The organism is Streptomyces sp. NPDC056580 (genome assembly GCF_042793175.1).
Taxonomy (GTDB): domain Bacteria; phylum Actinomycetota; class Actinomycetes; order Streptomycetales; family Streptomycetaceae; genus Streptomyces.
This window is the reverse complement of the sequence record NZ_JBHTVE010000013.1, coordinates 172,261-228,003: the sequence shown is the minus strand read 5'-3', so window position 1 is coordinate 228,003 and position 55,743 is coordinate 172,261. Positions and strand designations below refer to the sequence as shown.

The 55,743-nt window shown below is 72.9% G+C and carries 52 protein-coding genes and 1 riboswitch (2 of these 53 cut by a window edge); of the genes, 14 read left to right on the top strand and 38 right to left on the bottom strand.

The features are described 5' to 3' along the window. From ACFQ9Z_RS28285 to ACFQ9Z_RS28270, 4 genes are all read left to right on the top strand, one after another. Window positions 1–477 carry the 3' portion of a YitT family protein gene (locus ACFQ9Z_RS28285; protein WP_383024674.1) on the top strand. It extends 177 nt beyond the left edge of the window, so only the last 477 of its 654 coding nucleotides appear in the window; its start codon lies beyond the left edge, outside the window; the stop codon is at window positions 475–477. After that, window positions 474–1,250, top strand: coding sequence for a glycerophosphodiester phosphodiesterase (locus ACFQ9Z_RS28280; RefSeq protein ID WP_143638034.1), 777 nt, complete (start codon window positions 474–476; stop codon window positions 1,248–1,250). Before ACFQ9Z_RS28285 ends, ACFQ9Z_RS28280 begins: the two co-directional genes overlap by 4 nt. A 57-nt stretch (window positions 1,251–1,307) precedes the next feature. Beyond that, window positions 1,308–2,654, top strand: a complete 1,347-nt coding sequence (locus ACFQ9Z_RS28275; RefSeq protein ID WP_383024670.1) for an MFS transporter — start codon at window positions 1,308–1,310, stop codon at window positions 2,652–2,654. 255 nt (window positions 2,655–2,909) lie between these two features. After that, entirely contained in the window at window positions 2,910–3,284 is a 375-nt protein-coding gene (locus ACFQ9Z_RS28270; RefSeq protein ID WP_003977404.1) for an RNA polymerase-binding protein RbpA, read from the top strand. Between the two features lie 90 nt (window positions 3,285–3,374). On the opposite strand, the gene fxsA is transcribed toward ACFQ9Z_RS28270, so the two are convergent. The 4 genes from fxsA to ACFQ9Z_RS28250 all read right to left on the bottom strand — a co-directional run bounded on the left by fxsA (window position 3,375) and on the right by ACFQ9Z_RS28250 (window position 7,433). Next, complete coding sequence (fxsA, locus tag ACFQ9Z_RS28265; protein ID WP_383024667.1) at window positions 3,375–3,926, bottom strand: FxsA family membrane protein; 552 nt, start codon at window positions 3,924–3,926, stop codon at window positions 3,375–3,377. A gap of 55 nt (window positions 3,927–3,981) precedes the next feature. Beyond that, complete coding sequence (locus ACFQ9Z_RS28260) at window positions 3,982–4,800, bottom strand: polyprenol monophosphomannose synthase (RefSeq protein WP_383024664.1); 819 nt, start codon at window positions 4,798–4,800, stop codon at window positions 3,982–3,984. A gap of 535 nt (window positions 4,801–5,335) precedes the next feature. Then, window positions 5,336–6,940 carry an amidohydrolase gene (locus tag ACFQ9Z_RS28255; RefSeq protein WP_383024660.1) on the bottom strand — a complete coding sequence of 535 codons (1,605 nt, stop codon included), beginning with the start codon at window positions 6,938–6,940 and terminating at the stop codon, window positions 5,336–5,338. Between the two features lie 52 nt (window positions 6,941–6,992). Next, entirely contained in the window at window positions 6,993–7,433 is a 441-nt protein-coding gene (locus tag ACFQ9Z_RS28250; protein WP_383024810.1) for an Lrp/AsnC family transcriptional regulator, read from the bottom strand. Window positions 7,434–7,722: 289 nt separating this feature from the next. On the opposite strand from ACFQ9Z_RS28250, the gene ACFQ9Z_RS28245 reads away from it, so the two are divergent. Then, on the top strand, window positions 7,723–8,160 hold the full coding sequence (locus ACFQ9Z_RS28245; RefSeq protein ID WP_383024657.1) for a hypothetical protein: 438 nt from the start codon (window positions 7,723–7,725) through the stop codon (window positions 8,158–8,160). A gap of 206 nt (window positions 8,161–8,366) precedes the next feature. After that, complete coding sequence (locus ACFQ9Z_RS28240; RefSeq protein ID WP_383024654.1) at window positions 8,367–8,609, top strand: hypothetical protein; 243 nt, start codon at window positions 8,367–8,369, stop codon at window positions 8,607–8,609. On the opposite strand, the gene ACFQ9Z_RS28235 is transcribed toward ACFQ9Z_RS28240, so the two are convergent. Further along, window positions 8,572–9,744 (bottom strand): acyl-CoA dehydrogenase, encoded by a 1,173-nt coding sequence (locus tag ACFQ9Z_RS28235; RefSeq protein ID WP_383024651.1) that lies wholly within the window; start codon window positions 9,742–9,744, stop codon window positions 8,572–8,574. The two genes, ACFQ9Z_RS28240 and ACFQ9Z_RS28235, sit on opposite strands and share 38 nt — an antisense overlap. A gap of 336 nt (window positions 9,745–10,080) precedes the next feature. On the opposite strand from ACFQ9Z_RS28235, the gene ACFQ9Z_RS28230 reads away from it, so the two are divergent. Then, window positions 10,081–11,319: a glycoside hydrolase family 18 protein gene (locus tag ACFQ9Z_RS28230; RefSeq protein WP_383024648.1), complete on the top strand. Its 1,239-nt coding sequence runs from the start codon at window positions 10,081–10,083 to the stop codon at window positions 11,317–11,319. Between the two features lie 75 nt (window positions 11,320–11,394). On the opposite strand, the gene ACFQ9Z_RS28225 is transcribed toward ACFQ9Z_RS28230, so the two are convergent. From ACFQ9Z_RS28225 to ACFQ9Z_RS28205, 5 genes are all read right to left on the bottom strand, one after another. Beyond that, window positions 11,395–12,057 (bottom strand): TetR/AcrR family transcriptional regulator, encoded by a 663-nt coding sequence (locus tag ACFQ9Z_RS28225; RefSeq protein ID WP_383024645.1) that lies wholly within the window; start codon window positions 12,055–12,057, stop codon window positions 11,395–11,397. An 80-nt stretch (window positions 12,058–12,137) separates the two neighbouring features. Beyond that, on the bottom strand, window positions 12,138–12,377 hold the full coding sequence (locus ACFQ9Z_RS28220; RefSeq protein WP_383024641.1) for an SCO1431 family membrane protein: 240 nt from the start codon (window positions 12,375–12,377) through the stop codon (window positions 12,138–12,140). Window positions 12,378–12,387: 10 nt separating this feature from the next. Continuing rightward, complete coding sequence (locus tag ACFQ9Z_RS28215) at window positions 12,388–13,755, bottom strand: peptidase C39 family protein (protein ID WP_383024637.1); 1,368 nt, start codon at window positions 13,753–13,755, stop codon at window positions 12,388–12,390. A gap of 248 nt (window positions 13,756–14,003) precedes the next feature. Beyond that, entirely contained in the window at window positions 14,004–15,545 is a 1,542-nt protein-coding gene (locus ACFQ9Z_RS28210) for an amino acid permease (protein WP_383024634.1), read from the bottom strand. Window positions 15,546–15,587: 42 nt separating this feature from the next. Further along, on the bottom strand, window positions 15,588–16,544 hold the full coding sequence (locus tag ACFQ9Z_RS28205) for a hypothetical protein (protein WP_383024631.1): 957 nt from the start codon (window positions 16,542–16,544) through the stop codon (window positions 15,588–15,590). A gap of 211 nt (window positions 16,545–16,755) precedes the next feature. Here ACFQ9Z_RS28205 and ACFQ9Z_RS28200 point away from each other — a divergent pair, with 211 nt between their 5' ends. Then, entirely contained in the window at window positions 16,756–17,439 is a 684-nt protein-coding gene (locus tag ACFQ9Z_RS28200) for a uridine kinase (protein WP_383024626.1), read from the top strand. A gap of 432 nt (window positions 17,440–17,871) precedes the next feature. Further along, entirely contained in the window at window positions 17,872–19,734 is a 1,863-nt protein-coding gene (locus ACFQ9Z_RS28195; protein WP_383024621.1) for an AAA family ATPase, read from the top strand. 205 nt (window positions 19,735–19,939) lie between these two features. Here the strand turns inward: ACFQ9Z_RS28195 and ACFQ9Z_RS28190 are convergent, their stop codons facing one another. The 10 genes from ACFQ9Z_RS28190 to ACFQ9Z_RS28145 form a co-directional block, all read right to left on the bottom strand. Next, window positions 19,940–21,025 (bottom strand): hemolysin family protein, encoded by a 1,086-nt coding sequence (locus tag ACFQ9Z_RS28190; protein ID WP_383024616.1) that lies wholly within the window; start codon window positions 21,023–21,025, stop codon window positions 19,940–19,942. After that, window positions 21,022–22,356, bottom strand: coding sequence for a hemolysin family protein (locus ACFQ9Z_RS28185; protein WP_383024613.1), 1,335 nt, complete (start codon window positions 22,354–22,356; stop codon window positions 21,022–21,024). The genes ACFQ9Z_RS28190 and ACFQ9Z_RS28185 overlap by 4 nt, the downstream gene beginning before the upstream one ends. A gap of 206 nt (window positions 22,357–22,562) precedes the next feature. Then, a complete protein-coding gene (locus ACFQ9Z_RS28180; protein WP_383024610.1) occupies window positions 22,563–23,015 on the bottom strand; it encodes a PH domain-containing protein in 453 nt (150 codons plus the stop codon). A 15-nt stretch (window positions 23,016–23,030) separates the two neighbouring features. Further along, window positions 23,031–23,879: an ATP phosphoribosyltransferase gene (gene hisG, locus ACFQ9Z_RS28175; RefSeq protein WP_020938796.1), complete on the bottom strand. Its 849-nt coding sequence runs from the start codon at window positions 23,877–23,879 to the stop codon at window positions 23,031–23,033. A 52-nt stretch (window positions 23,880–23,931) separates the two neighbouring features. Further along, entirely contained in the window at window positions 23,932–24,204 is a 273-nt protein-coding gene (locus tag ACFQ9Z_RS28170) for a phosphoribosyl-ATP diphosphatase (protein ID WP_019983911.1), read from the bottom strand. Between the two features lie 34 nt (window positions 24,205–24,238). After that, on the bottom strand, window positions 24,239–24,724 hold the full coding sequence (gene ribH, locus ACFQ9Z_RS28165) for a 6,7-dimethyl-8-ribityllumazine synthase (RefSeq protein ID WP_383024599.1): 486 nt from the start codon (window positions 24,722–24,724) through the stop codon (window positions 24,239–24,241). A gap of 22 nt (window positions 24,725–24,746) precedes the next feature. After that, window positions 24,747–26,060 (bottom strand): bifunctional 3,4-dihydroxy-2-butanone-4-phosphate synthase/GTP cyclohydrolase II, encoded by a 1,314-nt coding sequence (locus ACFQ9Z_RS28160; RefSeq protein ID WP_383024592.1) that lies wholly within the window; start codon window positions 26,058–26,060, stop codon window positions 24,747–24,749. Further along, window positions 26,057–26,698 carry a nicotinamide riboside transporter PnuC gene (locus tag ACFQ9Z_RS28155; RefSeq protein WP_383024589.1) on the bottom strand — a complete coding sequence of 214 codons (642 nt, stop codon included), beginning with the start codon at window positions 26,696–26,698 and terminating at the stop codon, window positions 26,057–26,059. The genes ACFQ9Z_RS28160 and ACFQ9Z_RS28155 overlap by 4 nt, the downstream gene beginning before the upstream one ends. Then, complete coding sequence (locus ACFQ9Z_RS28150; RefSeq protein WP_383024582.1) at window positions 26,695–27,300, bottom strand: riboflavin synthase; 606 nt, start codon at window positions 27,298–27,300, stop codon at window positions 26,695–26,697. The genes ACFQ9Z_RS28155 and ACFQ9Z_RS28150 overlap by 4 nt, the downstream gene beginning before the upstream one ends. A gap of 156 nt (window positions 27,301–27,456) precedes the next feature. Next, window positions 27,457–27,587, bottom strand: a riboswitch (FMN riboswitch). Window positions 27,588–27,987: 400 nt separating this feature from the next. Continuing rightward, complete coding sequence (locus ACFQ9Z_RS28145) at window positions 27,988–29,235, bottom strand: ROK family transcriptional regulator (RefSeq protein ID WP_383024579.1); 1,248 nt, start codon at window positions 29,233–29,235, stop codon at window positions 27,988–27,990. A 120-nt stretch (window positions 29,236–29,355) separates the two neighbouring features. On the opposite strand from ACFQ9Z_RS28145, the gene ACFQ9Z_RS28140 reads away from it, so the two are divergent. Then, complete coding sequence (locus ACFQ9Z_RS28140) at window positions 29,356–30,570, top strand: MFS transporter (protein WP_383024576.1); 1,215 nt, start codon at window positions 29,356–29,358, stop codon at window positions 30,568–30,570. Here ACFQ9Z_RS28140 and ACFQ9Z_RS28135 read toward each other — a convergent pair. Continuing rightward, complete coding sequence (locus tag ACFQ9Z_RS28135) at window positions 30,530–30,988, bottom strand: acyl-CoA thioesterase (RefSeq protein WP_383024573.1); 459 nt, start codon at window positions 30,986–30,988, stop codon at window positions 30,530–30,532. The genes ACFQ9Z_RS28140 and ACFQ9Z_RS28135 overlap by 41 nt on opposite strands. A 193-nt stretch (window positions 30,989–31,181) precedes the next feature. Between ACFQ9Z_RS28135 and ACFQ9Z_RS28130 the strand changes: the two genes are divergently transcribed. The 3 genes from ACFQ9Z_RS28130 (at window position 31,182) to ACFQ9Z_RS28120 (ending at window position 34,407) form a co-directional block, all read left to right on the top strand. Further along, on the top strand, window positions 31,182–32,573 hold the full coding sequence (locus tag ACFQ9Z_RS28130) for a uracil-xanthine permease family protein (RefSeq protein ID WP_383024569.1): 1,392 nt from the start codon (window positions 31,182–31,184) through the stop codon (window positions 32,571–32,573). Window positions 32,574–32,693: 120 nt separating this feature from the next. Further along, window positions 32,694–33,380, top strand: a complete 687-nt coding sequence (locus ACFQ9Z_RS28125; protein ID WP_383024566.1) for a DUF5995 family protein — start codon at window positions 32,694–32,696, stop codon at window positions 33,378–33,380. A 97-nt stretch (window positions 33,381–33,477) separates the two neighbouring features. Beyond that, window positions 33,478–34,407 carry an LLM class F420-dependent oxidoreductase gene (locus tag ACFQ9Z_RS28120; RefSeq protein ID WP_383024561.1) on the top strand — a complete coding sequence of 310 codons (930 nt, stop codon included), beginning with the start codon at window positions 33,478–33,480 and terminating at the stop codon, window positions 34,405–34,407. A gap of 78 nt (window positions 34,408–34,485) precedes the next feature. On the opposite strand, the gene ACFQ9Z_RS28115 is transcribed toward ACFQ9Z_RS28120, so the two are convergent. The 9 genes from ACFQ9Z_RS28115 to fmt all read right to left on the bottom strand — a co-directional run bounded on the left by ACFQ9Z_RS28115 (window position 34,486) and on the right by fmt (window position 46,346). Further along, window positions 34,486–36,183 carry a flavin monoamine oxidase family protein gene (locus ACFQ9Z_RS28115; RefSeq protein ID WP_383024556.1) on the bottom strand — a complete coding sequence of 566 codons (1,698 nt, stop codon included), beginning with the start codon at window positions 36,181–36,183 and terminating at the stop codon, window positions 34,486–34,488. 50 nt (window positions 36,184–36,233) lie between these two features. After that, window positions 36,234–37,022, bottom strand: coding sequence for a carbon-nitrogen hydrolase family protein (locus tag ACFQ9Z_RS28110; protein WP_383024554.1), 789 nt, complete (start codon window positions 37,020–37,022; stop codon window positions 36,234–36,236). Window positions 37,023–37,563: 541 nt separating this feature from the next. Beyond that, a complete protein-coding gene (locus ACFQ9Z_RS28105) occupies window positions 37,564–38,016 on the bottom strand; it encodes an Lrp/AsnC family transcriptional regulator (RefSeq protein WP_143638102.1) in 453 nt (150 codons plus the stop codon). A 27-nt stretch (window positions 38,017–38,043) separates the two neighbouring features. Then, complete coding sequence (locus tag ACFQ9Z_RS28100) at window positions 38,044–39,531, bottom strand: amino acid permease (RefSeq protein WP_383024547.1); 1,488 nt, start codon at window positions 39,529–39,531, stop codon at window positions 38,044–38,046. A gap of 431 nt (window positions 39,532–39,962) precedes the next feature. After that, the gene (locus ACFQ9Z_RS28095) at window positions 39,963–41,405 is read right to left on the bottom strand and encodes a GuaB1 family IMP dehydrogenase-related protein (protein ID WP_383024543.1); all 1,443 of its coding nucleotides are present in this window, start codon (window positions 41,403–41,405) and stop codon (window positions 39,963–39,965) included. 565 nt (window positions 41,406–41,970) lie between these two features. After that, window positions 41,971–43,014 (bottom strand): sugar-binding transcriptional regulator, encoded by a 1,044-nt coding sequence (locus ACFQ9Z_RS28090; RefSeq protein WP_383024540.1) that lies wholly within the window; start codon window positions 43,012–43,014, stop codon window positions 41,971–41,973. Between the two features lie 90 nt (window positions 43,015–43,104). Further along, entirely contained in the window at window positions 43,105–43,791 is a 687-nt protein-coding gene (rpe, locus tag ACFQ9Z_RS28085) for a ribulose-phosphate 3-epimerase (protein WP_143638114.1), read from the bottom strand. A gap of 123 nt (window positions 43,792–43,914) precedes the next feature. Next, window positions 43,915–45,333, bottom strand: a complete 1,419-nt coding sequence (locus tag ACFQ9Z_RS28080) for an RsmB/NOP family class I SAM-dependent RNA methyltransferase (RefSeq protein WP_383024535.1) — start codon at window positions 45,331–45,333, stop codon at window positions 43,915–43,917. 80 nt (window positions 45,334–45,413) lie between these two features. Next, on the bottom strand, window positions 45,414–46,346 hold the full coding sequence (gene fmt / locus ACFQ9Z_RS28075; RefSeq protein ID WP_383024530.1) for a methionyl-tRNA formyltransferase: 933 nt from the start codon (window positions 46,344–46,346) through the stop codon (window positions 45,414–45,416). A 268-nt stretch (window positions 46,347–46,614) separates the two neighbouring features. Between fmt and ACFQ9Z_RS28070 the strand changes: the two genes are divergently transcribed. Beyond that, window positions 46,615–47,157 carry a hypothetical protein gene (locus tag ACFQ9Z_RS28070; RefSeq protein WP_383024527.1) on the top strand — a complete coding sequence of 181 codons (543 nt, stop codon included), beginning with the start codon at window positions 46,615–46,617 and terminating at the stop codon, window positions 47,155–47,157. Window positions 47,158–47,277: 120 nt separating this feature from the next. Here ACFQ9Z_RS28070 and ACFQ9Z_RS28065 read toward each other — a convergent pair whose 3' ends face one another. From ACFQ9Z_RS28065 to ACFQ9Z_RS28030, 8 genes are all read right to left on the bottom strand, one after another. Beyond that, window positions 47,278–49,425, bottom strand: coding sequence for a primosomal protein N' (locus ACFQ9Z_RS28065; protein ID WP_383024523.1), 2,148 nt, complete (start codon window positions 49,423–49,425; stop codon window positions 47,278–47,280). A gap of 160 nt (window positions 49,426–49,585) precedes the next feature. Beyond that, window positions 49,586–50,794 (bottom strand): methionine adenosyltransferase, encoded by a 1,209-nt coding sequence (metK, locus tag ACFQ9Z_RS28060; RefSeq protein ID WP_383024519.1) that lies wholly within the window; start codon window positions 50,792–50,794, stop codon window positions 49,586–49,588. A 295-nt stretch (window positions 50,795–51,089) separates the two neighbouring features. Then, a complete protein-coding gene (gene coaBC, locus ACFQ9Z_RS28055) occupies window positions 51,090–52,292 on the bottom strand; it encodes a bifunctional phosphopantothenoylcysteine decarboxylase/phosphopantothenate--cysteine ligase CoaBC (protein WP_383024806.1) in 1,203 nt (400 codons plus the stop codon). A 114-nt stretch (window positions 52,293–52,406) separates the two neighbouring features. After that, window positions 52,407–52,679, bottom strand: coding sequence for a DNA-directed RNA polymerase subunit omega (gene rpoZ, locus ACFQ9Z_RS28050; RefSeq protein WP_005319902.1), 273 nt, complete (start codon window positions 52,677–52,679; stop codon window positions 52,407–52,409). Window positions 52,680–52,754: 75 nt separating this feature from the next. Then, the gene (gene gmk, locus ACFQ9Z_RS28045) at window positions 52,755–53,348 is read right to left on the bottom strand and encodes a guanylate kinase (RefSeq protein ID WP_383024516.1); all 594 of its coding nucleotides are present in this window, start codon (window positions 53,346–53,348) and stop codon (window positions 52,755–52,757) included. Between the two features lie 61 nt (window positions 53,349–53,409). Further along, window positions 53,410–53,733, bottom strand: coding sequence for an integration host factor (locus ACFQ9Z_RS28040; protein ID WP_003977346.1), 324 nt, complete (start codon window positions 53,731–53,733; stop codon window positions 53,410–53,412). Window positions 53,734–54,033: 300 nt separating this feature from the next. Then, window positions 54,034–54,879, bottom strand: coding sequence for an orotidine-5'-phosphate decarboxylase (pyrF, locus tag ACFQ9Z_RS28035; RefSeq protein ID WP_383024510.1), 846 nt, complete (start codon window positions 54,877–54,879; stop codon window positions 54,034–54,036). Beyond that, on the bottom strand, window positions 54,876–55,743 hold the 3' portion of the coding sequence (locus ACFQ9Z_RS28030; RefSeq protein ID WP_383024507.1) for a quinone-dependent dihydroorotate dehydrogenase. It continues 239 nt past the right edge of the window; only the last 868 of its 1,107 coding nucleotides appear in the window; the start codon falls outside the window, past its right edge — the gene reads right to left on this strand; the stop codon is at window positions 54,876–54,878. The genes pyrF and ACFQ9Z_RS28030 overlap by 4 nt, the downstream gene beginning before the upstream one ends.

Below are 55,743 nucleotides of genomic sequence, written 5' to 3'. Positions count from 1 at the left end.
GTGGGGGCGGTGGTGCTGCTGCTGTGGATCCCGCTGCGCCAGCGCCCCGGACTGGGCACGGTCTCCAACGTCTTCGTGGTCGGTCTGGCCATGGACGGCACCCTCGCCCTCCTGCCGGACGTGCGCGCTCTCGCGGTGCGCGTCCCGCTGCTGGTTGCGGGCATCGTGCTGAACGGCGCCGCGACCGGCCTGTACATCGCGGCGAGCTTCGGCCCGGGCCCGCGCGACGGGCTGATGACGGGCCTGCACCGGCGCACCGGGCGCTCGATCCGGCTGATGCGGACGGTGGTCGAGGTCACCGTCGTGGTCACCGGTTTCGCCCTGGGCGGCACGATAGGCGTCGGCACCGTGCTCTACGCGGTGTCCATCGGCCCGCTGGCGCAGCTGTTCCTGAAGATGTTCGACGCGCGCCCGGCACCGGGCGGCAGCACCGTCGTTGCCGCGGGGCCACCGGATGGGGCGATACTGCGTCCGTGACCCTCACGAGACCGCCCCTGCGCCACCCGTACCTGGACCATCCGGGCCCGATCGCCTTCGCCCACCGGGGCGGTGCGGCCGACGGGCTGGAGAACACGGTGGCCCAGTTCCGGCGCGCCGTCGAGCTGGGCTACCGGTACATCGAGACCGATGTGCACGCGACGGCGGACGGCAGGCTGGCCGCCTTCCACGACGCGACGCTGGACCGGGTCACCGACGGGGCGGGCCGCATCGCCGACCTGCCCTGGCAGGAGGTGCGCCGCGCGCGCGTGGCGGGGCGGGAGCCGGTGCCGCTGTTCGAGGAGCTGCTGGAGGCCTTCCCCGGGGTTCGCTGGAACGTGGACGTCAAGGCGGAACCGGCGCTGCGGCCCCTGCTGGAGCTGATCGAGCGGACGGACGCCTGGGACCGGGTGTGCGTGGGCTCGTTCTCCGAGGCGCGGGTGCTGCGGGCGCAGCGGCTGGCCGGGCCGCGCCTGGCCACCTCGTTCGGCACGCGCGGTGTGCTCAGCCTGCGGCTGCGCTCCTGGGGGCTGCCGGCCGCGGTGCGCCGGTCGGCGGTGGCCGCCCAGGTGCCGGAGGCCCAGTCGGGCGTCCCGGTGGTGGACCACCGTTTCGTGCGCGCGGCCCACGCGCGCGGGCTGCAGGTGCACGTGTGGACGGTCAACGAACCGGAGCGGATGCACCGGCTGCTGGACCTCGGGGTCGATGGCATCATGACCGATCACATCGACACGTTGCGCAAGGTCATGGAGGACCGGGGCGTCTGGGTCTGACCGGGCGGCCGCGTCCGGGCCCGCGCACGGCACTGCGGCGGGGAAGCGAGGGCACGGGTGGGCACCGACACCGTGCGGGCGGGGACGGACGACGACGCCGCGGGCCGGCGGCGCGAGCAGCGCGGCTGGTACTTCTACGACTGGGCGTGCTCGGTCTACTCGACCAGCGTCCTGACCGTGTTCCTCGGCCCGTACCTGACGTCGGTCGCCAGGAACGCGGCCGACGCCGGCGGCTATGTGCACCCGCTGGGCGTCCCGGTCCGGGCGGGCTCCTTCTTCGCCTACTCCGTGTCCCTCTCGGTGATCCTCGCCGTCGTGGTGATGCCCCTGGCGGGGAGCGCCGCGGATCGCACGGGCCGCAAGAAGCCGCTGCTCGGGGCGGCCGCCTACACCGGGGCCGCCGCCACGGCCGGCATGTTCTTCCTGGACGGCGACCGCTACCTGCTCGGCGGCGCGCTCCTGGTCGTGGCCAACGCGGCGCAGTCGGTTGCGATGATGCTCTACAACTCGTACCTGCCGCAGATCGCGCCGCCCGGGGAACGCGACGCGGTCTCCTCGCGCGGCTGGGCCTTCGGCTACGCGGCGGGGTCGCTGGTGCTGGTCGCCAACCTGGTGCTGTACTCGGCGCACGCCTCCTTCGGGCTGACGGAGACCGCCGCCGTCCGCGTCTGCCTGGCCTCGGCCGGACTGTGGTGGGGCGCCTTCACCCTCGTGCCGCTGCGGCGGCTGCGCGACCGGCGCACGCGTGTGGGGGGCGCCGCGGTCCCCGGGGTGCGGCAGCTCGCCGCGACGCTCAGGGACATGCGCCGCCATCCGCTGACCCTGGCCTTCCTGCTGGCGTACCTCGTCTACAACGACGGCATCCAGACGGTGATCTCCCAGGCCTCGGTCTACGGCTCCGAGGAGCTAGGGCTCGGGCAGTCCACGCTGATCACGGCGGTGCTGCTGGTGCAGGTGCTGGCCGTGGCGGGGGCGCTCGCGATGGGGCGGCTGGCGCGGCGGCACGGGGCCAAGCGGACCGTCCTCGGGTCGCTCGTGGCCTGGACGGTCACCCTGGGGGCCGGCTACTTCCTGCCCGCCGGGGCCCCGGTGTGGTTCTTCGTGCTGGCAGCCGGTATCGGGCTGGTGCTCGGCGGCAGCCAGGCGCTGTCCCGGTCGCTCTTCTCCCACCTGGTGCCGGCCGGGAAGGAGGCCGAGTACTTCGCCGCGTACGAGATGAGCGACCGCGGGATGAGCTGGCTCGGCCCACTGCTGTTCGGGGTGACCTACCAGGTCACCGGGAGCTACCGCTCGGCGATCATCTCCCTGGTGGCCTTCTTCGTCGTCGGCTTCGTGCTGCTCGCCCGGGTGCCGGTGCGGCATGCGATCGAGGATGCGGGCAACCCGGTTCCGGACACGATTTAGCACTGGACACGAAAGGGCGGTAGTGTACGCGTTTGGCCTGCCAGGCGTACCGTTACTGCGCGTCAAAGATGCCGAAGCGCTGGGTGACATCTGCTAGCAGATGTGACAAACCGGGCACCTGTGGGTAGAACAAGGGGCGGCTACGACGGCGACGCATGACCCGGAACGGGAATCTTTACCGCCGACCGGACGTTGACCGGATGACGACGACAGCGACACCTGTCCTGTGGGCGACAAGCCCGGGAGGCACGATTCATGAGTGAGCGAGCTCTTCGCGGTACGCGCCTCGTAGTGACCAGCTACGAGACGGACCGCGGTATCGACCTGGCTCCGCGCCAGGCCGTGGAGTACGCATGCGAGAAGGGGCACCGGTTCGAGATGCCCTTCTCGGTCGAGGCGGAGATCCCGCCGGAGTGGGAGTGCAAGGTCTGCGGGGCCCAGGCACTCCTGGTGGACGGCGACGGCCCTGAAGAGAAGAAGGCCAAGCCCGCGCGTACCCATTGGGACATGCTGATGGAGCGGCGCACCCGTGAGGAACTCGAAGAGGTCCTCGAGGAGCGTCTGGCGGTTCTGCGCTCGGGGGCGATGAACATCGCGGTTCACCCCAGGGACAGCCGCAAGAGCGCGTAGCGCGAGACATACGAACAACCGCGGGCGCCGTACGTGATCACGTACGGCGCCCGCGGTTTCGTGCTGTCCGGGGGTGTCGCGGGGGCCGGTTCAGCGGGCCAGCGGAGGGCGCTGCTCACTGACTCCGGCGGTGTCCTCCCTGATGACCTCGCCCTGCACCACCTTGCCGTCGGGGCGGTGCATGCGGGCCTGCTGGAAGGCGTCGCCCAGGCTGCCCGGGACGGTGCGGCGGAGCCTGCGGTCCAGGGTGCGCCCGGTCCGGCGGCTCACCGCCCTCTGGACCGGCGGGAGCAGCAGGAGCAGTCCGGCCGCGTCGGAGACCAGGCCCGGGATCATCAGCAGCAGCCCGCCGAGCATCAGCAGCCCGTTGCCGCCGCCGCGGGCCGGCGAACCGCCCCGCTGCAGTGCCTCGTTGAGGTTCTGGAAGGCGCGGCGCCCGGCCCGCTTGATGATCACCGAGCCGGCGACGACGCCCGCGGCCAGGAGCAGGAACACGGTGGGTCCGCCCGCCGCGCCCGCCACCTGGGTCAGCAGCCAGATCTCCAGCACCAGCCACGCCGCGAGTCCCAGCGGCAGGTACCTGCGCAGCCGGGATCGGCGGGGCCGGGCGGTGGTCGGAGAGGTGGGTGCGCCAGTCGTCATGCTCCCAGTGTGCCTGGGCGCGGCTCAGCGCGGGATAAGCGGGGCGGCGGGACGGTCAGCCGGCGCCGTGCCTCCGGGTCCGGTCCTGCCCGGCCTTGCCGGTGACCTTGCCGACCCGGTCCCCGACGCCCCAGGCGGTGACCCGCCACAGTGCCTCGACCAGGATGTCGCGGCTCATCTTGGAGTCGCCGAGTTCGCGCTCCACGAAGGTGATGGGCACCTCCACCACGTGGTAGCCGGCCTTCACCGCGCGCCGGGCCAGGTCGACCTGGAAGCAGTAGCCCTGCGAGGCGACGTCGTCCAGGCCCAGGCCCTGGAGGGTCTCGCTGCGGAAGGCGCGGTAGCCGCCGGTGATGTCCCGCAGCGGCAGGTCGAGGGCGAGGCGGGAGTAGAGGCTGCCGCCGCGGGAGATGAACTCGCGGGACTTGGGCCAGTTGACCACCCGGCCGCCCGGCACCCAGCGCGACCCGAGGACCAGGTCGGCGCCCTTGAGCGCGGTGAGCAGCCGGGGCAGCTCCTCGGGCTGGTGGGAGCCGTCGGCGTCCATCTCGACCAGCACGCCGTAGCCGTGTTCCATGCCCCAGCGGAAGCCCGCCAGGTAGGCGGCGCCCAGGCCTTCCTTGCCCTTGCGGTGCAGCACCTGGACGTGGTCGTCCCCGGCGGCCAGCTCGTCGGCCAGTTTGCCCGTGCCGTCCGGGCTGTTGTCGTCCGCCACCAGTACGTGCGCCTCGGGGACGGCCTTGCGTACCCGGCCGACGATGGACTTGATGTTCTCCGCCTCGTTGTAGGTCGGGATGATCACCAAGGCCGTGCCGAGCGGACCGAACTGCCTCCCCTGGGCCTTGGCCGCGAGGGTCCCGTCGCCGTCGTTCACTGCTGCCCCTTCATGTCGTACGCAGGCGTCCACCATAGTGGCCGCGGCCTGCTATGACGCGACGGCACGGTCCAACGGTGGTGTTGTTTCCTCAAGCGTGGGGTAAGAATGTGCTTTTCGGTATCCGCGTTCCACTGCGGATGGGGGCCCGGCGCCCTTCGGGCCGACCTGGGACCCGCTGGCTGCGGGTCGACCGAAAGCCGTTGTCTACTGAGCGTCCGGGCCCCACCCGGGTCACACCTTGCCGACCGGCCGGAGCGTTCCCCCGTCGGCGCGGGCGCTGAGCCTGGCTGCCAGTGACGGTGCCCCGGTGCGGCACACCGTCCCTGACCCAGCGGCGCTGCGACGAGTGCGCGAACACTCCACGGTCGGACGTCCGGTGGTGGACTCCGCCGAACCTACCGGCCCCCGGCCGCCGACTGTCAACAGCCGTCTGATCTGCACGGACGCACTTCACGCCGGGACGGGCCCGGAGGACGCGCAGGTAGGGCGAGGCTGTGGCGCCGGTCCAGTGCCGCCGCGCCGCCCCGGGAGATCACTCGCCCGGCCGTACGAACACCGTCCGTCCGCCGACCACGGTGCGCAGACAGCGGGGCAGCTCGCCGCCGGGGCTCAGATCGGGCAGGCCAGGGGTGCCGGAGCGCGGGTCGGTGGACCAGCGGGCCACCCGGTCGTCGGGGGCCTGCACGACCAGCTCACCGGTGCGCCAGACGGCGTAGTCGGCGGGTGCGCCGGGCACCAGGACGCCGGCGTCGTCGCGGCCGATGGCGCGCCAGCCGCCGCGGGTGTGGGCGGTGAACGCGGCGCGGACGGAGACCCGGTGCCCGGGAGTGCGGTGGAAGGCGGCGGCGCGGACCGTGCCCCAGGGGTCGAGCGGGGTGACCGGGCTGTCGGAGCCGAATGCCAGCGGCACCCCGGCCCGCAGCAGGGCCGCGAACGGGTTGAGGGTGCGGGCCCGCTCGGTGCCGAGGCGCCGGGCGTACATGCCGTCCTCGCCGCCCCACAGCGCGTCGAAGGCGGGCTGGACGGAGGCGATCAGGCCCAGCTCGGCGAAGGCGGCCACGGCCTCGGGGGTGAGCATCTCGGCGTGCTCGACGCGGTGCCGGGACGCTCGGACCCGGGCGAGGCCGGTCTTCTCGGCGGCCGCGCGCACGCCGTCGACGACCGCGGTCACCGCCGCGTCGCCGATGGCGTGGAACCCCGCCTGGAGCCCTGCCTCGGTGCAGGCGACGACATGGGCGGCGACGGCGTCGGCGTCCAGGTAGGCGGTGCCGGTGTGCCCGGCGTCGGCGTACGGCTGGTGCAGACACGCGGTGTGCGAACCGAGGGCGCCGTCCACGAAGAGGTCGCCGGCGGCGCCGAGCGCGCCCAGCTCGCGGGCCTTGCTGACGTTCTGCTCGGCCCAGTAGCCGATCACGCGCGGCCCGGGCGCCTCGGCCGCGAGCCGCAGCAGGGCGGTGAAGTCGTCCTCGGAGGAGATCTGCGGGCCGCCGCACTCGTGCACCGAGCCGATGCCGAGGGAGGCGGCGTGGGCGAGGGCGGTGCGCTGTGCCTCGGCGCGCTGGGCCGGGGTGACGGCGGCCAGGGCGGCTTCGCGCACGGCGTGGTGGGCGCCGGCGGTGAGCGGCGCGTCCTCGCGGGTGACGTCACCGGGCACCAGGTCGAGCAGGGCCGTGGTGACGACCGCCGAGTGCACGTCGATGCGGGAGAGGTACAGCGGGCGGCCGCCGGTGGCGGCGTCCAGCTCCGCGCGCGTCGGCGGCCGGCCGCCGGGCCAGCGGGCGGCGTCCCAGCCGTGCCCCAGCAGCACCCGGTCCGCGGGCCGGGCGGCGGCGAAGTCGCGGACCAGGGCGAGGGCCGCCTCCAGGGAGGGGGCCCCGGACAGGTCGAGGCCGGTCAGGGCGAGGCCGGTGGCGGTGGTGTGCACATGGGCGTCGGTGAAGGCCGGGGTGACCAGGGCGCCGTCGAGGTCGACCACCTCGTCCACGCCGTCGGCGAAGGCGTCGGCGGCGCCCTCGGAGCCGACCCAGGCGACCTGGCCGCGCTCCACCACCATGGCGGTGGCGAACGGGTCGGCGGGGCTGTGGACCTCTCCGCGGCGCAGGAGGACGGTCTTGGGGTCGGCGGACTGCTCACTCATGTCCCACAGTCTCTCGCGCGCGTGGGGCGCGCGGGGCACCGGGGCGGGGTGTTCAGATCCTCGGCGGACGCGCCTCGTACGGGGTGGAGAGCACGACGGTGGTGCGCGTGGAGACCCCGGCCAGGCCGCGCAGCCGGGCGAGCAGCTCCTCCAGTTCGTGCGGGGTGGCCACACGCACCTTGAGGATGTAGTTCTCGTCGCCGGCGACGCTGTGGCAGGCCTCGATCTCGGGGACGCCGGCGAGGCGCTCCGCGATGTCGTCGGGGGCGCTGGGGTCGAACGGTTTGACCGAGATGAACGCGGTCATCGGCAGCCCGACGGCCTCCGGGTCGACGACCGCGGCGTAGCCGCGGATGACGCCACGCTGTTCGAGCCGGCGCACGCGCTGGTGCACGGCCGACGTGGACAGGCCCGTGGCCTTGCCCAGGTCTGTGTAGCTCATCCGCCCGTCCTTGACGAGCAGCTGCACGATCTGACGGTCCAGCTCCTCCATGGCGCCAAAACCTACAGTGCGCGTGATCTCCTCGGATACCCGGGCAACGCTGGTCATGCCCGGTTCGTGCGGTGCGGGGCGGCCGCGGCCTGGCCACCGGGCGCAGGATGGGCGGACCGCGGGGTACAAAAGCACCGCACCGGACACGGACCCGCGACATGTGACGAAGACCACAGCCAAGCCGCGCCCTCCCTGATTTTCCCGTGATTACCCCCGGGACGCGGAGGGAAGTGCTTGCTGTGGTCGAGGCCGCAGTGCCTTCACGGCCCAGCCTTAGGGGGAGAATCCCATGCAGAGTGTCAAGCGCCCTGGTCGATCCGCGTCCAAGCGGCAGCAGCCGGCCGTCGAGCCCGAGCCGGAGGGCGTCGAACCCGACGCCTACCAGGCCGACGAACTCGACGCCTACGACACCTTCGAGATGTACCGGGTGCTCTGCCCGGACTGCGCGCAGCCCATCGCGCTGCTGGCGGACGAGGAGTTCCTGCCGGAGCACGCGCTGTGCGCCTCGCCGTGGAACCCGTTCGGCCTCACCGTCTGCGCGGGCACGGGCCGCGCCGCGGCCGAGGCCCGTCCCGCGGACGAGTCCTTCGCCCCGCAGGAGCAGGACACCGCCCTGCTGCTGACGCTCCCCCAGGGTCTGAACTGGCGGACGCAGCCCTTCTCGCACGTGGGCGGCCCGGGCTCGCGCCCGATGCGGGTGCAGGCGATGGGCCGCCAGGCGGCCTGAGCCACCCCGCCCCGCAGGGTCACACTCGTCCGATCCGGCACCACGGCCGCGTGAGCCGCCGTGGTGCGGGACCGCCGTGCCCGCACGCGGTCCGCACGGGAACACCGCTCGCCGGTGGCGGCGGCACGCGGGAGCGGACGCCGGTGAACTGAAGCGCGATTCCGCCGGGCGGTGACCCGCCCGGTCCGCACCGCGTTCATCCGGGCATGACCGCCTTGCACACGGCCACCGGGCGTCAGCGCCGCGTCTTCGTGCCCCGTCCCGCGGAGCCGGCCGCGCCGCCCGCTCCGCAGGACCCGCCCATCTACCGCGACCTCATGCGGACCTGGGCCGACCGGGGCCGCACCCTGCCGGGCCGCCACGACCCGGAGTGGGTCAGGCTGGCGGCCCCGGCGGTCCTCAGCGGGGAGTTCAGCGCCCCTCCGGTCCTGCCACGTGACGGGCGATGACCATCCGCTGGATCTGGTTGGTGCCCTCGACGATCTGCAGGACCTTGGCCTCGCGCATGTAGCGCTCGGCCGGGAAGTCGGCGGTGTAGCCGTAGCCGCCGAGTATCTGCACGGCGTCCGTGGTGACCTTCATCGCCGTGTCGGTGCAGTGCAGCTTGGCCATGGCGGCCTGCTTGGCGAACGGCCTGCCCGCGTCCCGCAGCCTGGCGGCGGCGAGGTAGAGCGCCCGGCCCGCCTCGATCTGCGTCGCCATGTCGGCGATCATGAAGCGCAGCCCCTGGAAGTCGCCGACCGGACGCCCGAACTGCCGGCGCTGGGTGGCGTAGGCGACCGCTTCGTCCAATGCCGCCTGGGCCAGGCCGATGGCGCAGGCCGCGATGCCGAGCCGGCCCGAGTCGAGGGCGGACAGGGCGATGGCGAAGCCCTGCCCCTCCTCGCCGATGCGCCGGCTGTCGGGCACGCGCACGCCGTCGAGGTGGACCTGGGCCGTCGGGCTGCCCTTCATGCCCATCTTCCGCTCGGGCGCCGCACCGCTCAGCCCCTCGGCGTCGCCGGGCACCAGGAAGGCGGTTATGCCGCGCGGGCCGTCCTCGCCGGTACGGGCCATGACCGTGTAGAAGTCGGCGATGCCGCCGTGCGTGATCCAGGCCTTGGTGCCGGTGATCACCCAGTCGTCGCCCTCGCGCACCGCCTTGGTACGCAGGGAGGCCGCGTCGGAGCCGGAGGACGGCTCGGAGAGGCAGTAGGCGCCGAGGAGGCCGCCGCCGAGCATGGCGGGCAGGTGCTCGACCTGCTGCTGCTTGGTGCCGTAGGCGGCGAGCCCGTAGGAGGCGAGCGTGTGCACGCTGACTCCCAGGCCGACGGTCAGGCGGGCCGCGGCCAGTTCCTCCAGGACCTGGAGGTAGACCTCGTAGGGCTGGTCGCCGCCGCCGTACTCGGCGTCGTACGGCAGGCCCAGCAGGCCCGTCTGCGAGAGCAGGGTGAAGACCTCGCGCGGGAAGCGTCCGGCGTCCTCCTCCTCGGCCGCCCTGGGCGCGATCTCGCGCTGCGCCATCTCGCGGACGAGCGCGAGCAGATCCCTCGCCTCTTCCGTCGGCAGTTGACGCTCCACCGGCTGCGGGTCGCGGTCGGACATGGCGTCGGTCTCCTCCCTGTTCGGGCACACGGGGCGGATGTGCGCCTTGGGTGGGGCGGCTCCGCCTGATCGTTCCGGTTCCGGCCGAGGCGCCCGCTCCCGGGTTGCGGAAGATGCTGACCAGCGGCTGTGTGCCGTGAGTATGCCCGATCGGCGACCTCCCGTCACCAGTTAACGACCGCTTACTCCAGGATTCCAGCCGAAGCGTTATCGACCTTCGGAATTGGTCCGCACCATTGACCTATTGGTCTAGTCCTCCTACTGTGCATGACCAACGCTTTACCGCGTTCATGCCAATCGGCGCGCGTTCCCCTCTCCCCCACGAGGAGCCACCCGATGCACACTCCCCACCGCCCTCGCACCCGGTTCCGGGCGCTGGTCGCCGTCGCGTGTTCGGCCGTCCTCGGCGCCGGGCTGCTGGCCGGCGCCGGTACCGCCACGGCCGCCGTCCCGGCCGCCCCGCACCTCAAGGCCGGTTCCAAGGTCGTTGGCTACTTCACCGAATGGGGCACCTACGACCGCAAGTACTACGTCAAGAACATCGAGACCTCGGGCTCGGCGGCCAAGCTGACCCACATCAACTACGCCTTCGGCAACGTCACCGGCGGCAAGTGCGCCATGGGCGACTCCTACGCCGCGACCGACCGCGCCTACACCGCCGCCGAGTCCGTCGACGGCGTGGCCGACACCTGGGACCAGCCGCTGCGCGGCAACTTCAACCAGTTGCTGAAGCTGAAGAAGAAGCACCCCGGCCTCAAGGTGCTGTGGTCGTTCGGCGGCTGGACCTGGTCCGGCGGCTTCGGCGAGGCGGCGAAGAACCCGGCCGCCTTCGCCCAGTCCTGCTACGACCTGGTGAAGAACCCCAAGTGGGCGGGTGTCTTCGACGGCATCGACATCGACTGGGAGTACCCGAACGCCTGCGGCAACACCTGCGACACCAGCGGCCGGGAGGCCTTCAGGAACGTCATGGCCGCCCTGCGGTCGAAGTTCGGCACCGGCAGCCTGGTCACCGCGGCGATCACCGCTGACGCCACCAGCGGCGGCAAGATCGACGCGGCGAACTACGCGGGCGCGGCGCAGTACGTCGACTGGTACAACCCGATGACCTACGACTACTTCGGCGCCTGGGACGCGGCCGGCCCGACCGCCCCGCACTCGCCGCTGAACTCCTACGCGGGCATCCCGAAGGCCGACTTCCACACCTCGGCGACCATCGCCAAGCTCAAGGGCCTCGGCGTCCCGGCCTCGAAGCTGCTGCTCGGCATCGGCTTCTACGGCCGCGGCTGGACCGGGGTCACCCAGGCGGCGCCGGGCGGCACGGCGACCGGACCGGCGGCGGGCACCTACGAGCAGGGCATCGAGGACTACAAGGTACTGAAGACCAAGTGCCCGGCCACCGGCACCGTGGGCGGCACCGCCTACGCCAAGTGCGGGAGCAACTGGTGGAGTTACGACACCCCGGCGACCATCGGCACGAAGATGGCCTACAAGAACCAGCAGGGTCTCGGCGGCACGTTCTTCTGGGAGCTGAGCGGCGACACGGCGAACGGTGAGCTGATCAAGGCGATCGGCTAGCCCGGGCCGCGGCGGCGTCCGGGCGTGGGGCGGAGGATCACCGGCCTTCGCTCCACGCCCGTTTCCGGGCCCGCCTCAGGCCTGCGGCGCGTCGCGGCGCGCGGGCGGCGGCGCGGGGTAGGCCGGGTCCAGCTCCTCGACGGCGCGCAGTACCCCGCCGAGCGTCTTCGCCAGCAGGTCGCGCATGGTGTCGCGGGACAGTTCGGGCCGGCCGATCCAGTCGAGGGTGGCGCCCTCCACACTGCACACCCAGGAGAGCAGCCCCATACGGGCCGGCGCGGCGATGTCGCGGCGGCCGTACGCCCCTTCGGCGATCGTGGCGACGATCGCCTCGCGGACGCCGTCCCGGATTGCGTGCACCTCGGTGTCGAAGCCGACCCCGCCGCTGACGATGGTGCGGTAGGCGGCCTGGTGGTGCTCGGCGAAGCGCAGGTAGGTGTCGATGGTGCGGTGGACCCGGTCCACGGCGGGCAGTTCGAGGCCGCCGGCGGCGAAGTCGACCAGGTCGGCGACGGAGGCGTGGATGATCGCCAGGTAGTAGCCGCGCTTCGACTGGAAGTAGTAGTAGATCAGCCCCTTGGCGACGTGCGCCTGCCGGGCGATGTCGTCCATGGACAGCGCGTCGTAGGACCTGTCGGCGAACAATTTCCGTCCGATGGCGATGAGTTCGGCGCGACGCGCCTCCGAACGCTCGGTGCCGCGCGCCCGGGGACGGACTACGGCACGCTGTGGACGCATATTCACTCTCGACCCTGGTCTAGGAGGTCGGCAGGACATCCGCAGTATGTCAGAACATGCCGGCCCGACGCGGGGCCGTTTCAGAGCAGGCCGAGGCGCGTCACCAGCACCGCGATCACCAGGACGAGCACCCAGCCCATGATGTGCTCGAGGATCTCCGGGCCGTCGTCCTTCGGGCCCCCGGTGCGGACGCGGGTGGCGGTGGCCGGGTGTGCGGTCATGGTCTTCTCGCAATGGTCGGACGGGCAGAAGCGGAATCCCCCCACCCGTTCGTCCACCTTGCCACTCGCGACCCCGTCCGCGGCGGAGACGTTGCTCACACGGCCCCGATCAGCACACCCCCACCGCCGCGAGCGCCTTGCGCTGACGCGCGCTCGGGTGGGCCGGGAAGTAGAGGTAGCAGACCCCGCCCGTGCCGCTCCTGACCTTGCCGTTCGCGTCGTACCGCTTGGTACGCAGCCAGATGTTCTCGAACTCCCGCCGCAGGTACACCCGCCGGACGGCCTCGTCGCTCGGCGAGGCCGGGTCGTTGGCGATCACATCGCCGTCGGCCGTGAAGCCGATCACGGTCATGAGGTGGCCCGAGGTGCCGTACCCGGCGCCGGTCAGCTCGGTCTTGAGGAAGGACTGGGACGTTATGGCCGGGATGCCGGCCGCGACCAGGGTCTCCAGGTCGGTGAGCGAGGAGAGCCGGGTGACCACTCCCTGCAGGCCGTCGAAGGTGGCCGCGTAGGCGGCGTTGAACGGCCAGTTGCCGCAGCCCTCGTACTGGTGGTCGTAGGTGTGGCGGGCCGCGTGGTCCACCTGCGGGTCGGCGTAGGACGGGTCGACCCAGGACAGTTGCTCGGGGGTCAGCCGGCCGCCCCAGTACTCGATGATCATCTGGGAGGAGGTGGGGCTGCACCAGGCCTCGCCGCCGTTGTCGTACTCCGGGTACTGGCCCTTGTGGATCTCCTGCGAGTAGCGCGGGACGGCCAGTTCCCGGGTGAGGGCGGGCGCGGAGGCGGGAACGGTGAAGCGGTCCGGGATGTCGGAGCCCATGGCGCCGAGCCGCCAGACGGTCGGGGTCAGGCGGGTGCCGGGCTTGCGGTACAGCGTGAGGCGCAGCCGGTAGGAGACCAGGCGCAGGCCGCTGCTCGCGTCGTCGATGGCGAAGGTGTCGGTCCAGATCGAGCTCTTGCCGTCGGACTGGTCGTCCACGGAGGTGCGCTTGATGTCCTGGTCGCCTGCGGCCCAGCGGCCCATCACGTACCAGGGGGTGTCCGTGCCGTCGGAGTACGTGCCGCCCAGCTCGACCTGCAGCCAGGTGCCCTCGGGGGTGTGCGCGTTCCAGGAGGCGACGACCTCGGTCGCGGGCACGGCGAGCCGGTGCACCGGCGAGGTCCAGGTCGCGTACTCCCAGGTGGCGGTCTGGCCGGTGTGCGGGTCGGTGTAGTCGGTCCGGCCGGCGGCGGTCCCGATCTCGGCGCCGGGGCGGCGGCCCGGGACGGCCCGGACGCCCTCCGCGCTGCCGCCGCGCCAGTCGCGGTACGAGGTCCAGGCGTGGTAGTCGATGGGGCGGCCCGGCGCGGCGGCGGTGTCGGTGCCGGCGGGCGCCGGTGCGGTGGCGGCGGCCGCCGGCATGGTTCCCGAGGCGACGGCGGCGACCACCGCGGCGGCGAGAACGGTTCGGCGGGAGGGCTGCTGGGCTTGGCTCATGGGCGCGGGTACCCCCAGGTGTCCGGTTCGGGGCTGGTGCTGTTGGTGCGCCAACTATGAACGCAGACGGCATGCCCCTGCCAGCACTTCCGACGTATGGCGTGCCACCAATATTGGTCTAGAACAGTGATGGGACCTGCGCGGGCGCGCCGTTCGGGCCCCGGGGGGAGCGCCGCGGCCCCGGCGCGGGCGGTGTGCCGTGCGCCGGGGCCGTGTCGTCCGGCGGGCCGGACGAGCCGTCCGGCGGGTCAGATGAGATCCATCGCGGCCACCTCGTCGGGGCGGCCGTAGCTGACCGGCCCCTGGAAGCGGCGGCGGGCGGTGGCGAACCACCAGACCGTGGCCACGAGCAGGACGACGGCCAGCGCGATCGGCGCGTAGTTGAAGGAGTCGAGCGTGATGGGCGAGGCCTGCGGCAGCATGAACAGCACGCTGCTGAGCAGGATCCAGGTCACCGCGAGCCAGCCGATCGGCTTGCCCCAGCGGCCCAGGTGCCAGGGGCCGGGCTGGAACTCGTCGCCGAGCCGCAGCCGCAGGAAGACCGGCACGGCGTAGGCGAGGAACAGCCCGACCACGTTGACGCTCACGATGGCGGTGAACGCCGTGTGCGACCACCAGCCGGGGATCACCAGGGCGAGCGAGCAGCCCACCGCGAGCCACACCGCCTTGACCGGCGTCCGGGTGCGCAGCGAGACCGTGTGCCACCAGCGGGAGCCGGGCATGGCGCCGTCCCGGGAGAAGGCGAAGATCTGCCGGGTGTTGCTGGTGAGGTTGGCGAGACCGCAGAAGAGCATGGCGCCGATGACGATGAGGAGCATCACCTTGGCGGCGTCGAGGCCGAGGCCGTCGATGAGGATCTGGACGGGCGGCGCGGCCGAACCGGCCACCTTGCCGTAGTCGCCGATGCTGTAGACCAGCGCCAGCATGAGGATCAGGCCGGTGATCGCCGAATAGCCGATGGCACGGGTGATGCCCTTCGGCGCGTTGACCGTCGCCTGGACCGTTTCCTCGGACATGTGGAAGCTGCCGTCGAAGCCGGTGAACGTCCAGCTCGTGACCAGCAGGCCGAGCATGCCGCCGTAAAGGCCGTTGGTGAAGCCGGTGTTGTTCTCGAAATGCGTCACGAACGACGCGGACTGATGATGATCGGGCATCACGATGAGTGCGGTCACGATCACCACGAGTCCGATCAGCAGCCACCAAACGGAAATTCGGTTCAGGAGGGCGACGAGCTGGACCGTGTAGGTGTTGGCGAGCCCCTGGACCACGATGATCACTGCCGTGATCAGGACGGTCTGGTGCGCGGTCGGCCGGTACGAGGGCCACTGCAGGGCTACGAAGGCCTGGATGAACGTGGCCGCCGCGTAGCCGGTGGCGGCGGTGCCGCCGATCTGGCCCACGAAGTTCAGCCAGCCGGTGAACCAGGACCAGGCGCCCTTGTGCCGCTTGGCGAGTTTGCCCGCCGAGAAATACAGCGCACCGCTCGTCGGATACGCCGACGCCACCTCTGCCATCGCCGCGCCGATGAACAGCACCATGACCGAGACGCCGATCCAGCCGAACACGAGAATACGGGGGCCGCCCGCGTTCATCCCGAATCCGAAGGACGAGAAAATACCCGAGAGGATGTTGATGATGGTGAAGGAGATCGCGAAATTGTCGAACGCCTTGAAACGGCGGGTGAGTTTCCGCGGATAACCCATCGCGTGCAGGGTCGCGTCGTCGTCGAGCACGGCCGCGTCCTCTCCCCCGCGGGCGTTCGCCCGTGGAGCCGATATCCGTTCCGACACAGATCGACCTTTCTCTTGGTGGGGGGCGGAGCAGGTACGGGGTCAGGCGGGTCCCGGGACGGGCAGGCCGCAGCCGCGCCGGGCCCGGGAGAGCTGTTCGGCGGGTTCGCCGAAGGCGCTCCAGGGCATGCGCGAGGCGTACGGGCCCATCGCCGTGAAGACCGCCCGGGCCTCGAACCCGCACTGGGCCATGACCAGCGCGTGCGCGAGGTAGGCCAGGTCGAGCACCGGGGTGAAGCGGTATCCGGCCACCGAGGGCAGCCAGTTGTGGTAGGCCGCGAGTGCCGTGGAGCGCCACTGGGGCTGCTCCCAGACGCGGTCGGCGAGCAGCTGGGTGGGGTTGTAGCTCTCGACCAGGGCGACCAGCGGCAGCAGCCGGAGGGCGGAGTCGGCGGGCGCCCGCTGGCTGAGGAAGGCGGCCACGTCCCAGGCCGCGTTGACCGAGCCGCCGTAGCGGGTGAAGAAGCAGGACAGGAAGCGGTGGTGGCCCTCGCGGTGCCACGGGTCGAGGGACAGTACGTGCGCGAACAGCCGCCAGGGACCGGGCGGGGCGGTCAGCAGCCCCTGCGGGGCGGGGTCGCGCAGCCGGTGCAGCCGGGCCATGGTCAGCTTGGCGACCCACGGGGTGGGGTCGTCCGGGGCCAGGGCCGCGGCCCGGTCGCAGGCGGTGAGCGCTATGCGCTCCAGCGCCTCGGCCCGTTCGTCGCGCGCGTCGGCGGCTCGCATCGCACGCTGTACGGCCACCCGCGCCCACAGCAGCGCAGCCTCGGGCGTCGGCTCCTCGGCCAGCCAGTGTTCGACGAGGTCGGTGCCGGCGGCCTCGGAGGCCAGCACCAGCGAGCGGTGGGCACGCAGGGCGAAGTCGGAACGGGTCTCGGCGAGGGCTTCGCCGGCACTCCGATAACGGCCGGCCCGCACATCGACGCATACGCGCGCCAGTACCCGGTCGTCGGCCGCCGGATGCCACACGTACTGCCCCTCGAATAACTCCGCGGCCATGTTCTCCTGTCCGTCCCCGTTACGATGCGCCGCACTCGCGCAGGAGGCACTTTACTCAGCGGCCGCCGTGCCCGGAACGCCGAATTTCACATATCGGTCAGCGGATTCAGTCGCCCAATCCATGGGAATGGCCGGTTGCCGGCCAGTAGTTCAAGAAGTGACGTTTTCTCGCTCCTCCCGCCCCCCGCGCCGCCCCGGTGGTGGCGCCGCTATGGGCCGCGCCTACACTGATTCCGGAAAACGCCGCGCACCGCACCACACCTCGGGAAGCACCATTCACGACCTCGCCGCCCGGCTGCGCGGACTGCCCCCGTCGCTGGGGCCGGTCCGCCTGATCGCCGTCGACGGGCACGCCGGGTCCGGCAAGTCCACCTTCGTCGGGCGGCTGGCCGCCGCGCTGAACAGGGCGCCGGTGCTCCACCTGGACGACTTCGCCAGCCACGAGCGGCTCTTCGAGTGGACCGAGCGGCTGACGGCGCAGGTGATCGGCCCGCTGTCCCGCGGCGAGAGCGCTCACTACGCCCCCTACGACTGGCGCGCCCGGACGTTCGGCCCGCCGCGGCCGCTGCCGCCCGCGCCCGTGATCGTCGTCGAGGGGGTCGGCGCCGGCCGCCGCGCCCTGCGGCCGCACCTGGCACGGCTGCTGTGGATGGAACTGCCGCGGGAGGAGTCCTGGGCGCGCGGCCGGCTGCGGGACGGTGAGGAGCAGCGCGAGTTCTGGGCCCGGTGGGTGGAGGCGGAGCACGCGCACTTCGCCGCGGACCCCTCGCGCCCCCATGCGGATCTCCTGGTGCACCAGACACCCGAGGGATACGAGGTGCTGCCGGGGCCCTGGGGCAGCCCTGGAGCGGACCGGGACATCACTCACGGTGACGGACCTTCCGCCGTGCGGTGAGCGCGCGAAGACCCCTGCGGGGGAACTTCCTTGAGTGCTCCGGGTCCGCTTGACCCGGGAGCCGTACAGGTCTTACGTTCTCAATGTGCGGCCATTCCTAGCCGCCCGCAGACGCGAAGCCCCCGGTTGTTCCCCCGTGACCGGGGGCTTCGTTCTGCCCCCCGGACCGCCCTCGCGGCCGTCCCGCGCACCGAATCGCTCACCCTGGGTCACCATTTCGGGTGCGCCCCGTCTGCACCCACCTCGCCGAACGGGCCGTGCGGCACCCTTCGGCACTCGGTGGCACCCCGGGTACGATGCCATCGGTGCGGCCTTCGAGCGACTGCCTCGCGCACCTGCAACTCCGGTCCGCGGCAGGGCGGTTCGACCGCGGCGGCCGTCGGGCGACTGCCCGGCGGTGAACCAACGGGGGCACGGTCTGTGGGGGACGTGATGGACTTCGGCACGCAGGGCCCCGAGGCCCCGGCCGACCTCGCCTGGCTGCGAGGTGTGGACGCCTACACGGTGGGCGCCTATCCCCAGGCGGAGGAGGAGTTCCGCGTCGCGGTCCGGATGGACCCGGGGATGGCGGACGCCTGGCTCGGACTGCATGCGCTGCGGGTGGACACGACCACCGCGCTGCTGCGGATGTACCGGCACCGGGACCGCTTCGGGGAGCAGCGCGCCCGGCACCGCCGCACCCTCAACTCCTGGTACTGGCTCGGCTGGTGGGTGCAGCCGGTGCTGGAGAGCCCCCGCGATCTGCTGCTGGCGCACGCCTCGCACTGGCTGGACGGCCGGCACGTCCCCGAGCTGGACCGGGCGCTCGCCGGACTGCCCCCGGTGGACACCGACCCGCAGGTCCGCTTCCTGCACGCCTGCCGCGCCTACCTGGTCAAGGACTGGGACCAGCTCGTACGGCACACCGACCCGCTGCTCGACGACGCTCTGCTCGGCATCGAGGCCGGCCTGTTCGGCGGCATGGCCCGGGTCCGCCTGGAGATGTACGGCCAGGCGGAGCCGCTGCTGGCGGCGGCCCTGATGCGCTGCCGCAGCGAGCAGCCGCAGCGCAAGGAGCTGCGGTACTGGCTGGCGCGGGCGCACGAGGGCACCGGCCGCAGCGCCGCCGCGCTGCCCCTGTACCGGGCGGTGCACCGCATCGACCCCGCCTTCATGGACACCTCGGCCCGGCTGGCGGCGATCGCCGAGGGCGACGGGTTCGACGATCCGGCCGGCCTCGCCGCGATCACCCTGACGGGTACCGGGGCGGACGCCCTGGACGGGCCGGACACGCTCGACCCGCTCTTCGGCACGGAGGGCCGTGATCTGCGGCTGACGGAGCCGGACCTGCCGACCGGGCCGCTGCCGTCGGTCTCCGACCCGATGGTGCGGGTGAAGAGCGGGGCGCCCTCCTCCGTCCTGCCGGCCGGGCCGACCGATCCCGCGTTACTCGAGGAGGCGCTCGCCGAGCTGGAGCGGATGGTGGGGCTCGAGCCGGTCAAGCGCCAGGTCAAGGCGTTGTCCGCGCAGTTGAACATGGCGCGGCTGCGGGCCGGGCAGGGGTTGCCGGTGCAGCCGCCGAAGCGGCACTTCGTCTTCTCGGGGCCGTCGGGGACCGGGAAGACCACGGTGGCGCGGATCCTCGGGCGCGTCTTCTACGCGCTGGGGCTGCTCGGCGGCGACCACCTGGTGGAGGCGCAGCGGGCCGACCTCGTCGGGGAGTACCTGGGGCAGACGGCCGTGAAGGCCAACGAGCTGATCGACTCCGCGATCGGCGGGGTGCTGTTCGTGGACGAGGCGTACTCGCTGTCCAACTCCGGGTACGGCAAGGGGGACGCGTACGGCGACGAGGCGCTGCAGGTGCTGCTGAAGCGGGCCGAGGACAACCGGGACCACCTGGTGGTGATCCTGGCCGGCTACCCGGAGGGCATGGACCGGCTGCTGACCGCGAACCCCGGGCTCTCCTCCCGCTTCACCACGCGGGTCGACTTCCCCTCCTACCGGCCGCTTGAGCTCACCGAGATCGGCAGGGTGCTCGCGGCGGAGAACGGGGACGTGTGGGACGAGGAGGCGCTGGAGGAGCTGCGGTCCATCGCGGGGCACGTGGTCGACCAGGGGTGGATCGACGAGCTGGGGAACGGGCGGTTCCTGCGGACGCTGTACGAGAAGAGCTGTGCGTACCGGGACCTGCGGCTGTCGGGGTATCCGGGGGCGCTGTCCCGAGGGGACCTGGCGACGTTGCGGCTGCCGGATCTGATGCAGGCCTACGGCGAGGTGCTGTCCGGGCGGGGGCCGCAGGATCCTTCGGCTCTGTAGGGGCCGGCCGCCGGACGGGCCGTGCGGGAAGGTGCCGCCCCCAGCGGCGAGCGTGCCCGCGGCCGGGTAGCCCTGTGGCCGGCGCGTGCCCGCGGCCGGGCAGCCCGGTGCCTGCGGCTGCGGCGGCACGGGTGCCGGCAGCCGCGGGCCCGGCGGTGACGCACGGGTGGGGGTGGTGCGCTGGGGTGCCGCACCACCGTGGGGGTCAGGCCATGGCCTGTTCCGGGTCTCCGGTCGCCCTGGGCTCGGTGAGCTCCGTGTCCGGCAGTTCACGGTGGGCCGGGTCGCGGACCTCGCCGACCAGGAGTTCCAGGGCGTCCTCCAGGGCCACCAGGCCGAGGATCCGGCCCGAGGCGTCGGCGACCTGGGCCAGGTGGGTGGCCGCCCGGCGCATGACGGTCAGGGCGTCGTCCAGCGGGAGTTCCGCGCGGAGCGTGGTCATGGGCCGCCACACGTGCTGGGGGACGGCCCGGTCGGAGTCCTCCAGGTCGAGGACGTCCTTCACGTGGACGTACCCCATGAAGGGGCCCTTGTCCCCCGCCGCGACCGGGAAGCGGGAGTAGCCGGTGCGGGCGGTCAGCTCGACGATCTCCCCCGGGGTGACCGACGGCGGCACCGTGATCAGGGACTCGCGCCGCAGCAGGACGTCCGTCACCGGGCGCGAGCCCAGCTCCAGCGCGTCCTCCAGGCGCTCCTGCTCCTCGGGGTCCAGCAGGCCCGCCTGGCCGGAGTCCTCCAGCAGGCGGTTGAGCTGCTCGCTGGTGACGACGGCCTCGACCTCGTCCTTGGGCTCGACGCGGAACAGCCGCAGGATGCCCTGGGCGCAGGCGCCGAGGGCCACCGTGATCGGCCGGCACACCCGGGCGAAGGCGACGAGCCCAGGGCTGAGCCACAGCGCGGCCTTCTCAGGGGCCGCCATCGCCAGGTTCTTCGGCACCATCTCGCCGATGACGAGGTGGAAGAAGACCACCGCGGCGAGGGCGATGACGTAGCCGAGCGGGTGGACCGTGCCGGCCGGCAGGTGGATCCACTCGAAGACCGGCTCCAGCAGGTGCGCGACGGTGGGCTCGGCGACCGCGCCGAGGGTCAGCGAGCAGACGGTGATGCCGAACTGGGCGGCGGCCATCATCTGCGGCAGCCGCTCCAGGCCGTACAGCACCTGCCGGGCCCGGGCGGTGCCCAGCGGCTCGATCTGGCTGCGGCGGACGGAGACGAGCGCGAACTCGGCGCCGACGAAGAATCCGTTGGCGAGGACGAGCAGGGCGGCGAGGACCAGTTGGAAGACGCTCATCGGACGGCCTCCATGACGTTCACGGCCGGGACCGTGCGGACCAGGCGGACCCGCTCGGCGCGGTAGTGGCCCACCTGGCGCACGGAGAGCCGCCAGCCGGGCAGTTCGGCCCGGTCGCCGGGGGCCGGGATGCGGCCGAGCAGGTCGGCGACGAGTCCGGCGACGGTCTCGTAGGGCCCCTCGGGCACGTCGAGGCCTATGCGCCTGAGGATGTCGACGCGGCAGCCGCCGTCCACGTCCCAGGCCGGCCGGCCGTCCTCGGGCGGCGCGGGGGCCAGTTCCGGGGCGTCCTTGGCGTCGTGCTCGTCGCGGACCTCGCCGACGAGCTCCTCGACGATGTCCTCCAGGGTGACCACGCCGGCCGTGCCGCCGTACTCGTCCACGACGACCGCGATGGGCTGCTCGCTGCGCAGCCGGGCGAGGAGGGGCTGGACGGGCAGCGTCTCGGGCACCAGGAGCGCCCGGCGCGCGATACGGCCGACCGGGGTACGCAGCCGGTCGGCCGCGGGGACCGCGAGCGCGTCCTTGAGGTGGGCCATGCCGACCACGTCGTCGATCTTCTCCCGGTAGACGGGGAAGCGGGACAGCCCGGTGGCCCGGGTCAGGTTGACCACGTCCTCGGCGGTGGCCGAGTCCTGCAGGGCGCTGACCTTCACCCGGGGGGTCATGACGTGCTGCGCGGTCAGCTCGCCGAGGGACAGGGTGCGCACGAACAGGTCGGCCGTGTCCTGCTCCAGGGCGCCGGCCTGCGCGGAGTGCCGGGCCAGGGAGACCAGTTCGCCCGGGGTGCGGGCGGAGGCCAGCTCGTCGGCGGGCTCGACGCCGAGGGCGCGCACCAGCCGATTGGCGACGGTGTTCAGCGCGGAGATCACCGGGCGGAACAGCCGGGAGAACAGGTGCTGGGGGCCCGCGACGAAGCGCGCGACCTGGAGGGGCCGCGACACCGCCCAGTTCTTGGGCACGAGTTCGCCGATCACCATCTGGATCGCGGAGGCCAGCAGCATGCCGGTGACCACGGCCACGCCGGAGACGGCGCCCTGGGGGACGCCGATCGCCGTGAACGGGCCGCGCAGCAGCGCGGCCAGGGCCGGTTCGGCGAGCATGCCGACGACCAGGGAGGTGATGGTGATGCCGAGCTGGGTGCCGGAGAGCTGGAAGGAGAGCTCCTTCAGCGACTCCACGACCGTGCCGGCGCGCTCGTCGCCGTCGGCGGCGGCCTGCTCGGCTTCGGGGCGCTCGACCGTCACCAGGCCGAATTCGGCGGCCACGAAGAAGCCGTTGGCCAGGATCAGCAGGAAGGCCGCTGCGAGGAGCAGCAAGGGGGTGGTCATGATGCCGCCGCCTCCATGAGCTGTGGGGAGGGGGCGGCGCAGGTACTACAGGACGATCCGTCCATCGCCGGAGGGGGTCACTCCTCGGGTAGCAGGAACCCCTGTGCACCGGGCGCGGCGCCACAGGGGTGGAGGCGCGACGAAAACGCCTCCGTCTCCAGATTAATCAAGACACGGGGAACTGTGGCAGGGCGAACGCCCCCGAGTCATCCCCGATCTTCGCCGGCCGCGGCCGTCGAGCGGGCCTCGGCGAGCGCCCGGAGGGCCCGCGCGTCGGCGATGGCGCGCTGCTTGGCGATCCCCGGCTGGATGCCGAGCGCGGGCAGGCTGGTGCCGTCGCTGAGGTTGAGGAACACCCAGGGATCGCCCGGACGGAGGTTCACCTGGAGGATCTCCGCCCAGGCCAGGCGGCGTGTGCTGGCGATGTTGACGACGGTGACGCCGGACTCGTCGGCGACCACCTTGATCCGGGCGAGCTGGGCCAGCGCCCAGAAGATGAGCGCGCCGGTGACGAAGAAGCTGGCCCGCTCGCCGGGACCGAGGTCGAGCAGCAGGGCGACCCCCGAGATGACCAGGAGGATCACCACACCGGCGGTGAGCAGGATCACCCGCGTGTGGCCCGGCCGGAAGGTCACGGGGAGGGAGGGAAGCTCGGACATCTGTTCGCGTGTCCCTTACAGGCGGCAGGCGTGGATGGCGGTGGTCAGGATGGCCCGGGCGCCGATCTCGTAGAGGTCGTCCATGATCCGCTGCGCCTCCTTGGCGGGGACCATGGCGCGGACGGCGACCCAGCCCTCGTTGTGCAGCGGGGAGACGGTCGGCGACTCGAGGCCGGGGGTGAGCGCGACGGCCTTCTCGAGCTGCTCGACACGGCAGTCGTAGTCCATCATCACGTAGGTCCGGGCGACCAGGACGCCCTGGAGGCGGCGCAGGAACTGCTGGACCTTGGGCTCCTCGACGTCGGCGCCGGTGCGGCGGATGACGACGGCCTCGGACTTCATGATGGGCTCGCCGAACACCTCGAGGCCCGCGTTGCGCAGGCTGGTGCCGGTCTCGACGACGTCGGCGATGACCTCGGCGACGCCCAGCTCGATGGCGGTCTCGACGGCGCCGTCGAGGTGCACCACGGAGGCGTCGACGCCGCTGTCGGCGAGGTGCCCGGCGACGATGCCCTCGTAGGAGGTGGCGACCGTCCGGCCCTTGAGGTCCGCCACGCCCGTCGCGGTGCCGGGCTTGGCGGCGAAGCGGAAGGTGGAGCGGGCGAACCCGAGCGGCAGGATCTCCTCGGCGTCGGCGCCGGAGTCGACCAGCAGGTCGCGGCCGGTGATGCCGATGTCGAGCCGGCCGGAGGAGACGTAGATCGCGATGTCACGGGGGCGGAGGTAGAAGAACTCGACCTCGTTCACCGGGTCGACGATCCGCAGTTCCTTGGACTCCCGGCGCTGCTGGTAGCCGGCCTCATGCAACATCTCCGCCGCAGGGCCGGACAGGGAACCCTTGTTGGGGACGGCGATGCGCAGCATGAGGTCGGCTTCCTTTGCGTTCGGTCAGACGGGGGACGGTGAGCCGCGCGGCTCACAGGTGGGCGTAGACGTCGTCCAGGGAGATGCCGCGGGCGACCATCATCACCTGGACGTGGTAGAGGAGCTGCGAGATCTCCTCGGCGGCCGCCTCCTTGCCCTCGTACTCGGCGGCCATCCACACCTCGGCGGCCTCCTCGACGACCTTCTTGCCGATGGCATGGACACCCTTCCCGACCAGCTCTGCGGTGCGGGAGGTGGCGGGATCGCCCTGGGCGGCCTTGTGCTGGAGCTCGGTGAAGAGCTCCTCGAACGTCTTCTTGGACATGGTGGTGCCCACCCTACGCGGTGCGGGCGGCTCCTCAGTGCCAGGGTTCGGATACCGAGCGGAGCGTGGTCGCGGTCGCGACCGCCGCGGTGACCGCCTCGTGACCCTTGTCCTCGCTGGAGCCCTCGATGCCGGCCCGGTCCAGGGCCTGCTCCTCGGTGTCGCAGGTGAGCACGCCGAAGCCGACGGGGACCCCGGTCTCGACCGAGACCTGGGTGAGGCCCTGGGTGACGCCCTGGCACACATAGTCGAAGTGGGGGGTTCCGCCGCGGATCACGACGCCGAGCGCGACCACGGCGTCGTAGCCGCGGCCCGCGAGGACCTTGGCGGCGACCGGGAGCTCGAAGCTGCCGGGGACCCGGATCAGGGTCGGCTCGTCGATCCCCAGCTCGCGCAGGGCGCGCAGGGCGCCGTTCACCAGGCCGTCCATCACCTTCTCGTGCCACTGCGCCGCGATGACGGCGACCCTGAGGTCGCTCGCGCCCCGTACGGACAGCTCCGGTGCACCCTTGCCGCTCACATCTCTCCTCTGTGCCGTTCGCTTACTGGTTGCCGCAGGTGGACGCGGGCGCGGCCGCCGAGGCGGCCACGGCCGGGGCGTCCAGCCAGGGCAGATCGTGTCCCATCCGGTCCCGCTTGGTGCGCAGGTACCGGAGGTTGTGCTCGCCCGCCTGCACGGGCATCGGCTCGCGGCCGGTGACCTTCAGGCCGTGGCACAGCAACGCGTCGGTCTTGTCGGGGTTGTTGGTCATCAGCCGGACGCCGCGCACCCCGAGGTCGGCGAGGATGCGCGCGCCCGCGCCGTAGTCGCGGGCGTCCGCGGGCAGGCCGAGTTCGAGGTTGGCGTCGAGGGTGTCGTGGCCCTCCTCCTGCAGTTGGTAGGCGCGCAGCTTGGACAGCAGGCCGATGCCGCGCCCCTCGTGTCCGCGCAGGTAGACGACGACGCCCCGGCCCTCGGCCTGGATGCGTTCCAGGGCCGCGTCGAGCTGCGGGCCGCAGTCGCAGCGCAGGGAGGCGAAGACGTCGCCGGTGAGGCACTCGGAGTGGAGGCGGACCAGGACGTCCTCACCGTCGCCGATCTCGCCGTGGACGAGTGCGACGTGCTCGACACCGTCGACGGTGGACCGGTAGCCGTAGGCGGTGAAGGTGCCGTGCCTGGTGGGCAGCACGGTCTCGGCCTCGCGGCGGACGGTGGGCTCGCTGTCCCGGCGGTAGGCGATCAGGTCCTCGATGGAGATGATCGTCAGGCCGTGCTTGCGGGCGAACGGGATCAGCTCGGGCAGCCGCAGCATCCGGCCGTCCTCGCCGGCGATCTCCACGATGGCGCCGGCCGGGCGCAGGCCCGCGAGCCGGGCGAGGTCCACGGCGGCCTCGGTGTGGCCGTTGCGGGTGAGCACTCCGCCGGGCCTGGCGCGCAGCGGGAAGACATGGCCGGGGCGGACCAGGTCGGCGGGCCCGGCGGTGCCGCTCGCCAGCAGCTGGAGGGTGGTGGCGCGGTCGGCGGCCGAGATGCCGGTGCTGACCCCGTGCGCGGCGGAGGCGTCCACGGAGACGGTGAAGGCGGTCTTCATCGACTCGGTGTTGTCCTCGACCATCTGCGGCAGCCGCAGCCGGTCCAGTTCCGATCCCTCCATGGGGGCGCAGATCAGGCCCCGGCACTCGCTCATCATGAAGGCGACGATCTCGGGGGTGGCCTTCTCGGCGGCGATGACGAGGTCGCCCTCGTTCTCCCGGTCCTCGTCGTCGACGACCACGACCGGGCGGCCGGCCGCGATGTCGGCGACGGCCTGCTCGACCGGGTCGAGCCGGAAGTCCTCGATGCGGTCGGTGCCGTGGAGCAGAGGTGCCGGGTTCATGCGGGCGCTCCTTCCAGAACGGGTCGCGCGTCCTCGCGGGAGCGCAGCCACCAGTCGCGCATCCCCCACAGGACGAGTGCGCCGTAGATGACGTAGACGAACCCGGAGAAGGCGTAGCCGTTGGCGAAGTTGAGGGGTACTCCGACGAGGTCGACGAGCAGCCAGGCGATCCAGAACTCGACCATTCCCTTGGCCTGGGCGTACATGGCGACGACGGTGCCGACGAAGATGTAGGCGTCTGGCCAGGGGTCCCAGGAGAGGGACGGGTAGGCCTTGAACAGCAGGGCGACGGCGACGGTTCCGGCGGCGGCCGCGCCGAGCATCGCCGCCCGCTCGGCCCAACTGGCGAACCGGGGGGCGATGTGCCCGTCCGCGGCCCGGTCCTTCCTGCGCTGCCACTGCCACCAGCCGTACAGTGCGACGGCCATGACGACGGCCTGCTTGCCGGCGCTGCCGGCGAGGTGGCCGTAGAAGGCCCCGAAGAGGACGAGGCCGGACAGGAACTGCACGGGCCAGGTCCACAGGGAGCGGCGCCAGCCGAGGGCCAGGGTGATGAGGCCGAGGATGTTGCCGATCATGTCGGACCAGATGATGTGCTGGCCGAAGAGGGTGAAGGCCTCGGAGTTCATCCAGTTCACTTGCCGTCCCCCTGTCCGGCCGCGAGCAGCCGCTCGACGTACTTGGCGATGACGTCGACCTCGAGGTTGACCGGGTCGCCGGGCTGCTTGTGGCCGAGCGTGGTCAGGGCGAGGGTGGTCGGGATGAGGCTCACGGTGAAGAAGTCGGGGCCGGCGTCGACGACGGTGAGGCTGATGCCGTCGACGGTGATGGAGCCCTTCTCCACGACGTAGCGGGCGAGGTCCGCGGGCAGCGAGATCTTCACGATCTCCCAGTTGTCGGACGGCTTGCGCTCCAGGACCTGTCCGGTGCCGTCCACGTGGCCCTGCACGATGTGCCCGCCGAGGCGCGCGCCCACCGCGGTGGGGCGCTCAAGGTTGACGCGGGAGCCCACGCCGAGCGCGCCCAGGCTGGAGCGGTTCAGGGTCTCGGCCATGACGTCGGCGGTGAACTCGTCGTCCTCGTGGTCGACGACGGTGAGACAGACCCCGTTCACGGCGATGGAGTCGCCGTGCCGCGCGCCCTCGGTGACGACGGGGCCGCGGAGCCGGAAGCGGGACGCGTCGCCGAGATTCTCGACGGCGGTGACCTCACCCAGTTCTTCGACGATTCCGGTGAACACTTCCCGGGTCCTCCTGCCTCTTGGGGCACGGACTCCGGGGCCTGTCGAAGACGACAGAATGAACGGGAGGACGACTCCGGGGCGACGCCGGACAGGGACCCGCCCGCATGCGGACGAGCCCAGATACGGCGACGCGCATGGGAGCATGCCCGCCCGCCGCGCACTGCCTCCCATCCGGACTTTAACCGTCGGTCCAGGAATTTCACCTGGTCAACCGGCCGCTGGAAGCGACCGGGTCGCGGACTGTAACCGCCGGTTCGGACTTTCACCGACCCCGGAGTGCGCTGCTTCTGGTACAGGGCCAGTGTGCCACGGCCGGCAAGGGTCCAGTCGGGGGAACGGTGTGGAGTGACTCACAGATCGCCCTGCCGGGTCCGGCGCGGCGGCCAGTTGGTCCGGACCATTGACCGTACTGGTCTAGTCCTTTTAGGGTGCGGGCGGGCCCGGCGGCGGTGACGACGGCCCTTGCCCGCCGCCGGGTCGCCCAAGTCGGCCCAGGGGCGCCCGAGTCGGCCACGAGGCCGCCGCCCCGCCCGGCCGCGTCCGCCGGGCCCGCGCCGGGCCGCGCCCCCGCCTGGGGCCTGTTCGAAAACGGCCTCGTCACCGGCGGGCCGCCGCGCGGCGTCCGATGCGGGGAGGCGCGGTGCCAGGGCCCGCGAGCCCGGCATGACCCAGCCGCGAGAGGCCCTAGCGGTCGGCCGGGGCGAACAGCTCGTCCTGGGCCCGGTCCCGGGCCGTCAGCAGGGCGCCGCGCAGGACCGCGCCCCCGCCGAGGCGGCCGGCCCGGACCTCGGTGGCCAGCGGAGACATCCGGCGGAGCCGCTCGGCGACGCGCTCCGCGAGCACCGCTCCCCCGGCCTGCCCGATCTCCCCGCCCAGCACCACGCAGCCCGGGTCGAGGATGGAGACGACGGAGGCGGCCCCGATGGCGATCCGGTGGGCGAGGGCGTCGAGGAAGCGTTCGGCGGAGGTCCCGGCCGGTCCGCCGGCCGGATCCGTCGCCCGCGCCACGGCCGTGCGCACCACCACCGCCACGCCCGGCCCGTCCGCCGGCCCGTCCACCGGCAGACCGTGCTCCCCGGCCAGCCGGGCGATCGCCGCAGCTCCGGCCAGGGAGTGGAAGCCGCCGTCGCAGTCCGTGGCCGAGGGCAGGGCCGGCGTGCCCGGGACCGGCAGGAAGCCGATCTCGCCCGTGCCGCCGGAGGCGCCGCGGCGCAGGGTGCCGTCCAGGACGACCGCGGCGCCGACGCCGTGGCCCAGCCAGAGCAGGACGAAGGTGTCCCGGTCGCGGGCCGCGCCCTCGCGCTGCTCGGCCAGGGCGGCCAGGTTGGTCTCGTTCTCCACCCTCACCCGGGCCTCGGGCAGCCGCTCCTGCAGGGCCGCGGCGAGCCTGCGGTGCCAGGCGGGCAGGCCGCTTGAGTCGCGCAGGTCGCCGGTGGCGGGGTCGACGAGGCCCGGCGCCCCGATCCCGACGGTGTGCAGCCTCCCCCACGCGTGGACGCCCTCGGGCGGGGGCGCGCCCGCCGCCAGGGCCTCCTTGACCGTCCGCTCCACCGCCGTCACCGCCTGCTCCACCGCGGGTCCGGTCCCGGTGTCACCGCCGATCGGCGCGGACCCCTCGGCCAGCACCCGGCCCACGAGGTCGGAGACCAGCACGAAGACGCCCTCGGTGCGCACGTCGAGCGCGGCCAGGTGGGCGCGGCCGGCGACGATGCCGTACAGCCGGGCGTTCGGGCCGCGGCGCTGCTCGCCGGACTCCCCCACCACCGTGATCAGACCGGAGGCGGTGAGCCGCTCGACGAGGTCGGCGACGGTGGGCCGGGACAGTCCGGTCAGCTGCTTCAACTGCCCTGCCGTCAGCGGGCCTTCCTGCTGCAGCAGGCGCAGGGCGAGCCGGTCGTTGATGGCCCGGGCGGTGCTCGGTGATGCGGGCATGACGGGCATCCTCCCAGACGTGCGCGGCCGAGTTGCCCACTATCTATCAGGCAGGGTCCCTGATAGTTTACGGCGGTGCGGCGACGGCGCCGCGTGTGACGCCCGGGGAGGGACTGGAACATGGGTGACGTGAGCCGTTCACGTGACGAGGTGAGGCGCGCCCGGTACGCCGTGGCGGCCGTGTTCGCCGTGCACGGCGCCGTGACCGGTTCCTTCGCCACCCGGGTGCCCTGGGTGCAGGAGCACGCCTCGCTGAGCGCGGGGCAGCTCGGCTTCGCGCTGGCCTTCACGGCGTTCGGCGCCTCGTGCGCGATGCCGCTGGCGGGCCGGATCAGCCACTCCTTCGGCAGCCGCACCGCGCTGCGCGGACTGCTCGCGCTGTGGACGCTGTCGCTGGTCCTGCCGTCCCTGGCGCCGAACATGTACACGCTGTGCCTGGCGATGTTCGCCTACGGCGCGAGCGCGGGCATGGCCGACGTCGCGATGAACGCGCTGGGTGTCGAGGTGGAGCGGCTGCTCGGCAGGTCGATCATGTCGGGCCTGCACGGCATGTGGAGCGCGGGCGCGCTCGTCGGCTCGGCGGCCGGCACGCTCGCCGCGCACCTGGGCTCCGACGCGCGCCTGCACTTCGCGCTGGCCGCGGCCGTCCTCACCGTGCTCGGTCTGGTGGCCTGCTCGGGGGTGCTCGACCTGCAGCCCACCGAGGACGAGGAGCCGCCCCCGCGCTTCGCGCTGCCGCCCCGCTCGGCGCTGCTGATCGGCGCGGTCGGGTTCTGCGCGGTGTTCGCGGAGGGGGCGAGCCTGGACTGGTCCGCGGTGTTCCTGCGGGACCGGCTGGACAGCTCGGCCGGGGTCGCGGCCGCCTGCACGACGGGGTTCATGCTGACCATGGCGGTGGCCCGGATCGCCGGGGACGCGGTGGTGAACCGCTTCGGAGCGGTGCGCACGGTACGGGCCGGCGGCGTGCTGGCCGGGCTCGGCGGGCTGCTGGTCGTCCTCGCCGGGCACCCGGCGGTGGCGATGGCCGGCTTCGCGCTGATGGGGCTCGGCATCGCGGTCGTCGTACCGCTGTGCTTCGCGGCGGCCGGGCACGCCGGCCCCAACCCCAGTCAGGCCATCGCGGGCGTGGCGACCATCACGTACACCTCCGGGCTGATCGCGCCCAGCCTGATCGGCGGTGTGGCGCAGGCGACCGATCTGACGGTCTCGTTCTGCGTGGTGACCGCGCTGGCCTGCGGTCTCGCGGTGTTCGCGGGTGTGCTGCGCACCGCCGAGCGCGGCGGCCTCGGCGAGGTCAGTCCGCGGACCGAAGCAGTTCCCGGCCCACGGCCCTGAAGCTCTCGCTCCACGGCGCCGGGCGCAGCGTGGCCGCGTCCAGCCGGACCAGGACCCGGGTGCCGCGCGCGTAGGTCACCGTGCCGTCGGCCGAACAGAAGCGGAAGCCGTAGGTGAGGCCGGTGGTGCCGAGCCGCTCCAGCCAGAGGTGGACGGCGTAGACGCCCGGGCGGGTCACCGGCGCCTCGTAGCCGATGTTCAGTTCGCGGACGGCGTTGCAGGCGTCGCCCGCGGCGTGCCAGTCGCCGTCGAAGCGGACGCCGTGCTCGTTCCACAGCTCGGTCCAGGCGCGCTCGACCATCAGCGGGTAGCGGGCGTTGTGCAGCAGTCCGAGCGCGTCCAGGTCGTCGAAGTGGACGGTGACGGGGATCAGCCGGCCGTGGGCGACGGCGGGGGCGGTCGGGGCTTCGGCGGTCACGGTGGTGCTCCTGGGCGACGGGACGGGGACGGGACGGACCGTTCCATACTAAGCGACCGCTCAGCCGCCGCGGCCGTTCCCCGCAGGTCAGGCCCGTGTACCAGGTCCACGTGCGGCGCCCGTGGGCGGGAAGCCGCCCGGCACCCCTGACAATGGTCTGGAACGGTACGTACAGAGAAAGCGAAACCCCACCATGGACCTCGGCGTGCGCTGGAAGCTGCACGGTGACGGGCGTACGCCCGCGCCCGGAGCGGTGGTACGCCCCGACGAACGGCTCTCCTGGCCGCGCACGGTGGGCCTGGGCGCCCAGCACGTCGTGGCGATGTTCGGAGCCTCCTTCGTGGCCCCCGTGCTCATGGGCCTCGACCCGAACCTTGCGATCATGATGTCGGGCGTGGCGACCGTGATCTTCCTGCTCGCCACCCGCGGCCGGGTCCCGAGCTACCTCGGCTGCTCCCTGTCCTTCGTCGGCGTGACCGCGGTCATCCGGGCGCAGGGCGGCACCAGCGCCACCGTGACCGGCGCGGTCCTGGTGGTCGCCTTCGTGCTGTTCCTGGTGGGACTCGCGGTGCAGCGGTTCGGCGCGCGGATCATCCACGCCGCCATGCCGCCGATCGTCACCGGCGCGGTGGTCATGCTGATCGGCTTCAACCTGGCCCCGGTGACCGCCTCGACGTACTGGCCGCAGGACCAGTGGACGGCCCTGCTGGTGATGCTGTTCACCGGACTGGCGGTCGTCTGCCTGCGCGGCTTCTGGTCGCGGATCGCGATCTTCCTGGGGCTGCTCCTCGGGTACGGGCTCTCCTGGGTCTTCGACCGCGTCTTCGGCAAGATCCACTCGGTGGACGCGAGCGGCAAGCTCACCGACCACTGGCGGCTGGACCTCTCCGGCGTCTCCAAGGCCGACTGGATCGGCCTGCCCTCCTTCCACGGACCGTCGTTCCAGTGGTCGGCGATCCTCGTCGCCCTGCCCGTCGTCATCGCGCTGATCGCGGAGAACGCCGGACACGTCAAGGCGGTCGGGGAGATGACCGGCGACCCGCTGGACGACGAGCTCGGCACGGCGATCTCCGCGGACGGTGTCGGCTCGATGCTGTCGACCGCGGTGGGCGGCCCGCCGACCACCACCTACTCCGAGAACATCGGCGTGATGGCCGCGACCCGCGTCTACTCCACCGCCGCCTACTGGGCCGCGGCCTGCTTCGCGCTGCTGTTCGGCCTCTGCCCGAAGTTCGGCGCGGTCGTCGCCGCGATCCCGGGCGGGGTGCTCGGCGGCATCACCGTCATCCTCTACGGCATGATCGGCCTGCTCGGCGCACAGATCTGGATCAACGCCAAGGTCGACCTGCGCAACCCGCTGAACCTGGTGCCGGCCGCCGCGGGCATCATCATCGGCGTCGGCAACGTCACCATGAAGTTCACCGACACCTTCTCGCTCAGCGGCATCGCGCTCGGCACCCTGGTCGTCATCACCGGCTACCACACGCTGCGCGCCTTCGCGCCCGCCCACCTCAAGACGCAGGAGCCGCTGCTGGACGAGGGCACGTCCAGCTACGACGCGAGCGGTCGGCGCGCCGAGCCGTAGGCGTCCGCCTCCCCGCTCCCCCCGCCTCCCCCGCTCGGCGCCGGCCCGGCGTTCCCCCGTTCCGGGGAAGCGCCGGGCCGGTCGGCACGCGGGCGGGGGCGGGGCTGCGACCCTTCCCCCATGGCGCAGTTGGAACACCTCACCACTCCCGTCGACGCCGTCCTCTCCCGGATGCGGGCCCTCGACGCGGAGCTGCCCGAGCGGGACGGGGTCGCCGTGTTCAACCGCGTCTACCTCGCCGTCACCGAGGAGGTCGGCCGGTGCCTGGGCGCGGGGGTGTTCGCGGACCGGCGCGCGGCGGCCACGCTGGACGTGCGGTTCGCCGAGCGGTACCTGGCCGCGGTCGACACGGTGGCCCGGGACCTGCGTCCACCCGCCTGCTGGCGGCCCCTGTTCCAGTTCCGCCGCCACCCCGGGGTACGGCCGCTCCAGTTCGCGCTCGCGGGCGTCAACGCCCACATCGGGCACGACCTGGCGCTCGCCGTGGTGGACACCTGCCGCACGCTCGGCTGCGAACCGGCCGATCTGGAGGACGAGTTCGACCGGGTGGGCGATCTCCTCGCCTCGCTGGAGGAGCGCGTCCGCGAGGATCTGATGCCGGGTCCCGACCTGCTGGAGATCGCCGACCCGATCACCCATCTGCTGGGCTCCTGGAGCCTGGAGCGGGCCCGGGAGGCGACCTGGGCGGCGGCCCGGGCGCTGTGGGCGCTGCGCCACTGCGGGGACCTCGCCGGGGAGTTCGCCGAACGCCTCGACGCGGCGGTCGGTTTCGCGGGCCGGATGCTGCTGACGCCGTTCGGCGACTGACCGGGCGGTTCCGGCCAACCTCCGCCGGGCCTCCTGGAACCCGGCGTCCACATCTGTAGGTTGAAGCGGCAACCGACGGCGAAGGAGCTCACGGCACATGGCTACCCGGCTGGGCCTCGGCCTCCCGCAGAACCGGCAGTACGACCTGGGCAGGGACGTGCCCGACGTGGCGCGCGCCGCGGAGCGGACCGGATACGACAGCCTCTGGGTGTACGAGCGCGCCCTGTTCCCGGAGCCCGCCGGCCAGGGCCTCTACGGCATCCCCGGACTCCCCTGGCCCGACTCCTACCGCGGCGTCGCCGAGCCGCTGGTCACCCTGACCCTCGCCGCCGCCGCCACAGAACGCGTGCTGCTGGGCTCCAGCGTGCTGGTCGCGCCGCTGCACCTGCCCTTCCAGCTCGCCAGGTCCCTGGCCACGCTGGACGCGGCGAGCGGCGGCCGGGTGCTCGCCGGCTTCGGCACCGGCTGGTCCCACGACGAGTACGCGGCGACGGGCGTACGGCCCTTCGAGGAGCGCGGGCAGGTGCTGGACGAGCTGATCGAGGTGTGCCGGGCGGTGTGGGGCCCGGACCCGGTCGTGCACGAAGGCCGGATCACCCGGATCTCCTCGGCGGCGGTCGGCCCCAAGCCGGCCCGGCCGATCCCGATCCTGCTCGCGGCGAGCGGCAGGCGCGCGAAGCGGCGTCTGGTGGACCACGCCGACGGCTGGCTCCCGGTGGGCACGGGCGTCGAGCAGATCACCGCCCAGTGGGCCGAGTTGCGGGACCTGGCCGCCGAACGCGGCCGCGAGGAGCCGATCCGGACCGTGCTGCGGGTCAACGCGGCGCACTCGGCCGAGCCCTTCCAGGGCGACGGACGGCGGCCGTTCCAGGGCGACGCCGACCAGATCGTCGAGGATCTGGTCGAGCACGCGGAGATCGGCCTGGACGAGATCCTGGTGGACCTGCAGAGCACCATGCGCGACACCCAGGAGCTGAAGGACGTGGCCGCCGAGGTGTTCGAGAAGGCGCGCGCGGCCGGGGTCTGAGCTTTGCCGAGAGCCGGGGCCTGAGCCCGGCCGTCGGCGCCTCCGGCCCGGTCCACGCGGTCCGGGCCGGTGTCCCGGTCAGTCCTCGGGCAGTTCCACCGGGGCGATCTCGTCGTAGACGTCGCCCGGGCCCGGGTTGGTCGGGTCGGTCTCGCCGCCGAAGTGGCGCATGACGCCCCAGACCGCGTTCAGCGCGGTCTGGATCGCGCCCTCCGCCCAGCCGGCCGTCCAGGAGACGTCGTCGCCGGCGAGGAAGATGCCCCGCTTGTCCTCGGGCAGCCGGTCCTGCATGAAGTGCGTGAACAGGCGCCGCTGGTAGCGGTAGTGGCCGGGCAGGTTGGCCTTGAACGCGCCCATGAAGTAGGGCTCGTTCTCCCAGGAGACGGTCACCGGGTTGCCGATGACGTGCTTCCTGATGTCCACCTTCGGATAGATCTCGCCGAGGGACTTCAGCATGACCTCCATCCGCTCGTTCGCGGACAGCGGCAGCCACTTCAGGCTGTCGTCGCACCAGGTGTACGACAGGCAGATCACGGCCGGCTTGTCCGGGCCGTCGTCCAGCAGGTAGGTGCCGCGGGTCATGCGGTCGGTGAGCGTCATCGACATGACGTCCCGGCCGGTCTCCTCGTCCTTGTCCAGCCAGAAGGGCCGGTCGACGGGCACGAAGAGCTTGCTGGACTCCATGTAGTGGGTGCGCTCGATCGCCGTCCAGTGGTCGATCGGGAAGAGCGAGTCGTCGCAGGCGATCTTCGACAGCAGCATCCAGGACTGGGCGGTGAAGACGGCCGCCCGGTAGGTGCGGATGTCGCCGTTGGCGTCGGTGACGGTGATCTGGTTGCCCGCGGTGCGGTGCAGCCGGGTCACGGCGGGACGGGGCTCGCCGTCCACGTGCAGGGTCTTCAGCGAGGTGCCGTACGGCCAGTGGACGATCTTCTCCGGCTCGCGCTCCCAGAGCCTGAGCGGCAGCTGCTGTGAGCCGCCGACGATGCCGCGGTGATGGTCGTCGGCCTCGGTGTAGACGACCCGCAGGATCTCCAGGATGGAGTTGGGGAAGTCGGTGTCCCAGCCGCCGGTGCCGAAGCCGACCTGGCCGAAGATCTCGCGGTGCCGGAACGACTTGAAGGCCTCGGAGTCGCAGAGGAAGCCGTAGAACGTCTGGTTGTCGAGCTTCTCGACGAGCTTCGCCCAGATCTCGCGGATGCGCGGGACGTCCCGCTCGCGCATGGCGCGGTTCATGTCGGAGAAGTCGGCGCCCTCCTCGAGGCACCTGTTCCACGCCTCGGCGACGTCCCGGTACACCTGGGGCAGGTCGTCGATGGTCTCGGCGTAGTGCGACTCGCCCTTGAGGTCGACCACGGTGGACGGGGTGGCCTCGGCGAGGGGGTTCGGGAAGGGCCGGGTCTCCAGGCCCACCATGTCGATGTAGTGCTGCAGCGCGGTGGAGGACGGCGGGAAGCGCATGGCGCCCATCTCGGCGGTCAGCGACTCGTCGCAGCCCTCGAAGCCGACCGTGCGGAGCCGGCCGCCGATCTGGTCGGCCTCGTAGACGACGGGCTTGAGGCCCATCTTCATCAGCTCGTAGGCGGCCACGATGCCGGACAGGCCGCCGCCGATGACGGCGACCTCGGCGCCGTGCTCGGTCGCCGGGATCTGGCCGAGGCCCGCCGGGTGGGCGAGGAAGTCGTCGTAGGCGTAAGGGAAGTCCGGGCCGAACATGGTGATCGGCGGCTGCTGCTCGTCTGCGTGCTCGACGGCGTTGGGCACGGTGGACGTCATGGGGTACGGACTCCTTGCGCGGGGGTGGATCTGGGGAGGCTGGGGGAGGATCAGACGAGGGACCGGTACAGACCGGGGCGGCGGTCCTTCAGGTACGGGTTGGCCTCGCGGGAGGCGGCCAGGAACGCCGGGTCGGCGTCGGCGAGGACGAGCTGCTCCTCCCGGCCGGCGCGGGCGCGGGCGACGCCGTCGGGGCCGGCCAGGACCGACAGGCCGACGAACTCGAACTCGCCCTCGCGGCCGACCCGGTTGACGTACGCCACGTACATCTGGCTCTCCCAGGCCCGCACCGGCACCAGGGACTCGGCGACGAACTGGAACGGGTGCATCTGCGCCGTCGGCACGACCAGGAGGTCGGTACCGGCGAGGGCGTGCGCCCGGACGTTCTCCGGGAACTCGACGTCGTAGCAGATCATCAGGCCCACGGTCAGCCCGTTCAGCTGGGCCTGGACGACCGGCTGCTCGCCGGGCGTGAAGTGGTCGCGCTCGAAGGAGCCGAAGAGGTGGGTCTTGCGGTAGTTCGCGAGCCGGGCGCCGTCGGCGGAGATGAGCTGGGCGGAGTTGTGGACGGTGTCGCCGTCGCGCTCGGGGTAGCCGTAGGCGATGGCGAGCCCGTGCCGGCCGGCGATCTCGGCGATCGCGTCGGCGGAGTCGCCGTCGGCGGGCTCGGCGAGGCGGGCGATGCCGTCACCGATCGCGTACCCGGTGAGGAACATCTCCGGCGCGGCCAGCAGCGCGGCGCCCGCGGCGGCGGCGCGCCCGGCGGCCTCGTCGAGGACCTTGAGGTTCTCGGCGATCGAGCCGGGGCGGCCGGAGCTCTGGAGCAGGGCGGTGCGCATGCGTTTCCTCACCGGGAAGGGGGTTTGGGGGGCCAGTTAGAAGGTACGGTCGGCGCGCTCGGGCGGACAAGAAGGAGCCGTTGCGCGCCGGTGCGCGGTTCGTTGCGTGGCGGGGCGGCCGGACGGCGATTCGTTGCGCGCCCCGCGGAGCAGCCCGGGTGCGCCCTGGGGCGCAGGTCACGCCGCGGTTTTCACGCCGGACGGGGAGACTGGCCGCCACCGTGTGGGCGATACGCGAGGGTCGGGCCGCCGGGAGGGCGGTGGGTGATCGGTTCACGCGCCCCGCCCTCGGAAGGCACCGCCGTGCAGCGCGGTGCGCAGATGCGTCCCGTCGGCGCCGTTCGAGGATGCGGAGCGGGTCACGGGCGACTTCCGCGCCGTGCCGCGGCGGCCCGCGCTCCGCAGCTCACGAGCTCGGGCGGGCGCTGTACGACCTCCCGGAGCGGGCCGGGGCCGGCGGTGTAGCCGGGGGTGCGGGGCTCCGGGGCCTGTCCGATAGCTCGCGTCGGACAGGCCCGCGGCGGGAGTCGTCGGACAGGCCCTAGCCCGGAGCGCCCGAGGAGAAGCGGCGCAGCAGCGGTGACAGCACCAGCACCGACTTGGTCCGCTCCACGAACGGCTCGCCGGCGATGCGCTCCAGGACCCGCTCGAAGTGGCGCATGTCGGAGGCGAAGACCTGGACGATCGCGTCCGCGTCGCCGGTGACGGTCGACGCGGCCACCACCTCCTGGTAGCGCTCCAGGCCGCGCTGGATGGTCTCCGGGGAGGTGTTGCGCCGGCAGTAGACCTCGACGAACCCCTCGGTCTCCCAGCCGAGCGCCGCCGGGTCGACCCGGACGGTGAACCCGGTGATGGCTCCGGTGGCCCGCAGCCTGTCCACGCGCCGCTTGACGGCGGGCGCGGACAGGCCGACGAGCTGCCCGATGTCCGCGTAGGAGCGGCGCGCGTCCTCGGCGAGGGCGTGCACGATGCGTTCGTCGAGATCGTTCAGCACGGGGGGTGGTTCATTTCTCCGGGTCGGTCACTTCTCCGCCGCCACCGCGACGTCCGCAGAGGTCGCGAGGCGGGAACGGCGATAGCCGTAACCGAAGTAGAACACGAGCCCCACCGCCATCCAGACACCGAAGACCACCCAGGTGACGGCGGACAGGCTGCCCATCATCCAGACGCAGAAGGCGAAGCCCAGCGCGGGCAGCACCGGTGACAGCGGGACCCGGAAGGTGCGCGGCATGCCCGGACGGCTCCGGCGCAGCACCACCACGGCCACGTTGACCAGGGCGAAGGCGAACAAGGTGCCGATGCTGGTGGCGTCGGCGAGCTGGCCCAGCGGGATGGCGGCGGCGAGGACGCCGCAGAACAGCGACACGATCACCGTGTTGGCGCGGGGCGCGCCGGTCTTCGGGTGGACCTTGGCGAACACCTTGGGCACCAGGCCGTCGCGGGACATGGCGAAGAGGATGCGGGTCTGGCCGTAGAGCACGGTCAGGACGACGCTCGCGATGGCGATGACGGCGCAGAAGGCCAGCAGGGTGCCCCAGAAGCTCTGGCCGGTGACGTCCGTCATGATCCGGGCGAGCGCCGCCTCGGAGTCGTTGAACTTCCGCCAGGGCCGGGCGCCGACGGCGACGGCCGCGACCAGCACGTACAGCGCGGTCACGATCACGAGGGACAGCATGATCGCGCGCGGCAGGTCCCGCTGGGCGTTCTTCGCCTCCTCACCGGCGGTGGAGGCGGCGTCGAAGCCGATGTACGAGAAGAACAGCGTGGCGCCGGCCGCGCTGACGCCCGCCATGCCGAACGGCATGAAGTGCGCGTAGTTGCCGGACTTGAAGCCCATGAAGCCGATGGCGCAGAACAGGACCAACGCGGCGATCTTGACGCAGACCATGATCGTGTTGGCGCGTGCGGACTCCTTGGCGCCCCCGAGCAGGAACGCCATCGCGAGGAGCACGACGATCAGCGCGGGCAGGTTGAAGACGCCGCCGTCGCCGGGCGGGGCCGACAGGGCGTCCGGGATGGTGACGCCGATGGTGCCGTCGAGCAGTTCGTTGAGGTACTCGCCCCAGCCGACGGCGACGGCGGCGACCGAGACGCCGTACTCGAGGAGCAGGCACCAGCCGCAGACCCAGGCGATCAGTTCGCCCATGGTTGCGTATGCGTACGAGTACGAGGATCCGGCGACCGGGATGGTGCCCGCCAGCTCCGCGTAGGACAGGGCCGAGAACAGCGCGGTGAGCCCGGCGATCACGAAGGAGAGGGTGACGGCCGGGCCCGCCTTGGGCACGGCCTCGCCGAGGACGACGAAGATGCCGGTGCCGAGGGTGGCCCCGATGCTGATCATGGTCAACTGCCACAGCCCGAGGGACCGCCGCAGCGACCCTCCTTCGCCCTGGCCGCCTTCGGCGACCAGGCGTTCCACTGGCTTGCGGCGCATGAGGCGCGCGGCGACGCCCGGGGACGCGGGGGCGGCCGTTCTCTGCTCTTGCGGGGGTGCGCCTTGGTCGAGCACGCGCTGGCTCCTTATCGCTGCCGGTCACGACGTACGAGGACCGGCGGAAGCCCTTCAGGGCAGGAACCCGCCGAGCGGAGTCCCCGCCACGCCACCTACAGCGCAGCACCCTACGAGGCGCGGCTTCGCGGGCGTAATGCAGCAGGCTTGCGCATGGCCGCATCATCATTGCGTTCATCGGGGCGGGATGCCCTTTTGTTGCGCCTGGACCGCGGAGCGTTGCGCGGCGACCGCGCGAGTCCCTTTTCTCACGCTTCCTCCGGCTCTCCCGCGACGGCCCGCTCCCCGGCCCCGCCCGGGGCCGGGGACGAAGGCCGGCACCCGGCCCGGCGGGTCGGCCGCGGACACGCGGACGGCCCCCTTCCGTCCCGGGAGCGGGACCGGCGGGGGCCGTCCGAAAGCGGTGCGGGGGCCGGTGGCGGCTCCGCGCGTCAGTTCCAGCTGGCGTGCAGCGGCTTGCCCTCCGCGTAGCCGGCGGCGCTCTGGATGCCGACGACGGCCCTCTCGGCGAACTCCTCGAGGGAGCCGGCTCCGGCGTAGGTGCAGGAGGAACGGACGCCCGCGATGACCGAGTCGATCAGGTCCTCGACGCCCGGGCGGGCCGGGTCGAGGAACATGCGGGAGGTGGAGATGCCCTCCTCGAACAGCGCCTTGCGGGCGCGGTCGTAGGAGGACTCCTCCGAGGTGCGGTTGCGCACCGCGCGAGCGGAGGCCATGCCGAACGACTCCTTGTAGAGGCGGCCGTTCGCGTCCTGCTGGAGGTCGCCCGGGGACTCGTAGGTGCCCGCGAACCAGGAGCCGATCATCACGTTGGACGCGCCGGCCGCGAGGGCCATGGCCACGTCGCGCGGGTGGCGGACGCCGCCGTCGGCCCACACGTGCTTGCCGTACTTCCTCGCCTCGGCGGCGCACTCGAGGACCGCGGAGAACTGCGGCCGGCCCACACCGGTCATCATCCGGGTCGTGCACATCGCGCCGGGTCCGACACCGACCTTGATGATGTCCGCGCCGGCGTCGATCAGGTCCTTGACGCCCTCGGCGGAGACGATGTTGCCCGCCACGATCGGCACCTGCGGATCGAGCGCGCGCACCACCTTGATCGCGCTGATCATCGACTCCTGGTGGCCGTGCGCGGTGTCGATGACGAGGGTGTCGACGCCCGCGTCGAGCAGCTGCTTGGCCTTGCCTGCCACGTCGCCGTTGATGCCGACGGCGGCGGCGACGCGCAGCCGGCCCTTCGCGTCCACGGCCGGGGTGTACAGGGTGGCCCGCAGGGCGCCCTTGCGGGTCAGGATGCCGGCGAGCCTGCCGTCCTCGTCGACGGCCGGGGCGTAGCGGCGGTTGTGCGTGTCGAGGGTGTTGAAGGCCTCGCGCGGGTCGATGCCGGCGTCCAGCAGCAGCAGGTCCCTGGACATGACCACTTCGAGCTGGGTGAAGCGGTCGACGCCGCTCAGGTCGGCGTCGGTGACGACGCCGACCGGCCGCTGCTCCTCGTCGACGACGACGCCGGCGTTGTGCGCCCGCTTCGGCAGCAGGGCGAGGGCGTCGGCGACGGTCTGGTGCGGGGCCAGCACGATCGGGGTGTCCAGCACCAGGTGGCGGCTCTTGACCCAGGAGACGACGTCGGCGACCACGTCGATAGGGATGTCCTGCGGGATGACCACGAGGCCGCCGCGGCGGGCGACCGTCTCGGCCATGCGGCGGCCGGCGATGGCGGTCATGTTGGCGACGACGAGCGGGATGGTGGTACCCGTGCCGTCCGGCGAGCCGAGGTCCACGCCCTGACGCGAGCCCACCGCGGAGCGGCTCGGCACCATGAACACGTCGTCGTACGTCAGGTCGTACGCGGGCTGGATGTCATTGAGGAAACGCACGTGCCGCACATCCCAGTCGATCAGAGGTGACCCCCCGACGGGTGCGCCAGGGGGAAAGAGCACGTACTTCATTGTCCCATGGCGGCCGGCCCGTCACGCCCCCACAGAACCTCCAGGGCCGCCGGAAGGGGGCTGGGAGAATCCTCCAAGGGCGAGGACGACGGTCAGCGCCGGTACTTGGGTGACGAACCGCGGCGGCAGCACGCGGCCGATGCTGTCATGGCCGTCCCGCCATGTCCTCACCACGCCCCACCGACGCCACACGCCGCGGCCCGGCGGAACCCGCCGGGCCGAAGGGGTCACGCCGGGCCGGAGAGGTCACGCCGGGCCGGGCAGGTCACACAGAGCGGACGAGGCACGCCCGGCCGGACAGGCCACGCCGGACCAGGCAGGCCGCACCGAGCCGGCAGGCCGCACCGGACCCGAGGAGCCGCGCCCGGTGAGGCAGGCCGCACCGGACCGGACGAGCCGCGCCCGGCGGGCGGGCCACACCGAGCCGGGCACCACACCGCGCCGGACGAGGCACGCCGGGCCGGACGGGCCAGGTCGCCGACCCGGCGGGGTGTCAGTGTCCGTCGGGGTCCGCGCGGCTGAGCGCGGGCTTCGGCGTCGGGCCGGCCGTCATCAGGTAGTCGGCTGCCGAGGTGTCCGTCACCAGGCTGGTGACCAGCCCGGAACGCAGCACCGCGTCGATCGCGGACGCCTTGCGCTGCCCGCCGGCGATCGCCACGACCTCCGGGACACGACGCAACTGGTCGGCCTTGACCGTGATGCACCGCTCCCCCAGGTCCCGCCCGATCCGGCGCCCATCGGCGTCGAACAGGTGAGCGGCCATCTCGGCGGCGACACCGAGGGAGGCGTAGTGCGCGCGCTCCTCGTCGCTGAGCATGTCGTGCACCGTCGAGATGCCCGGCTCCCAGGAGCCGATGGAGACGCAGGCGACCGTGACCTTGTCGAAGTACTCGAAGGCCCGGGCGATCCCCGTCTGGTTGCGCAGCGCGGCCGCGGTGGCCGCGTCCGGCAGCAGCATCGGCGCGTAGATGGGGTGGGCGTCGCCGCCCGACACCTGGGCGGCCCGGCGCACGGCCTCCACCGAGCCGCGCTCGGAGGTGCCGGCGTCGTACACGCCCGTGAGCTGCACCACCGTGCACGGCGGCAGCCGGTCGAGCGCGGCGGCCATGTGGATGGTGGACCGGCCCCAGGCCAGTCCGAGCACGTCCCCCTCGTTGACCAGCTCGCCGAGCAGATCGGCGGCGACCTCGCCGAGGTTCTCGGGGTCGGGGGTCTCCTCGGCCTCGGCCGGGGACTCGACCACGACGGCGTGCCTCAGGCCGTAGCGGGCGCGGAGCGCGTCCGAGCGCTCGGCGTCCAGCTCGGCCGGCACACGGATCTCGATACGCACGAGATCCCGTTCGAGGGCCGTCTCCAGGACCCGGGCCACTTTGAAGCGGCTGACGCCGAACTCCTCCGCGATCTGGATCTTGGATTTGCCCTCGAGGTAGAAGCGGCGGGCCATGGCCGCCGCCTGCACCAGCTCAGCGGGTCCCATCCGCATGGCTGACCGGCCCGCCGACATACCCGACACGGCGATCTCCTCACTGCTGTTCACACTCTGGATTCGCCGTTCATCCTTGCAGATCCGGCGCGGCTGATCCGCCCGCATGGGCGGCGTTCACTCAAGCGTTCACGTAGCCGTGGCTCAGTGGCCGCATGCCCAGGAGGCCCCGGCGGTCGCGGAATCGGCCTGGGCGCGCAGCGCCCGCACCGCCTCCGCCGGGTCGTCGGCCCCGTACACGGCCGAGCCGGCCACGAAGACGTCCGCTCCCGCTTCCGCGCACCGCTCGATGGTGGAGGCCGAGACACCGCCGTCGACCTGCAGCCACAGTTCGAGACCGTGCTTGCCGATCAGCTCCCGGGTGCGGCGGATCTTGGGGAGCATGATGTCGAGGAAGGCCTGCCCGCCGAAGCCCGGCTCGACCGTCATGATCAGCAGCATGTCGAGTTCCGGCAGCAGGTCCTCGTACGGCTCGATCGGCGTCGCGGGCTTCAGCGCCATGGAGGCGCGGGCGCCCTTGGCGCGGATCTCCCGGGCGAGCCGCACGGGCGCGGCGGCCGCCTCGACGTGGAAGGTGACCGAGGAGGCCCCCGCCTCGACGTACCGCGGCGCCCAGCGATCGGGGTCCTCGATCATCAGGTGGCAGTCCAGCGGGGTGCCGGTGGCACGGGCGAGGGACTCCACGACCGGCACGCCGAGCGTGAGGTTGGGGACGAAATGGTTGTCCATGACGTCGACGTGGAGCCAGTCGGCTCCCTCGACCGCCTTGGCCTCGTCCGCGAGGCGGGCGAAGTCGGCGGAGAGAATGCTGGGGTTGATCTGCGCGGCCATGACCCAAGCCTGCCATGCCGCCGCGCCTGCCTGGAACGGCGGTCCGTCGCGGTTGTGTCTCGGTCGCGGGCCGGTACGGGACGGACTCGGTCGCCCCGCGCCCCTGGGGACCGCCGGCCGGGGTCAGCCGGTGCGGCGGATCAGGGCCAGGTACATCGCGTCGGTGCCGTGCAGGTGCGGCCAGAGCTGTACGTCGGGACCCTCGCCGAGCGCCGGGACGCCGGGCAGCAGGGGGCGGGCGTCGATCAGCTCGGTCTCCGGGCGCTGCTTGAGCACGTCGGTGACGACCGCCCGGGTCTCGGCGAGATGCGGCGAGCAGGTCGCGTAGCCGACCACCCCGCCGACGCGCACCGAGTCCAGCGCGGTGCGCAGCAGGGTGCGCTGGAGCGGCGCGAAGCTCTCCAGGTCCTCCGGGCGGCGCCGCCACCGCGCCTCGGGGCGCCGGCGCAGGGCGCCGAGCCCGCTGCACGGCACGTCCATCAGCACGCGGTCGAAGGTGCCGGGCCGCCACGGCGGCCGGGTCCCGTCGGCGGTGACGACCTGGTACGGGCCCGGGTTGCCGTTCAGTGCCCTGGCCACCAGTCCCGCCCGGTGCGGCTGCTTCTCGGCGGCAAGCAGCGCGGCCCCGCGTTCGGCGGCGAGAGCGGCCAGCAGCGCGGCCTTGCCGCCCGGACCGGCGCAGCCGTCGAGCCAGGTGGCGTCGGGCCCGTCGAGCGGGGCGTTGGCGAGCGCGAGGGCGACGAGCTGGCTGCCCTCGTCCTGCACTCCGGCCCGCCCCTCGTCCACGGCCCGCACGGCGCCCGGCTCGCCGCCTTCGGCCAGCCGCACGGCGTACGGCGACCAGCGGCCCGGCACGGCGGCTTCCTCGCGCAGCAGCTCCTCGGTGGTGGACCGGCCCGGCCGGGCGACGAGCGTGACCTCGGGCCGCTCGTTGTCGGCCTCCAGCAGGTCCTCGATGCCGGCCCGGCCGCCGCCGAGGGAGTCCCACAGCGCGGAGACCACCCAGCGGGGATGCGAGTGCACGACGGCGAGGTGGTCCTCCGGATCGTCGTCGTAGGGCGGCGCGACCTTCGCGATCCAGCCGTCGAGATCGTCCTGCGCCACCTTCCTCAGCACCGCGTTGACGAACTTGGCGCGCCCGTCCCCGAGCACCACCCGCGCCAGCTCCACCGAGGCGGACACGGCGGCGTGGGTCGGGATCCGGGTGCCGAGGAGCTGGTGGACACCCAGGCTGAGCACGTCGAGCACCGGCGGGTCGACCTCGCGCAGCGGCCGGTCGACGCAGGCGGCGATGACGGCGTCGTAGGTGCCCTGCCGGCGCAGCGTCCCGTACACGAGCTCGGTGGCGAGAGCGGCGTCCCGCGCCTCGAAGCCGCCCTTCTCGCGCGCCTTGCGCAGCAGCGGCGGCAGGACCAGGTTGGCGTACGCGTCCCGTTCGTCCACCGCGCGCAGCGCGTCGAAGGCGAGGATGCGGACGGGGTCCTTCTGGGGACGGCGGTAGGGCTTGGCGGGCCTGCGCGGCCGCCGGGACTGCTCGCTCACGAAAAAGGTGCTCCGGATGTGAAGAAGGGGGTGCGGTTCCCAGCGTACGTCGCGGCGGCCGCGCCCCCGCCGCCCGGGCATCAGCCCCCGAGCGTCTCCCCGTCCGCGATGCGCGCCCCGCGCGCCCAGTCGGCGGCCCGCATCGGCTTCTTGCCCTGGGCCTGCACCCACTGCAGTTCGACGGCGTGCGACCCGGTGCCCACGTGCACGCTGTTCTTGCCGGCCGCGAGCTGTCCGGGGGCGAGGCCGGTGCGCTCGGGCACGGGCGTGACCTGGACGAGCTTGAGCCGCTCGCCGCGGAACGTGGTCCAGGCGCCGGGCGCGGGCGTGCAGCCGCGCACCACCCGGTCCACGCGCAGCGCGGGCGCCGCCCAGTCCACCTGGGCGTCCTCGACGGTGATCTTGGGGGCGAGGGTGATGCCGTCCGCCGGCTGCGGCACGGCCTTCAGGGTGCCGTCCGCGATGCCGTCCATGGTCGCGGCCAGCAGCCCGGCACCGGCGAACGCGAGCCGGGTGAGCAGGTCGCCGCTGGTGTCGGTGGGCCGTACCCGCTCGGTGACGGTGCCGTACACCGGACCCGAGTCGAGCCCCTCCTCGATGAGGAAGGTGGAGGCCCCGGTGATCTCGTCGCCCGCCATGACGGCGTGCTGCACGGGCGCGGCCCCGCGCCAGGCGGGCAGCAGCGAGAAGTGCAGGTTGACCCAGCCGTGCGCCGGGATGTCCAGGGCGGCCCGGGGCAGCAGGGCGCCGTAGGCGACCACCGGGCAGCAGTCCGGGGCGATCTCCCGCAGCCGCTCCAGGAACTCGGGGTCGCGCGGCTTGGCCGGCTTCAGCACCTCGATCCCGGCCTCGGCCGCCCGTTCGGCCACGGGGGACGCGACCAGCCTGCGCCCCCGGCCGGCCGGCGCGTCGGGCCGCGTGACGACGGCGGCCACCTCGTGCCGCCCGGAGGCGAGGAGAGCGTCCAGGGCGGGAACGGCGACCTCGGGGGTACCGGCGAAGACCAGCTTCATGGGCGGGATCGGGCCTCTCGGGCGGGGGTTGGACGGGCAGCGCACCAGTCTATGACCCGGCCGGGCCGCCCGCCCCACCCGTCACGGACGCGCGGGCGGCGGGCGGGCCGCACCGGTGGTGCGCGGACCAGGGGCGGCGTACGCATATGCCCGTACGCCCCCACCCCGTGACCAGCGGAGCGCCTGCGCGTTGGTCAAGAGAGAGTTGACCACATCGGACCGCGGCAGCGGCCCAATTCCTTTCAACGCCGGTTCGAGAGGCTTGTTCATGGCCGACCACGCAACCCACGACGCCCAGGCCCGGGCCAGCCTGCACTTGCTGGTGCGGGACATCGAGCGGGTCCGCCGGCAGGTGGACGCGCTGCGCACGCTCACCGCCCAGCTGGGCAACGTCTACCGTCCGCGCCGTTCCGGCCCCTCCACGGGCTTCGTCGTCTATGGACGCGCCCCCGCGCCCACGGTCCGCCTCGCCCAGGAGCTGCGGGACAGCGTCGAGACGCTGGTCACCGCGGCCGTGGACTTCGACCGCTCGCTCGGCTTCTCCTGGGACGCGGTGGGCTCGGCCCTCGGCGTCACCAAGCAGGCGGTGCACCGCCGTTACGGCGCCCGCCGCGCCGCCGCCCAGGCGGCCGCCGAGAACGAGCGGGCGACGGAGCCGTCCGGCACCCGCACGCTCGACGCGAACTCCGCCCTGCCCGCGGTGCCGACGGTTCCGGCGGCCCGTTCGATGCCGACCCAGCCGACCGCGGGCAGCCCGACGCTCCGCGACGACGTACGCCCGACGGCCTTCCCCGGGCCGCGCAACGGCTGACCCAGGCCGCCCGGCCCGGGCCCCGTCGCCGCCCTCCCGGAGACACCGGGAGGGCAGAAGCATGCCGGGCGGCGCGGGCCGCGGCGGGAGCGGGCCCGACCGGGATGCGGGCGCGCGGCCTCAGCCGATGTCCGGCGGGTCGATCCGCACCCGCACCGGCTCGCCGCCGCCCCGCGCCATCCGCGCGGCCTGGGCCGTCTTCAGAGCGGCGGCCAGCGCCGAACCGCTGCCAGGGGGCACCCGTACCAGCGCCCGCTCCCAGTGCTCGCCGGGCGGGGGCGCACCGGGCCTGCGGGGCCTGCCCGGCGGTGTGGCGGACACCGGCACCGGCCCCAGTACCTCGGCGTCCGCGGGCAGTTCGACGGTGCCGAGGAACTCGGCGACGGCCTCGGCCGTCCCCGACACGGCCGCCATCCGGGACACCGGCGGGAAGCCCAGCTCGGCCCGCTCGGCCAGCTCCCGCACCGCGTGGCCCACGGGGTCCCAGCGCACCAGCGCCTGCACGGGGCGCAGGGTCGGCTCGGCCACCACGACCACGGTGCCCCGCTCACCCTGCGGCCGCACGAGCGCCCCGGCGGCGATCCACCGGCGCAGCGCCTCCTCGCCGGCCCGCAGGTCGGGCCGCCCGAGCATGGCCCAGCCGTCCAGCAGCAGCGCGGCCGCGTAGCCGCCCTCGGCGACGGGCTCGGCACCGGGCGTGCTCACCACCAGCGCGGGCGTGTCCGGCACCGTGTCCAGCACGTGCTCGCGCCCCGATGTGCGCACCGGTACGGCGGGGAAGGCCCGCCCCAGTTCCTCGGCGGTCCGCCGCGCCCCCACGACCTGGGCCCGCAGCCTGAAGCCACCGCACTCCGGGCAGTGCCAGGATCCCTCCTCGCGCCCGCACCAGCCGCAGCGCGGCGCGCCGGCGTCCCGGGCCTCCAGCGGCCCCGAGCAGTGCCGGCACCGGGCGGGCGCCCGGCACTGGGCGCACGCCATGCGCGGCACGTAACCGCGCCGGGGCACCTGCACCAGCACCGGGCCGTGCCGCAGTCCCTCCCGGACCGCCTGCCAGGCGAGCGTGGGCAGCCGGGCGGCGCGGGCGGCCTCGTCACGGGCGAGATCGTCGTCCCCGACCGTGCGGACGAGCGGGGCGGCCCCACGGACCTGCTCCCGGCCCGCCACCAGGGGCCGTGCCCAGCCGCTCTCGACGAGCTGGGCGGCTTCCACCGTGCAGCTCCAACCGCCGAGCAGGAAGGCGCACTTGTCGAGGGAGGCGCGCAGCAGCAGCACGTCGCGCGCGTGCGGCTGGGGGGCGTGCTGCTCGCTGTGGCTGTCGTCCCCGTCGTCCCAGACGGCGACGAGCCCGAGATCCCGTACCGGAGCGAACATCGCCGCCCGGGTGCCGACGACGGCGCGCACCGACCCGCGCCGCACCGCGAGCCACTGCGCGTACCGCTTCTCGGGGCCCGCGTCGGCGGTGAGCAGGACATGCCGGCCCTCGCCGAGCAGCGAGGTGAGGGCTGCGTCGACGCGTGCGGCGGCCCGCCCGTCCGGTACGACGACGAGCGCGCCGCGCCCCGAGGCGAGCGTGGCGGCGACGGCCCGGGCCAGTTCGTCGCTCCACCGCGGGCCCGGCAGGGCGTTCCACACCGCGCGCGGGGCGGCGCCGGCGGCCAGCGAGGCGAGGAAGGCGGCGCCGTGCTCGTACCGCGTCCAGGAGCCGGGCTCCGGGGCCGGTGGCGGGGGCAGCGGGGCGGGTGACGGCCGTCGCTCGGCGCGCGCGCTGCGCGGCGGCACGGCGAGCTGCAGCACGTCGGCCAGACTCCCCGCGTACCGGTCGGCGACGGCCCGGGCGAGCCCCAGCAGCTCCTCGCCGAGCACGGGCTCGGGCGACACCACCTGGGCGAGGGCGGCCAGCGGTCCCGAGTAGTCGGACTCGGCCCGCCGCTCGACGATGAACCCGTCGATGAGCCCGCCGCCCTCGCGCCGCCCCTCGCGCACGCGCCCCCGTCCGGCGCCGAACCGCACCCGCACCCTGACCCCGGGCTGCGCCTCGGCGTCCAGCTCCTCGGGCACCGCGTAGTCGAAGTACCGGTCGAGGTGCAGCACGCCCTTGTCGACGAGCACCCGTGCCACCGGCAGGTCCCCGGCCAGCGCGGCGCCCCGCCAGGTCCGCGGCTTGGCTCGGGGCACCTTGGCCTCCCGCACGCTCTCCCGGATGAGCGCGAGCTGCTCCGGCGGCACGCCTTCGGCCCCGCCGTCCCCCGAACCGTTCTCGCTGCTCACGCTTGCATTCTTACCAAACGCCACCGACAACCGGCGTCCGGGCGGGCCCCGCGCCGGGGGTGGGCGCCGCGGCCGGCGGCGGTGCGGGAGCGCCGGACACGCGCCGAGGCCCGGCCTCCTCGCGGGAAGGCCGGGCCTCGGCGGACGACCGGGACGGGAGCTAGAGGCCCGCGGCGTTGCGCAGGGCCTCCACGCGGTCCGTGCGCTCCCAGGTGAAGTCGGGCAGCTCACGGCCGAAGTGGCCGTACGCGGCGGTCTGGGCGTAGATCGGGCGGAGCAGGTCGAGGTCGCGGATGATCGCGGCCGGGCGGAGGTCGAAGACCTCGTCGATCGCCTTCTCGATCTTCTCGTGGTCGATCTTGGCGGTGCCGAAGGTCTCCACGAACAGGCCCACCGGCTCGGCCTTGCCGATGGCGTAGGCGACCTGGACCTCGCACCGCGCGGCCAGGCCCGCGGCCACGACGTTCTTGGCGACCCAGCGCATGGCGTAGGCGGCGGAGCGGTCGACCTTGGACGGGTCCTTGCCGGAGAAGGCGCCGCCGCCGTGGCGGGCCATGCCGCCGTAGGTGTCGATGATGATCTTGCGGCCGGTCAGGCCGGCGTCGCCCATGGGGCCGCCGATCTCGAACCGGCCGGTCGGGTTGACCAGCAGCCGGTAGCCCTCGGTGTCCAGCTTGATGCCGTCCTCCAGGAGCGCCTTCAGCTCCGGCTCGACGACGAACTCGCGGATGTCGGGAGCGAGCAGCGACTCGAGGTCGATGTCGGAGGCGTGCTGGGAGGAGACCACGACCGTGTCGAGGCGGACGGCCTTGTCGCCGTCGTACTCGATGGTGACCTGCGTCTTGCCGTCGGGGCGCAGGTAGGGGATGGTGCCGTTCTTGCGGACCTCGGAGAGCCGCTTCGACAGGCGGTGCGCCAGGAAGACCGGCAGCGGCATCAGGGTCGGCGTCTCGTCCGAGGCGTAGCCGAACATCAGGCCCTGGTCGCCGGCGCCCTGCTTGTCGAGCTCGTCCTCGTCGCCCTCGACCCGGGACTCGTAGGCCGTGTCGACGCCCTGCGCGATGTCCGGGGACTGCGCGCCGATGGAGACCGAGACGCCGCAGGAGGCTCCGTCGAAGCCCTTCTTGGAGGAGTCGTAACCGATCTCGAGGATCTTGTTGCGGACCAGGGTCGCGATGTCCGCGTAGGCCTTGGTCGTCACCTCGCCGGCCACGTGCACCAGGCCGGTGGTGATCAGCGTCTCCACGGCGACGCGCGAGGAGGGGTCCTCGCGCAGCAGCGCGTCGAGGATGGTGTCGCTGATCTGGTCAGCGATCTTGTCGGGGTGACCCTCGGTCACGGACTCCGAGGTGAACAGGCGACGGGACACAACGCTCCCTGGGGTTGCAGCGGCTGCTGGCTGATCATTGGCGGACCACGCGGGGGGCTGCACCCGACGTCGTCCGAGAACAGTTTATCGGTCGCACTCGGCCGCCGGCCCACGTGTCTCGCCACTCGGGAGCGCTGTGACCTGCGGCACGGGCATTCTGCACAATGCCGAGCGCCCTTGGCCAGGCCCGCCACGCGACATTGTCGGGCCGAAAACCGACGTCGCGCGGCCGGACCAGAAGGGCCCGGACGGCCGAACCGGGGCGCGCCCGGACGGCGCAACGGGGGCGGCCCGGTCAGCCCAGGCGGGCGGCCACCAGGTCCCAGACGACGTCCGCGAGGGCCTCCTTGGGGCCGTGCGGCACGGGGGTCTCGCTGCCGTCGGCGCCCAGGACCACGGCCTCGTTCTCCTCGGAGCCGAAGGTCTTGCGCTCCCCCACCTCGTTGACGACGAGGAGGTCGCAGCCCTTGCGGGCGAGCTTGGCGCGGCCGTTGGCGAGCACGTCGTCGGTCTCCGCGGCGAACCCGACGACGACCTGCGCGGGGCGGGCGCGCTCGGCCGAGATCTCCGCGAGGATGTCCGGATTCCGCACCAGGGCGACGGGGGCGGGCTCCTGGTCGTCCTTCTTCTTGATCTTCCCGGCCGCGTAGACGGCGGGGCGGAAGTCGGCGACGGCGGCGGCCATGACCACGGCGTCGGCGTCGGCCGCCGCCTTCAGGACGGCCTCGCGGAGCTGGACGGCGGTGCCCACCGGGACGACGTCGACGCCGGCCGGATCGGGCAGCCCGGTGTTGGCGGCGATCAGCGTGACACGGGCGCCGCGGGCGGCCGCGGTGCGGGCGAGGGCGTAGCCCTGCTTGCCGGAGGAGCGGTTGCCCAGGAAGCGGACCGGGTCGAGGGGCTCGCGGGTGCCGCCCGCCGAGACCACGACGTGCCGTCCCTGTAGATCGGGCGCCTGGGCGCCCCGGGCCAGCACCCGGCGGCACACCTCGAAGATCTCCACCGGGTCGGGCAGCCGGCCTTTTCCGGTGTCGACCCCGGTCAGGCGGCCCACCGCGGGCTCGATGACGACGGCGCCGCGGCGGCGCAGCGTGGCCACGTTCTCCTGGGTGGCGGGGTGCTCCCACATCTCCGTGTGCATGGCCGGGGCGAAGACGACCGGGCAGCGGGCGGTGAGGAGGGTGTTGGTCAGCAGGTCGCCCGCGAGGCCGTGGGCGGCCTTGGCGAGCGTGTCGGCGGTGGCCGGGGCCACGACGACCAGGTCGGCGTGCTGGCCGATGCGCACGTGCGGCACCTCGTGCACGTCGTCCCAGACCTCCGTGGAGACCGGGTTGCCGGAGAGGGCGGACCAGGTGGCCGCGCCGACGAAGTGCAGCGCGGAGGCGGTGGGCACCACGCGTACGTCGTGACCCGACTCGGTGAACCGCCTCAGCACCTCACAGGCCTTGTACGCGGCGATGCCGCCGCTGACCCCCAGAACGACCCTCGGCTTGTCCACCATCTCTCCCAGGCTCGGCAACGTACGGGTCCATCACACACCACAGGCCCGGCAGCGGGACTGCCGGGCCTGTGGATGAGTAAACCGCGATCTGAAAAGTACTACCGCGCGGTCCTACTGGGCGGGGCCCTCGATGGCCTCGGAGGTCAGCAGGCCGGCGTTGATCTCACGCAGGGCGATCGACAGCGGCTTCTCGTGCACGTGAGTGTCGACGAGCGGACCGACGTACTCGAGCAGGCCCTCGCCGAGCTGCGAGTAGTACGCGTTGATCTGGCGGGCACGCTTGGCCGCGTAGATCACGAGGCTGTACTTCGAGTCGGTGGCCTCGAGAAGCTCGTCGATCGGCGGGTTGATGATGCCCTCGGGCGCGGTGATGGAAGAGGACACGCTCTACCTTCCGATGGATGGGAAAGAATCAGTCGGTGCGGCCGGCCCGTTTGCACCTGGGTGCAGCGGTCACGATCACACAACGTCCATCAAGGCTAGCAGCTCGCGGGCCACGTCCTCGACGGAGGTGTTGACCAGGGTCTCGTCGAACTCCGGCTCGGCCGCCAGCTCGGTCCTCGCCGCGTCCAGGCGACGCTCGATGACCTCGGGCGGTTCGGTCCCCCGGCCGGTCAGTCTGCGCACCAGCTCCTCCCAGGAGGGCGGGGCCAGGAACACGAGCTGGGCGTCGGTCATGGAGTCGCGGACCTGCCGGGCGCCCTGGAGGTCGATCTCCAGCAGCACCGGCTCGCCGTTCTCCAGCCGCTCCTGCACGGCCGCGCGGGGCGTGCCGTAGCGGTTGCCGGCGAACTCGGCCCACTCCAGCAGCTCGCCGTTGGCGATCAGCTTGTCCATCTCGTCGTCGGTGACGAAGAAGTAGTGGACTCCGTGCTGCTCGCCGGGGCGCGGCTTGCGGGTGGTCGCCGACACCGAGAGCCAGACCTCGGGATGTTCCTTGCGCATATGGGCGACGACCGTGCTCTTGCCGACCCCGGAGGGGCCGGAGAGCACGGTCAGCCGCGGACGTGCGTCCGGGGGCACGGGGGTCGTCCCCCGGGGTGTTACAGCCATGCAGCGATTATTCCAGCAATCCCGCAGTGCCCGGGACTCCCGGTTCGGCGGGGGACCGGGCTCAGGACCCGGTGCTGCCGAACTCACGCTCCAGGGAAGCGATCTGGTTGGAGCCGAGACCGCGCACGCGGCGGCTCTCGGAGATGCCCAGACGCTCCATGATCTGCTTGGCGCGGACCTTGCCCACGCCCGGCAGGGACTCGAGCAGGGCGGAGACCTTCATCTTGCCGATGACGTCGTTCTCCTGGCCCTGCTTGATGACCTCGTGCAGGGAGGCGCCGGAGTGCTTGAGTCGATTCTTGACCTCGGCCCGCTCCCGGCGAGCCGCGGCGGCCTTTTCGAGCGCGGCTGCGCGCTGTTCAGGGGTAAGGGGCGGAAGAGCCACGCCTACGTCACCTCGGATGTCGAACTGTCGGATACGGACCGGTGAGGAACCTAGTCGCCCCACACCTGGGGAGCCACGAGCAACACGCTGCCCGTTCTCCCGCACTGTATGCAGGGGCGCGGGAGGTGCCCCCACTGCTCGGAGACTAGCGGGCAAGTCCGCCAGAGTCAGCGAGAACAGCGGAAAAGTACTGGTCAGCCGCCGCCAGGCCGGACATTTCAGACATATTGCCCTCTATTTGAAGATGTATTCACCCTCGACCCGCCCGCCCGTCGTGCCCCCGGGCACCCGGCCGGCGGCTCAGCCGCCCGCGACGGCGGTGCGGATCTCCTCCGCGAAGCGCTCCGTGGCCGACCGCAGGGCCGCGACGTCGGGGCCCCGCCGCAGCACCCCACGGCTGACGTTGGGCACCACGTTGCGCACCGCCGGCCCGAAGACCCGCGGGAGGTCGGCCGCGGTGGCTCCCTGCGCCCCGACGCCGGGCGCCAGGAGCGGGCCGTTGATGCCGAGGTCGTACGAGGACAGGTCGCCCACCGTGGCGCCGACGACCGCCCCGAACGAGCCCAGCGGCTGCTCGCCGGCGTTCTCGGCGGTCAGGTGCGCCAGCATCGTGGCCCCCACGTCGCGCCCGTCGGCGCGCACCGCGTGCTGGACCTCGGGGCCCTCCGGATTGGAGGTCAGCGCCAGCACGAAGAGACCGGTGCCGCTCTCCCGGGCCAGCGCGACGGCCGGACCGAGCGAGCCGTAGCCGAGGTAGGGCGAGACGGTCAGCGCGTCCGAGAACAGCGGGGAGTCCTTGTGCAGGTAGGCCTCCGCGTACCCGGCCATGGTCGAGCCGATGTCGCCGCGCTTGGCGTCCATCACGACCAGCGTGCCGGCCGCGCGCGCCTCCTGGACCGTACGCTCCAGGACGGCGACGCCGCGCGAGCCGAACCGTTCGAAGAACGCGCTCTGCGGCTTCATCACGGCGACCCGGTCGGCCACCGCCTCGACGACCGTGCGGCTGAACCGCTCCAGGCCGGCCACGTCGTCGGCCAGGCCCCACTCGGCGAGCAGCGAGGCGTGCGGGTCGATGCCCACGCACAACGGGCCGCGCTCGTCCATCGCGCGGCGCAGGCGGGCGCCGAAGGGTTCACAAGCCGTCATGCGTCGTTCCTCACATCGGCGCCGACCGCGTCGGCGAGGGTGGCGTACGGGCTGGTCCGCAGGCGCGCGGCGAGGCCCTTGTGGATCGCGCGGGACCAGAACGGGCCCTCGTAGACGAAGGCGCTGTAGCCCTGCACCAGCGTGGCGCCGGCCAGGATGCGCTGCCAGGCGTCCTCGGCGGTCTCGATGCCGCCGACGCCCACCAGCGTGATCCGGTCGCCCACGCGCGCGTACAGGCGGCGCAGCACTTCCAGGGAGCGTGCCTTCAGCGGCGCGCCGGAGAGACCGCCGGTCTCCTTCACCAGCGACGGCGCCGAGGCCAGGCCGAGGCCTTCGCGCGCGATGGTGGTGTTGGTGGCGATGATGCCGTCCAGTGCGAGTTCCACCGCCAGGTCGGCCACGGCGTCGACGTCCTCGTCCGCGAGATCGGGAGCGATCTTCACCAGCAACGGCACGCGCCGGTCCGGGACCGCGCGGTCGGCGGCCTCGCGGACCGCGCCGAGCAGCGGGCGCAGCGCCTCGGTCGCCTGCAGGTCGCGCAGACCGGGCGTGTTCGGCGAGGAGACGTTCACCACCAGGTAGTCGGCGTACGGCGCGAGGCGCTCGGCGGACTTCACGTAGTCGCCGACGGCCTCCTGCTCGGGAACGACCTTGGTCTTGCCGATGTTGACGCCGACCACGGTCCGGAAGACCGGCTCGCGGGCGGCGAGGCGGGCCGCGACGGCCAGCGAGCCGTCGTTGTTGAAGCCCATGCGGTTGATCAGCGCGCGGTCGGCCACGAGCCGGAACAGCCGCTTCCTGGGGTTGCCGGGCTGCGGTTCGCCGGTGACCGTGCCGATCTCGACGTGGTCGAAGCCGAGCATC

Coding starts and splice junctions, on each gene's coding strand:
- ACFQ9Z_RS28125 (WP_383024566.1), top strand. CDS start 32,694: ATGGCGCAGTTGGAACACCTCACCACTCCCGTCGACGCCGTCCTCTCC.
- ACFQ9Z_RS28255 (WP_383024660.1), bottom strand. CDS start 6,940: ATGAGTGAGCAGTCCGCCGACCCCAAGACCGTCCTCCTGCGCCGCGGA.
- ACFQ9Z_RS28215 (WP_383024637.1), bottom strand. CDS start 13,755: ATGAGCCAAGCCCAGCAGCCCTCCCGCCGAACCGTTCTCGCCGCCGCG.
- ACFQ9Z_RS28205 (WP_383024631.1), bottom strand. CDS start 16,544: ATGGCCGCGGAGTTATTCGAGGGGCAGTACGTGTGGCATCCGGCGGCC.
- ACFQ9Z_RS28110 (WP_383024554.1), bottom strand. CDS start 37,022: ATGCGCACCGCCCTGCTCCAGAGCTCCGGCCGCCCCGGCTCGATCGCC.
- rpe (WP_143638114.1), bottom strand. CDS start 43,791: ATGGCCGCGCAGATCAACCCCAGCATTCTCTCCGCCGACTTCGCCCGC.
- ACFQ9Z_RS28115 (WP_383024556.1), bottom strand. CDS start 36,183: ATGACGTCCACCGTGCCCAACGCCGTCGAGCACGCAGACGAGCAGCAG.
- fmt (WP_383024530.1), bottom strand. CDS start 46,346: ATGAAGCTGGTCTTCGCCGGTACCCCCGAGGTCGCCGTTCCCGCCCTG.
- ACFQ9Z_RS28195 (WP_383024621.1), top strand. CDS start 17,872: ATGGACTTCGGCACGCAGGGCCCCGAGGCCCCGGCCGACCTCGCCTGG.
- pyrF (WP_383024510.1), bottom strand. CDS start 54,879: ATGACGGCTTGTGAACCCTTCGGCGCCCGCCTGCGCCGCGCGATGGAC.
- hisG (WP_020938796.1), bottom strand. CDS start 23,879: ATGCTGCGCATCGCCGTCCCCAACAAGGGTTCCCTGTCCGGCCCTGCG.
- ACFQ9Z_RS28230 (WP_383024648.1), top strand. CDS start 10,081: ATGCACACTCCCCACCGCCCTCGCACCCGGTTCCGGGCGCTGGTCGCC.
- gmk (WP_383024516.1), bottom strand. CDS start 53,348: ATGGCTGTAACACCCCGGGGGACGACCCCCGTGCCCCCGGACGCACGT.
- ACFQ9Z_RS28245 (WP_383024657.1), top strand. CDS start 7,723: ATGCAGAGTGTCAAGCGCCCTGGTCGATCCGCGTCCAAGCGGCAGCAG.
- ACFQ9Z_RS28235 (WP_383024651.1), bottom strand. CDS start 9,744: ATGTCCGACCGCGACCCGCAGCCGGTGGAGCGTCAACTGCCGACGGAA.
- ACFQ9Z_RS28240 (WP_383024654.1), top strand. CDS start 8,367: ATGACCGCCTTGCACACGGCCACCGGGCGTCAGCGCCGCGTCTTCGTG.
- ACFQ9Z_RS28145 (WP_383024579.1), bottom strand. CDS start 29,235: ATGCCCGCATCACCGAGCACCGCCCGGGCCATCAACGACCGGCTCGCC.
- ACFQ9Z_RS28250 (WP_383024810.1), bottom strand. CDS start 7,433: ATGGAGGAGCTGGACCGTCAGATCGTGCAGCTGCTCGTCAAGGACGGG.
- ACFQ9Z_RS28130 (WP_383024569.1), top strand. CDS start 31,182: ATGGACCTCGGCGTGCGCTGGAAGCTGCACGGTGACGGGCGTACGCCC.
- ACFQ9Z_RS28170 (WP_019983911.1), bottom strand. CDS start 24,204: ATGTCCAAGAAGACGTTCGAGGAGCTCTTCACCGAGCTCCAGCACAAG.
- ACFQ9Z_RS28200 (WP_383024626.1), top strand. CDS start 16,756: ATGGGCCGCGCCTACACTGATTCCGGAAAACGCCGCGCACCGCACCAC.
- ACFQ9Z_RS28270 (WP_003977404.1), top strand. CDS start 2,910: ATGAGTGAGCGAGCTCTTCGCGGTACGCGCCTCGTAGTGACCAGCTAC.
- ACFQ9Z_RS28190 (WP_383024616.1), bottom strand. CDS start 21,025: ATGAGCGTCTTCCAACTGGTCCTCGCCGCCCTGCTCGTCCTCGCCAAC.
- ACFQ9Z_RS28070 (WP_383024527.1), top strand. CDS start 46,615: ATGGCCGACCACGCAACCCACGACGCCCAGGCCCGGGCCAGCCTGCAC.
- ACFQ9Z_RS28185 (WP_383024613.1), bottom strand. CDS start 22,356: ATGACCACCCCCTTGCTGCTCCTCGCAGCGGCCTTCCTGCTGATCCTG.
- ACFQ9Z_RS28225 (WP_383024645.1), bottom strand. CDS start 12,057: ATGCGTCCACAGCGTGCCGTAGTCCGTCCCCGGGCGCGCGGCACCGAG.
- ACFQ9Z_RS28160 (WP_383024592.1), bottom strand. CDS start 26,060: ATGAACCCGGCACCTCTGCTCCACGGCACCGACCGCATCGAGGACTTC.
- ACFQ9Z_RS28180 (WP_383024610.1), bottom strand. CDS start 23,015: ATGTCCGAGCTTCCCTCCCTCCCCGTGACCTTCCGGCCGGGCCACACG.
- ACFQ9Z_RS28140 (WP_383024576.1), top strand. CDS start 29,356: ATGGGTGACGTGAGCCGTTCACGTGACGAGGTGAGGCGCGCCCGGTAC.
- ACFQ9Z_RS28120 (WP_383024561.1), top strand. CDS start 33,478: ATGGCTACCCGGCTGGGCCTCGGCCTCCCGCAGAACCGGCAGTACGAC.
- fxsA (WP_383024667.1), bottom strand. CDS start 3,926: ATGACGACTGGCGCACCCACCTCTCCGACCACCGCCCGGCCCCGCCGA.